Genomic DNA, 55120 nt, shown 5'->3' with positions numbered 1-55120 from the left:
CGGTACTCCGGCCGCGCCACTGGTCACAGCGGCCTCAGTGCGGCAGGTTGAGTATCCCTTTGCCTAGGCACGATCTCCAATGAGTAACCCACCTTTCGAGCTCACCGCCGAGCTTCAGCAAGCGGTTAGCAGCTTCTTCCAACGTATCCCGTTTAATCAGATGCTCGGTATCGAGCTGGACGAGCTGAGCGCCCAGCGCGTGACCATGCACCTGCCGATGAAGCCCGAGCTGATCGGCAACTTCGTCCACGGCATTCTGCATGGCGGGGTGATTTCTTCGCTGCTGGATGTAGCCGGCGGTGCCATGGCGCTGATTGGCGCCTTCGATAAGCACCAGCACCTGTCCAGCGCCGAACGCATGGCGCGGCTGTCCAAGCTCGGCACCATCGACCTGCGCATCGACTACCTGCGCCCCGGCCGTGGCCAGCGCTTTACCGCCAGCGCCGTGCTGCTGCGTACCGGCAACAAGGTAGCGGTGGTGCGCAGCGAACTGCACAGCGATGACGGCACCTTGGTCGCCGTCGGTACTGGCACTTATCTGTGCGGCTAAAAAGCTAACGGCGCTGCAAACGCGTAAGAATGCGATCCAATGAATTGGCAAACGCCTGCTTGTCGCGCTCACCATAAGGCGGCTGACCGCCACCCACCTGGCCCAGCTCGCGCAACTCGGTGAACAGGTTACGCACGGCCAGTTTGTCGCCCATGTTGCGCTCATCGAACTCGCGGCCACGCGGGTCGAGGGCAGCCACGCCCTTCTTCACCAAGCGGTCGGCCAGCGGTACGTCGCTGCAGATCACCAGCTCACCCGGCAGCGCATGTTCCACCAGGTAGTCATCCGCTGCATCCGGACCGCTGGGCACCACAATCAGCCGCACACAGCTGTAGGCCGGTTTGACCTGCGCCTGCCCCGCCACCAACAGCACCTCGATGCGTCGCTTCAAGGCGAACTTCACCACCTGATCCTTGGCCGCCTTGGGGCAGGCATCGGCATCAATCCAGACTCGCATCACCCTGCACTCTCCAGAGGCACTAAAGCCGGCATGTTAAGCCATGCCGGCCACCACGGAGCTTTACGCCTGAGACAAACGGCGCCGCTCGCCCAGCCAGCTGCGCCCGTACAGCAGCGTAATGGCTGCCAGCGCCGCAGCCTGGGCCGCCAGGCTGTAGGCATCGTCGTGAATACCCAGCCAGTCGAACTCGAAGAATGCCACCGGCCGCGTACCGAGCACTCCAGCTTCCTGCAGCGCCGCGACGCCATGGCCAGCGAATACCACCGAGAGCACACAGAGCAACACCGCATTGACACCGAAGAAGGTCGCCAGCGGCAGTTTGCGTGAGCCGCGCAGAATCACCCAGGCCAGCCCCAGCAGCAGAACCAAAGCCGCCGCCGCACCCGCCAGCACCATGCCGTGGCCTTGCGGACCGGCCTGCAGCCAGAGGGTTTCGTAGAACAGGATGACTTCGAACAACTCGCGGTACACCGAGAAGAACGCCAGCACAGCAAAGCCGAAACGCCCGCCACCGCCGACCAGGCTGCTCTTGATGTAATCCTGCCAGGCCGCCGCATGCCGGCGGTCATGCATCCACACGCCGAGCCAGAGCACCATCACGCTGGCAAACAGCGCAGTCACGCCTTCCAGCAGTTCACGCTGCGCACCGCTGACATCGATCAAATACGCCGCCAACGCCCAGGTGCCCGCGCCAGCCAGCAGCGCCAGGCCCCAGCCGATATGCACGCTGCGCACCGCCTGTTGCTGGCCAGTGTTGCGCAGGAAAGCCAGAATCGCCGCCAGCACCAGAATCGCCTCCAGTCCTTCACGCAGCAGAATCAGCAGGCTGGAGAAGAAACTCAGTGAGTCCGACAAGCCATCGCTGTCGAGCAACGCGGCAGACGTCGCCAGCTCGGCCTTGGCCTGCTCCAGCCGCTGCGCCGCCAGGGGTACCGACAGGCCATCCTGCAGCGCCTGGCGGTAAGCCATCAGCGCACGCTCGGTGGTCTTGCGCTGCACCGAGTCGAGGTTATCGAGGGCGCTTTCGACCAGCTCGAAGCCCTCCAGGTAAGCGCCAACGGACAGATCATAGGCCTGCTCGTGATCGCCCGCCCGGTAGGCTGCCAGGCTCTGCTCCAAGGTGGCGCGAGTGTGCTCGATCAACTGCAGTGGGCCGCGCTGCTGCAGCGGAGGCTGGGCACGCTGGACGCGGAAGCGTGCAGCAGCCTCATCACCCTGCGCTGCCGCCACTTCATCCGGGGTTGTGCCGGCCAACACCGCCACCGTGAACGGCGCGCCGGCGGCAACCGGCTCGGCACTGAAGCCAGCGATATAGCTGGCCAGGTCCCAGCGCTGCCGCTCATCCAACTGATCGGCAAAAGCCGCCATATCGGTGCCTTCGATGCCCAGACCGATGGTGTTGAACAGGTCATACAGACTCAACCGGTTGAGCCGCGCCAGGTCGCGCAGGTTGGCTGGTGGCGGCTCCAGGCCAATACCGGCCGGCCCATCACCCACGCCGCTGTCGCCGTGGCACACGCTGCAGTGCTGGGCAAACAGCGGCGCGCCACGGCTAGGATCGGGGGTGATAGCTGGGGTCTGACTGACGCCATAAGCGCTGGCCAAGGTCGCGGCCAACTGCCGGGCCTGCAGGGCAACCTGGCCGCCGTCGACACGCCCCTCAATGCCCTGGCGCAGACTGGCAACACCCTGCTGCAATTCGGCTTGCTCGTTACGCGCTGGCAGCGCAACGATCAGCCCTTCCAGTACAGTAAGAAACTCAAGCTGCTCACGGTACTCACCGGAGTCGATCACCTGACCATTGGCCACGGTGGCCGGGTAGTCAGCGCCCAAGTAACCGAGCAGATGCAACGCTTGCGCCGCGCCGTCAATGGGCTCGGCCATAACAGCCAGGCTGCAGAATGCCAACACAGGCACCAGCAACCAGCTGCAGAAACGTAATACGAAAGTCATATAGGAGTGGATCCCAAATACGAATGGATGACATTCGATTGTTACCCTCCTAATGATTTTCCTCAACCTTTGATCGACCATGGCCTGCGACGGATCGTCGCAAGGATGCAGGAGTGATGCGATGACGTTTTGGCAACGCCTGGAAGAACCAGCGCATGTCGTGGTCTGCGGTGCCAGCCGGGGAATCGGCCTGGCCCTCACCGCGCAGCTGCTGGCGCGCGCTGATATTGCTGAAGTGTGGGCCATCGCCCGCCACGCCAACCAGGCCCCCGGCTTGCTTGAGCTGCAAGCGCAATACGGCCAACGCCTGCGCTGCCTGGATGTGGACGTGTGCGATGAACAGGCGCTGAGCGCGATGGCCATGCATTTACGTGCCGCCATGCCACGCCTGCACCTGTTGCTGTGTACCGTTGGTGTGCTGCAGGACGGCGCAGCGAAAGCCGAGAAAGGTCTAAGCCAGATCAGTCTTGAAGGGCTACTGGCAACCTTTCAACGCAACAGCTTTGCGCCGATTCTGCTGCTCAAGCACCTGCTGCCGCTGCTGCGTGGTCAGCACGCCTGCACCGTAGCGGCACTGTCGGCACGGGTCGGTTCGATTGGCGACAACCGCCTCGGCGGCTGGTACAGCTACCGTGCCAGCAAGGCCGCGCTGAACCAACTGCTGCACACCGCGAGCATCGAGTTGAGCCGTCTCAACCCCAACAGTTGCGTGCTCAGCCTGCACCCTGGCACCACCGACACCGAACTGTCGAAACCCTTTCAGGCCAATGTGCCAGCCGACAAACTGTTTACCCCAAACTACTCAGCCGGATGCCTGCTTGCGCAGATCGAACAGCACGGTCCGGCGCAAACTGGCACGTTCTGGGGCTGGGACGGCCAGCCAATTCCCTGGTAGCTATACCAGCGAAGATCAGACCGGCGCGCGCCGCACGCTGGCCAGCAGTGCCGCCGCGCCGACAAACAGCGCGCCGAATGTGCGGTTCATCAGCTTCTGCTGACGTGGCGAACGCAGCGCGCCCAACACCCGGGCAGCCAGACCGGTGTAACCGGCCATAACAATCAGGTCGACGCAGATCATGGTCACCCCCATCACCAGGTACTGCATCAGCAGCGGTGCCTGCGGGTTAAGGAACTGCGGCAGCACCGCGAGCATAAAGACGATCGCCTTGGGGTTGCTGAAGTTCACCAGAAAGCCGCGCAGCACCAGGGTCAGCGGCCGGCCTATGGGGCGCTCGGTCTGCGCGGCCATATCACTGGGCAGCGCCTGCCACTGGCGATAGCCGAGGTAGACCAGGTAGACCACGCCAAACCATTTGATCAGGCTGAAAGCCAGCTCCGACGCCGCCAGAATCGCCCCTACACCGGCGGCTACGATGGCAATCTGCAACACCAACCCCAGCTGCAGCCCCAGAGCATTCCAGTAGCCGCGCAAAAACCCGTATTGCAGCCCGGCTGACATCGAGGCAATCGCCCCGGCACCCGGCGACAGGCTGATGACCCAACAGGCCACAAAGAACGCAAGCCAGGTTTCCAGTGCCATGGCATTTCTCCATCAAACAAATGCGAAATAAAAAGGGGTAGGCCTTAGCCTACCCCTTGTCGATTGCCTCGCCCAGCCTGTGGCTTAGTTTGGCAAGTCCTTGCGCAACTGCACCGGTTCCGCCTCTTCTTCCTTGCGTGCACGAGCACGAGCGGTACGCATACGGATATTGACGGCTTCCACCGCCAGCGAGAAGGCCATGGCGAAGTACACATAACCCTTCGGCACATGCACCTCGAAGGCTTCGGCGATCAACACGGTACCGACCACGATGAGGAACGACAGGGCAAGAATTTTCAGGCTCGGGTGCTTGTCGATAAAGTCGCTGATAGTGCCAGCCGACAGCATCATCACGATCACCGAAATCACAATGGCTGCGACCATGACGGGCACGTTGTCGACCAAACCGACGGCGGTGATGACCGAGTCAAGGGAGAACACGATGTCGATGATCGCGATCTGCACGATGATCCCCATAAAGCCGTAGGTCTTGCCACCCACGGCTTGGGCTTCTTCTTCGCCTTCCAGGCTGTGGAAGATCTCCGCAGTACTCTTCCACAACAGGAACAGACCACCGAAGAACAGAATCAGATCACGGCCGGAGAAGCCCTGATCGAACACATGGAACAGATCGGCCGTCAGGCGCATCACCCAGCTGATCGACAGCAGCAGCAGAATCCGCGTGCCCATCGCCAGGGCCAGGCCGAAGAAGCGCGCCTTGGGTTGCTGATGCTTGGGCAGACGGCTGACCAGGATCGAGATAAAGATGATGTTGTCGATGCCCAGGACAATTTCCAGGGCGGTCAGGGTCAGAAACGCGACCCAGAGTTCAGGGCTGGCTAGCCATTCCATAGGAATCAGTTCTCGCTCTTACGTTCAGGGGGGAGTTCGCCATTGCGCCAGCGGCGCACGGCTTTTTGAAAAAACAGGCTATTGGGAATCTGCACCCAGGCACCAGGCGCATCACCGCTGAGATCTTCCAGGGTGGTATAGAACAGGTTGATCGCCATCACTCTGCCGCGCACCCCGGGCTTGTCGGCGCTTTCCAGCACTTCGACACAGTCACCGATACGAAACGGCCCCATGGCGAAGATCAACAACGCGCAGAACATGTTGGACAACACGCTCCAGATGGCGAAAAAGGCCACTGCAGCGACGGCGGCAAAACCGGTCAGTGCGGTCCACAGCACCTGCGCGGAAACGCCCAGACGCTCCAGCACCAACATGAATGCGCTACCGAGAATCAGCCAGCGCAGCAGACCGCGCAGCGGCATCAGCAACTCGGCCGGCAACTGCGGGTAGCGGTTACCGAGGCGGGTGATGCCACGGGTGAGAATGCGCTGAAACAACCAGGCCAGCAGCACAATCAGGATTACCTGACCGGTGCGCAGCAACGGCTCTTGCCAGGTCATCAGCCATTCCAGCGTCGGCAGGGTGATGTTCAACTGGCGGCCTCCAGCTCGGCTTGCAGAGCTTCGAGGGTTTCCAGCGCGAGCATCCAGCTTTCTTCAAGATCGGCTTCGCGACTTTTCAGCTTGGCCTGTTCGGCCAAGGCATCACGCAGCTCGTCCTTGCGCGCGGCCTCGTAGATGCCGCTGTCGCCCAGGCGCGCTTCAACGGCAGCGAGCTTCTCGTGCAACTGGCCCAGTTCTTTCTCCAGCTTGTCGGCTTCGCGCTTATGCGGCGCCAATTGCTGACGCAAAGCCGCTGCGGCCTGGCGCTGCACACGTTTGTCGGATTTGTCCGGGTTGCTTTCACCACTGCTGGTCGGCGCCTGCCGCGTGCGGTAGTCCACCAGCCAGCGTGCGTAGTCTTCCAGGTCACCGTCAAACGGCTGCACCTGACCATCGGCGACCAGCAGGAACTCGTCAGTGGTGCTTTTCAGCAGATGGCGATCGTGCGACACCACCACCACTGCGCCGGAAAACTCCTGCAGCGCCATGGTCAGCGCCAGGCGCATTTCCAGGTCGAGGTGGTTGGTCGGTTCATCGAGCAGCAGCAGGTTGGGTTTGCCCCAGGCAATCAGCGCCAGGGCAAGGCGGGCTTTCTCACCGCCGGAGAAATTCAGCACCGGCTCGTCGCAACGCGGGCCGCGGAAGTCGAAACCACCGAGGAAGTCGCGCAGGGTCTGCTCACGCTCGGTCGGGGCCAGGCGCTGGAAGTGCAGCAATGGGCTGGCCTTGTCATCCAGGGCATCGAGCTGATGCTGGGCGAAGTAGCCGACCACCAGGTTCTCACCGCGCTGCAGATGGCCACTGATGGGCTGCAGTTCGTTCGACAGGTTTTTGATCAGGGTCGACTTACCCGCCCCGTTCGGTCCGAGCAGGCCCAAGCGCGCGCCGGGAGACAGGTTCAGTTTGACCTTCTCCAGCACCACCTTGTCGCCATAACCCAGGCGGCCTTCGCTCAGACTGAGCAGCGGGCTGGAGATCTTGTCGGCCTCGCGGAAACTGAAGTCGAAGGGCGAATCAACATGCGCGGCCGACAGCTCTTCCATGCGTTCCAGCGCTTTGATCCGGCTCTGCGCCTGACGCGCCTTGGTGGCCTGGGCCTTGAAGCGGGCGATGTACTTTTCCATGTGCGCGCGCTGCGCCTGCTGCTTCTCGTACGCCTGTTGCTGCTGCGCCAGACGCTCGGCACGGGTGCGCTCGAAGGCCGAATAGCCGCCGCGATAGAGGGTCAGCTTCTGCTGGTCGAGGTGAGCAACGTGGTCCACTACGGCATCCAGGAAATCGCGGTCATGGGAGATCAGCAGCAAGGTACCGGGGTAACCTTTCAGCCAGCTTTCCAGCCAGAGAATCGCGTCGAGGTCGAGGTGGTTGGTCGGCTCATCGAGCAACAGCAAATCAGACGGGCACATCAACGCCTGCGCCAGGTTCAGGCGCATGCGCCAGCCACCGGAGAAGTCGCCGACGCGGCGATCCATCTGCGCACTGTCAAAGCCCAGACCGGCTAGCAGCTTGCGCGCACGGGCATCGGCGCTGTAGCCGTCGAGGGTGTCCAGCTCGGTGTGCAGACGCGCCACGGCGGCACCGTCATGCGCAGCTTCGGCCACAGCCAGTTCGGCCTGCACCTTGCGCAGTTGCAGGTCGCCATCGAGTACATAATCCACCGCCTGGCGCTCGACCGCGTCGATCTCCTGGCGCATATGCGCCACACGCCAATCGGCGGGGATCAGGCAATCGCCCGCGTCCGCACTCAGCTCGCCACGAAACAGGGCAAACAGGCTGGATTTGCCGGCGCCGTTGGCGCCGATCAGGCCGGCTTTGTGGCCGGGGTGCAGGGTCATCTCAGCGTCTTCTAGCAGACGCTGAGGGCCACGCTGTAAAGTCAGGTTCTGGAGTCGGATCATAATGGCGGCGGAGTCTACCAGAGTCCCTTTAGAGAAACCCGGAAAGCACCATGCCTACTGACCTGTGGCGATTCGCCGAAGCACTGTATCAACGCCCTGGCGTCGAGGCCGCGTGCCTGCTGTTGCAAACGCAAGGGGCGGACGTGTGCCTGCTGCTTTGCGCCGCCTGGCTGGAACGCCGGCAGATTATCTGCACCAACGAGCGCAGCGATGCGTTAGGCAATATCGCGCAACCCTGGCAACAGCAGGTAGTAGTGCCGCTGCGCCAATTGCGCCAAAGCTGGCGCGAGCAAGCGCAGAGCGATCATGCCCTGGCGCAATTACGTGAACAGATCAAACAGCTGGAGCTGACCGCAGAGCGCGAGCAGTTGGAACGCTTGACAGCCTGTACTCAGAACTGGTCAAGCAACGCGGCGAACGCGCCGCTGAATTGGCTGGAAAAACTGGCTCCCCAGCAGTGCAACCGCGATGCGCTGCAAACGCTGCGCATCGCGGCGGCACACCTCAGCGCTTAAACAGCGCTGGGCGGAGTGCTGCCGTTGCTTCCGGCAGGTGCGGCAGATGCGGCAGGCGCTTCGGCAGCCACTGGTTTGACAGCAGCGGGCTTGGCGGCAGCTTTCTTCACAACCGGCTTGGCTGCAGGTTTTGCAGCTGGCTTGGCCGCAGGCTTACTGGCGGGTTTAGCCGCCGGAGCCTTTTTCACCGCAGGTTTAGCCGCTGCCTTGGCAGGCTGTGCCACCGGCTTGCTAGCGTCAGGTTTGGCCGCGCTGGCTGCTGGTTTTTTCGCCGCAGGTTTGGCGGGTGCCTTGGCTGCAGGCTTAGCCGCGACGGGAGCCTGGCTGACAGCCTTGGCCGGTGCTTTGGCAGCCGGTTTGGCGGGCGCTTTAGCCGGGGCCTTGGCAGCTGGCGCAGCAGCTTTAGTGGCAGGTTTAGCCGCTGGCTTGCTGGCAGCGGGCTTGGCCGGGGCTTTAGTTGCAGCTGGCTTGGCAGCCGGTTTGACCACTGCGGCCTTAGCGGAACGGCTATCGAGCGCTTTGCCCACGGCTTCTTTAACCTTACCAACGCCCTGGGCGAGTTTCAGGCTTTCCTGTGCGTCGCGCTTAAGGCTGGCGATGTAAGTACGGGTTTCACTTTGGCGGTCTTTCAGGGTATCGAGCAATTGCTCCAGCTCAGCCACGGCTTCTTTACCTTTGGCCTGCGCCTTGGCTTTGCCGGCTACCGCTGAATCCTGCATTTTACTGCGGGCTTTATGCAGTTTTTCCTGGGCCTTGCCGCGTTGCTTTTCCAACTTGGCGAGCAACTTTTCGGCATCAACCAAGGCACGCGTGCAGGCATCTTCAAGATGCTCAAGCAGGCTGCTGGAAAGTTGCTGCAGCAGGTGCAGCGGGGTACTCACTGATTTCTTCTTTGCATTCTTTGTTGCCGACATGACACGCCTCCTGGCGGATGAAGATGGCGTCATACTAGACCTCCTTTTGTCCGCCTTGCCACCTCGCCGCACCTGGCTGGCATAATCGGCGCATCTTCGCCGGAGAACCCCTATGCCACGTTTTGCCCTGTTATTGCTCTGCCTGCTCGCGCCCTTGTCTCAAGCAGACGAGCACGCCCACGACCTGGCTTACAGCTTGGGGGTAAAACTCGGCGAGCGACTGCGCTACGAAGTACCGGATCTGGAACTGCAAGCGCTGCTCGATGGCCTGCGCCAGGCTTACCGCAATGAGCCGCTGGCAGTGGATGCCAAACGCATCGAAAGCCTGCTGGCCGAGCATGAAGCGCAACTGGCTAACGCGCCTGAGCGCGTTGAAAAAGCCAAGACGGCCGAACAGCGCTTTCTCGCCATGGAAAAAGCCAAGGCCGGTGTACGCGTACTGCAGGATGGCGTATTGATGCAGGAGCTGCGCGCCGGCAATGGCCGCAAACCAGGCCCGAAGGATCGTATTCAGGTGCGCTATATCGGCTTCTTGGCGGATGGCAGCCAGTTTGATGAAAGTCAGACTGCGCAGTGGTTTCGCTTGGACAGCGTGATCGCTGGATGGCGCAGTGCACTGCAGCAGATGCCAGTCGGCGCACAATGGCGTTTGGTGATTCCATCGGCGCAGGCGTATGGCGAAGAAGGTGCGGGGGATTTGATTCCACCCTACTCGCCCCTGGTGTTCGAGCTGGAATTGCTCGACACCAAGGAGTAACGCGCCGGCGTATCAGAGGGCAGGCGTGGCCTGTTCCTGATGGGCGTTGTGCAGGACTTCAATCAAGCAGTCCTCCAGCTCAAACCGCTCGTGCAACAACTGCCCTAAGCGTTTCAGCTCGTCGATCAGCGAGACCGAGTCATGGCAATCGCCATTATCACAGCGGTCGTTGAACGCCAGCGCCACTTCGGTGATGACCTCAATTCGCGGGTAAATCTGCTTGGCAAGATCGAGGCCACGCTGGTCACCAAAGGCCTTGGCTTCGCTGGTCAACTGTTCGTACACCTCGAAATGGCCAGCGGACACATAGTCAACCAGGATTTCGCAGAAGTGCTGCAGCGGCTCTGCGTTGGCGCTCGGAGCTTGCGGCGAACTGTTGATGGCCGCGTAGGCACTCACCAATTCCTTGCGCTCTTGCAGCCAGCGGTCGATCAGCAGGTGAACTCCACCCCAACGTTCCTGGGCGTTCTGACAACTCTCGAGCATGATGACCTCTACTTCCCTATTGCTATTAGTGTTGTACGCCCGCATCGAGACAGTTTTTTGTCAGTCCGTGCAAGGTCTGGGAAGACAGCCGTGAAACGGCAACTTTCCGGCGGTATCTGTGAGCCAGATTATTCCCGCCGGCCTGGGCCTTCAAGGTAGCGCCGGAGAAAATTTCATACAAGCGTTTAACCGGCGACTATTCGGCTTTACCCGCCACTGCGGGCTTGTAAAAGCTCAGGGTGACCTGGCCAAGATCAATGCCCCACTTCGACATACGTGCACGGTTGAGCATCACCTGGCCATCCATCAGGAACATCCAGTCATCAAAATCAACCACATAGGTTGAATCATCGACCTTCAGCCGCAGTTTGTAACGCCAGTGCAGGGCGTTGCCGGCCACCTCACCGACAGCCTCGCCAACCACATCGTCTGCCGTGCCACGCCAGCTGCCGTCAGCCTGTTTTTTAAGGGTCCAGACGCGCCGCTCGGTGCTGCCATCGCTGTAGGTAAAGCGCTCATCCAGCACGCCTACATCGCCCTCCCAGGTGCCGGTCATGGCTACATGGAAACGTTTGACCACTTCGCCGGAGCGGTTCTGGAACATCCCCCAGGCCTGCATATCACCCTTGAAGTACTCGCTCAGCTCCAGGCGCGGCTGCTCATTGGCGTAATCACTCACCTGCGGGCCGGCGCACCCTAGCAACAGCGCCATCAGACACCCCATCAACAACGTTCGCATAAGCACCTCGGGCAACAGTTATTCAGTTTTCAACGGGCAAGGCCGGCGTGCACAAACGTGCGTCGAGCAAGCGTAGGCCTTCCTGATACAGGCTATTGCTGCGCTCCAGCTCACCCAGTTGCGCCAAGAGACGAGCCAGCTCGGCACATGTTTCCGGGTGACGCTGAAAGGCCAGACTGGTTTCCAGATAATCCTTGGCCTTGCCCCATAATTGACTGTGCAGGCACAACCGCCCCAACGTCAGCAACAACCCGGCATCCTGCGGGTGTTGCTTCAGCCAAGCTTCGGCGGTTTGCAGCTGCTTGCCCAAGTCGCTGCCTCGCAGCAAGCCGTACAGGCGCACCAGAGCGGTGTCGTAGTGCTGTTTCAAGTAAGGGCGCAGCAGCGCTTCAGCCTCAGCTTCCGCACCCAACAAACGCAGTTGCTCGGCGTAAATCGCCAGCAGTTCGGGCTCCTGATGCTGTGCGGTTGGCATGGCCTGCCATGCGTGCTGCAACGCCAGCAGTGCGGCAGGCGCCTCGCCATCAGCCGTCTGCGCAGCTTGCAACAAGCGGCCACGCCAGGCCTGACGCTCAAGCTCGCTCAACTCGGCATTGCCCAGGGCTTTCTCCTTGCGCAACTCTGGCAGCAGGCCGAGCAACGCTGACCAATCGCCCGCCTGCAGATACAGCTGCTGCAGCTGACGCAAGACTAGGTGATGGTGCGGATGGCGCGAGCGCATGGCCTGCAGGGTGTCCAGCGCATCCGCCGTCTGGCCGCGCGCCAGCTGTAATTCGGCGTGCTGCAGCGCAATCGCCAGCTCAGCCTGCGGCTGGCGATTGAGCGCCTGCTCCAACAAGTCATCGCTGTCACTGTGATGCCCCAGCTGATGCGCAGCCTGCGCGGCACCGAGGTAGTAGCTCAACGGTTGCGGCGAGTCGTTGGCCGCCTGTTTAAGATGACGCAAAGCACGTGCCCAGCGACCTTCGGCAAGATCGAGAAAGCCCTGCTCAGACGCCAGCCGCACGCGACGACGTTTGTGCAAGCGTGACCACGGGTTGAGCAGGCCCCCCGATGTCACCAGCAACCTCACGCTCAATCGCAGCAGATAAACCAGCAGCCAGAGCGCCAGCGCAAGAGCGACAAATGCCCACAGGCTGGACTCATATCGAAAGCCCTGGAAAGCAATCAGTACATAGCCCTTGTGCTCCGCCAGCGGCAGACCGAACAGCACCAGACTGGCGACGCCAACAACCAGCGCCAGGATCAACAGCAACCAATAGAAGCGCTTCATTGCAGCGCCTCCTGCAGTTGCGCCTCAACATCATCGGTGGCTGCAGCGGCGGGCTCAGCTTCGACCTGCGGCTGACTGCGCGCGGCCTGCTTGGCCTGGAGATAGGCTTGCACGGCATTCAGCGTCTGGCTGAGGTCCGGCGGCGTCACTGCAATCGGGCGCTCGGCTAATTCATCAATGCGCGCACGCAGGGCGCGGCTGTTGGGGTTGTCCACATCGAAGTGCGCGTCCAGCACCTCACGCGCCTGCTGCAGGGCTTGCTGGTACACCGCCGTCTGACCGTGCAGTGCGCCCCACTGCGCCTGCTCCAGCGCCAGACTAAGGGCCAGACGCACCTGGGTCAGGCTCTGCCCGGCGAGCACAGGGCGGATATTACGGTCGGCGTTGAAATCGATACGGAAGTATTCCGACAAGGTCTGCAGGCCGCGCTGCCACCATTGCGGCTCCATGACACCTTCGTCAGCCAGCTCGCTGAGCACACCGCCCTCACCGCTGAAACTCGGGGCTAGGGCATTGAGTTGTGCCACCTGATCGCGCAGAGCGCCCAGTTGCAGAAACAGCCCGGTACGGTCTGGGTTGGCGGTCGAGCGCAACGCTTGCAGGCTCTTGGCTAATTGCTCGCGAGCAGCAAATGCGGCGGGATCATCCTGTTCGTGGAGGATTTCATTGGCAGCCTGCACCAGCGCGGTGGCGCTGTTGATGTCCTGCAACGCGGACAGGCGCAGGCTGGCCAGACGCAGCAGATGCTCGGCCTCGGCCAGGCGCCAATCCTGCCGGCTGGCACCCAGCACGGTTTCCAGGCGCTGGTTCAGTAGCTGCTGATCGCCCTGCAGCTGTGCCAGCAGGCGGCGACGGGTTTCCAGCTCCTCGACACTGGGCAGCTGATCGAGGCGAGCCTCTAATTGCTTACTCGTCTGCGCCAGGCTTTGCGCTTCACTACGCGCGTCCTGCAACTGGCCTTGCTGTTGTTGCTCGCGAGCGTCCAGCGCCTGCAACTGCCAAAGCCCCCAACCGCCTGCACCGGCACCGGCCGCCGCAACCAGTAAAGCCAACAGTGCCAGGCCGTTGCCACGCGAAGCGGGTTTGCCCGCAACCGCTGCGGGTGTAACGGGTTTCGCCGCAGCCTGCAAAGGCTCGGACGGCTGTTGGTTCACATCATGATCCTGCGGGGCTTGCTCTTTCGGAGTAGTTGCTTCGCTCACGTATCCATCCTTTGCGTCAGAGATCGGGGCAGGTTGCGCCTGCAAGGCTGCCAGCAACGCCGCGGCACTCGCGCCGCGGCAGTCCACAACAAATTGTGCACCTGCCGCACGGGCTATTTCGGCCACTCGCGGGCTGGGTACAAACAAGGGCAGCTGGGCCAGCTCAGCCCAAGCTTCAGCGGCAAGCTCGCGCAAATGCACAAAGCCCTGTCCACTGCTGACCACCAGCGCGTTCAGGCGTTCAGCCTGAATGCGTTCGGCGAGCGCAGCCGGCGGGTAATCCGGCAGCACCCGGCGATACAGTGGCAGATAGTCCACCTGCACGCCTTGGCCGCGCAAGCGCTCGGCCAGTAACTCTCGGCCACCCTCGCCACGCAGGATCAACACCCGTGGACTGGCGGTCGCCGTCAACGCCTGCTGCAGTTGCGGCAAAGCGAGCAGCGCCTCGCTGTCATCGGCCTGCTCTGGATAGTGCACCTGCAGGCTTCGCTCACGGAGAATTTGCGCAGTGGCTGCACCGACGCTGAACCAGGGCTGCTCGGCAGACACTGGCGTTTGGTAGCGATCCAACAGATCAAGCGCCAGCCGCGCCGCCGGCTTGCTCACCACGATCACCGCGCTATAGCGCTGCAGATCGGCAAGCGTGGCGCGCTGTTCAGCACTCTCGCTCAGCGCCTCGATGGCCAACAACGGCAAGCTGCTGCTGTAGATGCCCTGCTCGGCCAAGGTAGCCGCCAGCGCAGCCGATTCCTGGGCCGGTCGCGTCAGCAGCACACGCCAGCCCGTCACTCGGCAGCGGCCTCGCCGTAAACAGCTTGCAGAATGGCCGCAGCACCCTGGGCCAGCAAGGCTTCAGCCACCTGTACACCCAGCTGTTCGGCTTGCGCTAGCGGGGCACGGTTTTCTGCCCGCAGCAGTAAACCGCCATCCGGCTGACCGACCAGGCCGCGCAGCCACAGCTGCTCGCCTTCCAGCACTGCGTAACAGGCGATTGGCACTTGGCAGCCGCCATTCAGGTGCTTGTTCAAGGCGCGCTCGGCGGTCACCCGCAGCGCGGTATCGCGGTGATGCAGAGGCGCCAGCAGGGCATGGATCTCGCTGTCGGCCGTGCGGCATTCGATACCTACCGCGCCCTGACCACCCGCTGGCAAGCTGTCTTCAGCGCTAATCGAGGAACGGATGCGCGCTTCGAACCCCAGGCGAATCAGTCCGGCTGCGGCCAGGATAATGGCGTCGTACTCACCGGCATCCAGCTTGGCCAGACGGGTGTTGACGTTGCCACGCAGAAACTGGATTTTCAGATCCGGACGGCGCGCCAGCAGCTGGGCCTGACGGCGCAGACTGGAGGTGCCGACCACGCTGCCTGCGGGCAAGGCATCGAGGCTGGCATAGGTGTTGGACACGAAGGCATCGCGCGGATCTTCCCGCTCGCAGATGCAGTAAAGGCCCAGGCCTTCGGGGAAGTCCATGGGCACATCCTTCATCGAATGCACGGCGATGTCGGCCTGGTTCTCCAGCATCGCGGTTTCCAGCTCTTTGACGAATAGGCCCTTGCCACCGATTTTCGCCAGCGGCGCGTCGAGCAGCTTGTCGCCACGGCTGACCATGGGCACCAGGCTGACCTTGAGGCCAGGGTGCGCCTGTTCCAGGCGGGCTTTGACGTGTTCGGCCTGCCACAGGGCCAGGGCACTTTTACGGGTGGCAATGCGGATTTCGCGAGACATGGGCAATTCCAGAAAACGAACTGCCGGGGATAATAACAGGCTGGCCCAGATCAGGCCTGCGACCCGGAGTCATCCGGATCGCCTGAGCAGCCTCAGAGGTTGTGCATCAGCTTACGCACCCCAGCCACGTGCCGGCGGCTGACAATCAGCGCTTCCTCATTCATACCCTTGAGGAACAGCTGGAAATGCCCAAGCGGCGTGCGTTGCAGACGTTCAATGCGCTCACGAGCCACCAGCGCATTGCGGTGAATGCGCACAAAGCGATCACCAAACTCGTCTTCCAAGGCTTTCAGCGGCTCATCCAGCAGTACTTCGCCGCCCGCATGACGCAGGGTTACGTATTTGTGGTCGGCAATAAAGTAGATCACCTGATCCAGCGGAATCAGCTCGATGCCTTTGCGGGTGCGTGCACTGATATGGCTGCGCGGGCCGCCACCGCTGTCCACGGCAGGACGGGTCAGGGCGGCGAGTTGCACACGGTTGGGCCGCTCGGCCTTCTTCAGCGCCTCACTGAGGCTTTCGGCGCGCACAGGTTTGACCAGATAGCCCACGGCGCTGACCTGAAAAGCTTCCAGGGCAAATTCATCATGAGCGGTACAGAAAATCACGGCTGGCGGCGCCTCGCGCTCACACAGCCTTGCTGCCACCTGCAAGCCATCAAGGCCCGGCATGCGGATATCCAGCAACACCACATCCGGCCTCAGGCTGTCGATCAGGCTCAGGGCCTCCTCGCCGTTGCTGGCTGCGGGTTCAAGCACGCGATAGCCATCGAGTTCGCCCACCATGCGGCTTAGGCGCTCTCGGGCCAGGGGTTCATCATCGACAATCAGGACATTCATAATGCACGGGCTTCCTGCTTGGGTCTCGCACAAGGATAGCGTAGACAAGTGAAGTGGCGTCCGTCACGGCGCTCTACGCTGAGACTGGCCCGCGGCCCGAAAAGTGCCACCAGCCGCGCATCGATATTGGTCAGCGCCTGATGGGTACCGCGCGACGGCGGCTCCTCGCCTATTTGTTCGTATGGATTGCTCACGCACAGCTGGAATACCCCATCGTGATAACTTGCTTCGACCCGCACCAGACCGCCCTCAATGCGCGGCTGAATGCCGTAGATCAAGGCGTTTTCCAGTAAAGGCTGCAACGTCAGTTGTGGAATGGGCAGATCGTCCGGCACATCAACAATCTCCCACTGCAACTGTAGACGCTCGCCGAGCCGATAGCGCTCAATCGATAAATATCGTTGCGCTAGCTCCAGCTCTTCACGCCAGGGCACCAGACTGCCGGGCTTGGCCAGGCTGGCGCGGAACAGGTCGGAGAGATCGAGTACCGCCTGCTCGGCCTTGTACGGGTCGACCACTACCAGGCTGGCGATGCTGTTCAGGCTGTTGAACAGAAAGTGCGGGCGAATCCGCGCCTGCAACGATTCGATGCGCGCGCGCAGCTCGGCCTGCTCCTGCTTGCGCCACTGGCTCTGCAGGTAGAAATAGCGCAGCAGCAACGCCGACATGATCAGGCTGATCAAGGCATGGCGCAGATACAGATTGACCTCACCGGCACGCGGCAGCGGCCCGCCCAGCTCGTAATAGTCCGCCACGGCAGTACAGATCAGACTCAGGGTGACCACAATAGCGCAGCACAAGGCGCCGGCTGTGGCTGCCGGCATGCGCGCCATCAGCGGACGCAAACGGCACAGCACGGCGGCCGAGAGCAGCACAATCCACTGCACAAACAGCGACGTCAGCGCCAGGCGCACCCAATCGAAACCCGGGAGCATCGGCTCGGACAACACCAGCACCAGCACGAGCAACTCGGCCAACAGCACCATGCTCAGCAGGGCTTCTGGCTGGCAAAGCTCGGGCACGAAGAAGTCATCGACCAGTGGTGGTTGTTTTTCTGATAAAGCGCTTTTTATTTTCATCGCCGCAGTTTCCGCGTGAGCCGCCCCAGCAGCAAGATAGACAGCTGCGACCGGGCAAAATAAAGCACCGAAATGCGCCCGCCGCGATAAAACTGTGAACGGCGCAACATTGCCCTAGTGCAGCCTAGCTGCGCCCACCGACAAAGCGACGCGGCGAATTTGCCGGCCAGCCTGTTATTATCGGCGCACTTTTCCGTCTTGCCGGTCGCCCCAGCGCGGCCAGCCCGTTTTAGCGCACCAGCCGAGCGAAGCCCATGAGCACTGAAAAAACCAACCAATCCTGGGGCGGCCGCTTCAGCGAGCCCGTCGATGCCTTTGTTGCCCGCTTTACCGCCTCCGTCGAATTCGACAAGCGCCTGTATCGCCACGACATCATGGGTTCCATCGCCCACGCCACCATGCTGGCCAAGGTCGGCGTGCTGAATGATGCCGAGCGCGACGCCATCGTCGACGGCCTAACGCAGATTCAGAGCGAGATCGAAGCCGGCCAGTTCGACTGGCGCGTCGACCTGGAAGACGTGCACATGAACATCGAAGCGCGCCTGACCGACCGCATCGGTGTCACCGGCAAGAAGCTGCACACCGGCCGTAGCCGCAACGACCAGGTGGCTACCGATATCCGCCTGTGGCTGCGCGACGAGATCGACCTGATCCTGGCCGAGATCACCCGCCTGCAGCAGGGCTTGCTGGAGCAGGCCGAGCGTGAAGCCGAGACCATCATGCCGGGCTTCACCCACCTGCAAACCGCTCAGCCAGTGACCTTCGGCCACCACCTGTTGGCCTGGTTCGAAATGCTCAGCCGCGACTACGAGCGCCTGGTCGATTGCCGCAAGCGCACCAACCGCATGCCGTTGGGCTCGGCGGCGCTGGCCGGCACCACCTACCCGATTCAGCGCGAAGTCACCGCGCAGTTGTTGGGTTTCGACGCCGTTGGCGGCAACTCGCTGGATGGCGTGTCGGATCGCGATTTCGCCATCGAATTCTGCGCCGCCGCCTCGATTGCCATGATGCACCTGTCGCGTTTCTCCGAAGAGCTGGTGCTGTGGACCAGTGCGCAGTTCCAATTTATCGACCTGCCGGATCGCTTCTGCACGGGCAGCTCGATCATGCCGCAAAAGAAAAACCCCGACGTACCCGAGCTGGTGCGCGGCAAGACTGGCCGGGTATTCGGCGCGCTGATGGGCCTGCTGACCCTGATGAAAGGCCAGCCGCTGGCCTACAACAAGGACAACCAGGAAGACAAAGAACCGCTGTTCGACGCCGCCGACACCTTGCGCGACTCGCTGCGCGCCTTTGCCGACATGATCCCGGCGATCAAGCCCAAGCATGCAATCATGCGTGAAGCGGCGCTGCGCGGCTTCTCCACCGCCACTGATCTGGCCGACTACCTGGTGCGCAAGGGTCTGCCGTTCCGCGATTGCCACGAAATCGTCGGTCATGCGGTGAAGTACGGTGTCGAGTCCGGCAAGGATCTGGCCGAGATGAGCCTGGAAGAACTGCGCCAGTTCAGCGAACAGATCGAACAGGACGTGTTTGCCGTGCTGACCCTGGAAGGCTCGGTCAATGCTCGCGACCATATCGGCGGCACCGCACCGAATCAGGTAAGAGCAGCGGTGGCGCGCGGCCAGGCCCTACTCGCCTTGCGCTAAACCCTACGGGCGCGACCCCGTCGCGCCCTTATTCGCTGCCGGCATAAGACCTGAACTGACAATGCCAAAAAAACAGCGTCAATTTGCAAACAGCCCTGCAAAATGCGAACAAACCCGCCGCCGGCCGCTGGCGTACTCTTTCCTGCAGGCCAAATACTTTCCTCCACGCCGCCAGACACTCGTCTGCGCACTGGAGAAAGCCATGAAAATCTTCCAACGCTTACTCGCAAGCATCGGCACGCTCACCCTCGCCGCCTGTGTCAGCGCTACACCCATCGTTATTCCCAGCCAGGCAAGCTGGCACTGGCAACTCAGCGGCAAACTGAAAATCCCCGAGCGCCAGGTCTACGACATTGACCTGTTCGACACCTCAACGACCACCATCACCAACCTGAAAGGCCAGGGCCGTATCGTGGTCTGCTATTTCAGCGCGGGTAGCTGGGAAGACTGGCGCAGTGATGCCGCCCAATACCCTAAAGAAGCACTGGGTGCACAACTGGACGGCTGGCCGGGCGAACGCTGGCTGGATATCCGCCACCCCGCTGTTCGCACACTCATGGCCAAACGCATACGTTTGGCGGCCGAAAAAGGTTGTGATGCTGTCGAACCGGACAATGTGGACGGCTACAGCAACGGCAATGGCCTGGGGTTGAGTGAGGCAAACCAGATCGACTACAACCGCTGGTTAAGCCAGCAAGCGCATGAGCATAACCTGGCAATTGCATTGAAAAATGCAGTCGAGTTGATCCCCGCCCTGGTCGATGACTTTGACTTTGCCCTCAACGAAAGTTGCTATGCCTACAAGGAGTGCGAGGCGTACCGTTTATTCAGGCAGCAGGGCAAAGCTGTTTTCATCGCGGAATACCGCTCTTACAACAGCAACATGTGCAGCAAAGCTTCCGCCTCTGGTTACCAATTGCAGTTCTTCAAGCGCGCCTTGAACGCCGTGGGCTTACCCTGCAAGTAATAGTCCCCCGCGAAAAACGGCGTACCGACAGCTAGCGTCGCACTCCCATATGCGGTGATCACACGATCACCGCAACCCACCCCGCTGAATGTGCGTGCCCCCGAATATCAGCCTTGACGCTGGCGATGACCGCCCGCAAAAGCAATTCATACCTGCTCTGCCTGCACCCGGTCACTCGCCTTTACGCCCACACATGGCACACTGTAGGCCCCACCAAGGAGCCGCGCATGAGCGAGCAAGACGACGAAGATTTTGCCCAGGACACCCTGATCCAGGCCATCGAAAACCAGTTGGAAGCCGGCGAACCGGCCTTCGTCCAGGCTGTGCTGAACAAGCTGAGTCTGGTCGGTTACGAGCGCGACGAGATTATCGAGCTGATGGCCCTGGTGCTGGCCGATGAAATCGACGTCATGCTGCGCGATGACCGCCCCTTCGATCTCGCCCGCTATGAGCAAGGCCTGCGCGCCCTGCCCGAGTTGCCCGAACAGGCACCGTAATCAGCGCCGAAAAATTTACCCCACAGCACGCCAACTTCTGGCAGCATCAGGTCACAGCAGACTGCCTGGTGCTTCACTACACTGCTTCGCAGGCTGCCTATTGTTTCAGCCGATTTACCGCAGCGGGTGCTGCAGCCGCCGGCCGCAGCTCACTAAAACAAGAAGCTGGAGTACTTATGGCCTTTACCCCTGAACTGATTGCCGAACTGGAAATCCTCGCGCTGTTTAACCTGGGCACCACTCAGGAAGGAATCAAGGTTCACCACACTGCCACCCCCTCGGCGATTGCCGCTGCCCAACGCCTGCATGACAAAGGCCTGATCAACCAGCCAGACGGCGGTTATCTGACCAGCCTGGGGCTCGACGCCGCCGAACACGCGCAAGTTCTGCTGACCATTCTCAATGTGACTGAAGCGGCCTAAGAAGCACCTGAAGACCTCGCCCACTGGCCCAACCGAAACGGCTTCTAAGACAACCCAGCCTGCGTCGCAACGGCTTTCTCAAGCTGCCCGTGACGCAGGCGATAACCCTGTATCCGCCGCCGTCCGCCAGCCGCCTGGCCAGGCATGATCACGCACCGCCCTGCAGAGCCTGAGCATGAGCCGTACCGAGGAAATTCGCCCAGACATTGAAGACGGTATCGACCGCAAGGTACTGACGCAGCTGCGTGCGCGCTTCCTCAAACTCAACCAGGGCCGCCTGCAACGGGCCATGCAGGCGTTGTCGACGCGCCAGCAACTGGTGCTGAAGCTGTTACCACTGCTGTTCCACGTCAATCACCCGTTGCTGCCGGGCTACGTGTCCGGCCTGACCCCAGCCGGCCTCAGCGGCTTTGAACCGGATGACGAACTGTTGTCCGAGGCGCAGCGCTTGACCCGCTCGTTCGCCTACAAGCCCTACCGCGGCAAACAGACACTGCCAATCCACGGCCTATTTTTGATGGGCAGTCTGGGCACCGTGGCTCAGGCTGAGCAAAGCGACATGGACCTGTGGGTATGCCACGCCAGCGACCTGAGCCAGCAACAGCTGCATGAGTTGAACAAGAAGTGCGCGCTACTGGAAAGCTGGGCGGCCACCTTCGGCGCCGAAGCGCATTTCTTCCTGATTGATCCCGCGCGTTTCACCCAGGGCGAACGCGAGGCACAACTGACCTCGGACGACTGCGGCACCACCCAACATTACTTGCTGCTCGACGAGTTCTACCGCACCGCCATCTGGCTAGGCGGGCGCACGCCGCTGTGGTGGCTGGTGCCGGTGTATGAAGAGCAGCGCTATCAGCACTACACGAGCACCCTGCTGGCCAAGCGTTTTATCCGCGCCGAGGACGTGCTCGACCTCGGCCACCTGGCGCGCATTCCGCCGGAAGAATTTATCGGCGCCGGCATGTGGCAATTGTTCAAGGGCATCGAGTCGCCATACAAGTCGGTGCTCAAGCTGCTGCTGACTGAGGTTTACGCCAGTGAACACCCCAAGGTCGAGTGCCTGTCGCTGCGCTTCAAGCAGGCGGTATTCGCCAATCGCCTGGATGTCGATGAGCTAGACCCCTATATCGTGGTCTACCGGCGCCTGGAGGAATACCTCAAGGCCCGTGGCGAGCATGAGCGCCTGGAGTTGATCCGCCGCTGCCTGTACCTCAAGGTCGACAAGAAGCTCAGCCGCCCACCGCGCAACAACCGCAAAAGCTGGCAACGCCTGCTGCTGGAGCGTCTGACCCGCGACTGGAACTGGGATAGCCGCCAACTGGCGATGCTCGACAGCCGCAGCCAGTGGAAGGTGCGCCAGGTCAGTGCCGAGCGGCGCATGCTGGTCAACGAGCTGACCTACAGCTACCGCTTTCTCTCGGAATTCGCCCGCAGCGAACACGCCGGCAGCTCGCTCAACAGCCGCGATTTAGGCATCCTCGGCCGCCGCCTGTATGCCGCCTTCGAGCGCAAGGCCGGCAAGATCGAATTTATCAACCCGGGCATTGCCCCGGACCTCGCCGAAGACACCCTGACCCTGGCGCAGAACCCCAGCCCGGATGAGCCCAATGAAACCCTCTGGGCGCTCTACAGCGGCAGCGTCAACGCTCAAGACCTGGAAGACTTTTCACCGCTCAAACGCTCGCGCGAGCTGGTTGAACTGCTCGCCTGGTGCCAACGCAATGGGGTGATCGACAACAGCACACGGTTATCCTTGCACCCAGGCGCCAGCGACCTGACCGAGTACGAGCTGTCCAACCTGCTCAACAGCCTGCAGCAGGTGGTGCCGCTGCCTCTGCCGGCAGTCGATGAAGCCGCGCTGCTCAGCGCCAGCGTACCCGGCGAGGTGCTGCTGTTGGTCAACGTCGGCATCGACCCGCTCAAGCAGTTCAGCCAGATGAACATGCACATGACCACCGAGCGCACTGATGCGCTGGGCTACTCCGGGGTACGCGAGAACCTGATTCTGACCATCGACCAGGTCACCCTGAACAGCTGGAACGAGCTGCTGGTGACCCGCTATGACGGCCCACATGCGCTGCTCGACTGCCTACGCGACTTCCTCAACGCCCTGCCCACCCGCGGCAGGAAGCCGAACCTACGCGTACGCTGTTTCTGCCGCAACCGCGCCACGGCGATTGCCGAGCGGGTGGAAGAGCTGTTCCGCGAAACCCTGGGGAGCTTCAGCAGCGATCAGGCCAACCGCTACCTGCTGCAGATCAAACAGCAGTATCACCTGCTTGAATTGAAGCCTGGCCATGTCAGCCACACCAGCCTGAAAGACCTACCCACCCTGATCGAGCACCTGGGTGAGGAGCTGCCCGGCTACAGCGAACTGCACCTGGACCGCAGCGCTCTGGAAGGGGAAGACCTGGCGCTGATTCTCCCCGTGGGTCGGCCGCAGTGCATTCAAGTGTTCTACCGGTTGAATGAAGCCAGCGCCACGGCTGAACTGAGCGTGCTTGATGAGCACAACGCCCTTTGGTGCCAGCAGATGCCGTTCCGCGATGAGCAGAGCCTGCTGACCCCGCTGCAACGTTTTCTGCAATCGGTGCTGTACCGGCGCAACGCCTTGCTGCCGCTGGATAACCTGCCGGCGCACCAGCCGCTGGAAGTGCTGTATTACCAGGTGCTACCGGACGCGCCTTTGCGCGCACAGCGTTTGGAGCGCCGGCCGCCGCCACTGTCACCGATCAGCCACCCATTCTATGACGTACAGGCCATCGTCGAGCCTGGCGATGGCAAGCGCTCACACGTCACCCTGTACTGTAATCACCGCGAATTTTCCGAGCTGGAGTACGCTGGCGACCTATACGCCGCCGTGGCTCAGCACATCCTTGCGCAGCGCCGTGATGGTGCGCGCTACCCCTGCTACATCACCGACCTTGATCTGTCGGCAGTGCTGGGCGAAGGGCACATGCAGAGCGTGCATTACCTGCGCTACAAGATCCGCCTGGAGGCGGCGCTGAATCAAGCCCTGCAAAAGGCCTGACCGGCCTACTCAAGCGCGACTGTATTCACCCGCCGCTTCCGGCTGATATTCCACCGCCAGCAGGGTCAGTTTGAGCACTTTGCCGCCGGGCGCGGCCCAGTCGATATGCTGCCCCACGGACAGCCCCAGCAGGGCCGTGCCGACCGGCGCCAGCACCGACACACAGCCTTCGCCGCCGGCGTCCTGCGGGTAAACCAGGGTCAGGTGGTAATCCTTGCCGCTGCTTTCCTCACGGCAATGCACCCGCGAATTCATGGTCACCACCCCGGCCGGCACCTCGTCATGGCCAACCACATCGGCGCGGTCCAGTTCGGCCTGCAACGCGATGGCACTGGGGCCGAAGTCGTCCAGGCTGTCGAGCAGATGCTCCAGGCGCTGCAGGTCAAGACGGGTGATGGTGAGCGAAGGTGCGCTGGTCATGGTGCGGGTATGTCCCCTTTACGGATCGTGAAAAAAGCAAAACCCCATCACTAAGACGGGGTTTTGCTAGGTTTGAGCTGACCGTACCACAGCTAGTCAAATAAACAAGACCGCCCGGTCAAGGTGCCGCGCTACGCTGTTGCAAGCGCGATTCAGCAGCCGCGCAGATGCTGCGTTTGCCCGCCATATCGGCTTTGCCCCAGTCGAGAATCTCCTGCAGCGTACGGCCACAGCCCAGGCAAATATCCTGATCATCCAGACAACACTGGCGACGGCAGGGCGAGGCGACCTCCTGGCCCGCGCCGTCAGAGTTCTTCGAACTCAAGGTCGGCACCGGATTGTTCCAGGGTGATACGCGCCAGCATTTCGCCCAGCTGCTCGTCGCTGCTATCGCAGATCCAACGCTCGCTGGCCTGGTCGTAATCGAAGTGGAAGCCGCCCGAACGCGCCGCCAGCCAGAGCTGACGCAGCGGCTCCTGGCGGCTGAAGATCAGCTGAGTGCCGTTTTCAAAACGCACAGTCAGCACCCCAGCGGAGTTTTCCAAGTCGAGGTCCAGGTCGCTGTCATCGAAGATATCTTCCACCGCCTGCTGGGTGGCATCGACCAGATCGTGAAAGCGGGCTTCGGTCAAACTCATTGCGACTTACCTCAAAAAATTCAGCGACTGCAAAAGTCTTGGGCTGCGGTGATTAATGGTCTTTCAAGCTACGGCGATATTCGCCTGGGCTTTGCCCGGTCCAACGGCGAAACGCGCGGGCCAGCGAGCCAGGCTCACTGAAGCCAACCAGGAAGGCGATTTCTGCCAGTTCCAGCGCCGGGTCGCGCAGGTAATGCAACACCAGTTGCTGACGGGTTTCATCCACCAACTGGTTGAAGGATAACCCGGCTTCGCGCAAACGCCGCTGCAGGGTACGCGGACTGAGCGCCAAACGCGCGGCGATTTGCTGCAGGTCGGCGCCCACTTCCGGCAGCTGGCGGGACAATTCCAGGCGCGCGCGATCAAGCACGCTATGGCCCTGCTGGATCTCGCCAAGCAGGCGATCAGCATAGGCATCGAGCATCAAGCGCACCTGCGCATCGGCCTGACCGAGGGGCGTGGCGAGCAGGCGCTTAGGGAATACCAGGGCGTTATCGGCCTGATCGAACAGCACCGGGCAGCGGAAAATTCGCTGGTACTCGGAGCTATCCGCCGGGGCCGAATGCTGGAAGCGTACCTCGGTCGGCGGAATATCCAGGCCACTGATCCAGTGGCCGAAGGTTACCCAACCGGCCAGAGTTTCTTCGCTGAGCTGACGTTTCTGTTGCGGCAACAACGGCTGCCAACTGTGCGCCACCTGCGGCTCCAGCCCTGCGCGCGGCGGCTCATCGGCAAGATCAACCTGGCCCAGGTTACCGACCAGCGCGGCATAGCGCGCTTGGCGATGCAACGCGTCGGCAAGGGTCGCGCAGCTCATGATCAGATAACCCAACACGCCGTAATAACCGGGACGCACCGCCTCACCCAGGTGCAGGCCCAGTTGCTCATCACCGGTCAACCGCACGCCATGGCCGAGCAGCTCTAGATAAGTGCTGGCGGCAATGCGCTGATCTCGCTGAGCGAGGATCTGCGGGCTGAGCTGCACCCGTTCCAGCAGCTCAGCGCTGTCGACACCCTGGCGCGCCAGGTAATCGAGCAAACCTTGCAGGTAGGCAACGGAAACCGAGCTGCTCGTGGGTACGGGGTTGTCCATCCAGTCTCCTGATCGCTGGCGATGGGTGCAAAGCGAGGGTCTGTTCCCGTTTCGTTCGCGGCCGCGCCGAAGCCTGTTTTAGCGCGAGGCAAGGCACGAGACACGAAGTTTGGTTGTTCCAAATGAGTGTCGAGAAACGCAGTATCGCGCTAAAACTAGCCCGGCCCTTCGGGTTGCGCGAAAAATCTCGCCATGCGGTGTTGGAGGACTTGGCAAGGGAACACCATTACCTACGTCCTCCGCCTAGCCTGGCGAGATTTTTCGTGGCAACGCGGCTCGTGACGAAATGGGAACAGACCCTAGCGCCAAAGATACAGGCAAAGCCCCGCCCGACGGGAACCCCGGCGCATAGGCAAGGCGCCGGGGGGTCGGTATACTCCGGCGCAATCATGCTTTATTACAAGGATTCCACCATGAAGCGGTTATTTACTGCCTTTATCGCGATGCTTGCCGTCAGCGCCCTGCTCGCTGGCTGCGGCCAGAAAGGCCCGCTGTACCTGCCGGAAGAAAGCCAGCCAGCGCCTGCGCAAACCGAATAAGGACAGCTCATGAACGCCTTCAACTACCGCGACGGTGCGCTGTTCGCGGAAGGCGTGGCGTTGTCCGCCATCGCCCAACGCTTCGGTACGCCGACCTACGTTTACTCGCGTGCGCACATCGAAGCGCAGTACCGCGCCTATGCCGATGCCCTGCAGGGCATGCCGCACCTGGTGTGTTTTGCGGTGAAAGCCAACTCTAATATCGGCGTGCTGAATGTCCTGGCGCGCCTAGGTGCCGGTTTCGACATCGTCTCCCGTGGCGAGCTGGAACGCGTACTCAGCGCCGGTGGCGAGCCGAGCAAGATCGTCTTCTCCGGCGTTGGCAAGAGTTGTGACGACATGCGCCGCGCTCTGGAAGTCGGCGTGCACTGCTTCAACGTCGAATCCACTGACGAGCTGGAGCGCCTGCAACTGGTTGCCGCCGAGCTGGGCAAGACGGCGGCGATCTCGCTGCGGGTCAACCCGGACGTCGACGCCGGCACCCACCCGTATATCTCCACAGGCCTTAAAGAAAACAAATTCGGCATCGATATCGAGCAGGCCCCGGCCGTTTACGCCCGCGCCGCTGCGCTGCCGAACCTGCAGGTCGTTGGTGTCGATTGCCATATCGGCTCGCAGCTGACCACGTTGCCGCCGTTTCTCGATGCCCTCGACCGTTTGCTCGCGCTGATCGATCAACTCGCCGCAGACGGCATCCGCATCAAGCACCTGGACCTGGGTGGCGGTCTCGGCGTGCAGTACCGCGACGAGCAGCCGCCACTGGCTGGTGATTACATCAAGGCCGTACGTGAACGCATTGCTGGCCGCGACCTGGCACTGGTGTTCGAGCCGGGCCGTTCGATCGTCGCCAACGCTGGCGTGCTGCTGACCCAGGTCGAGTACCTCAAGCACACCGAGCACAAGGACTTCGCCATCGTCGATGCGGCGATGAACGACCTGATCCGCCCGGCCCTGTACCAGGCCTGGATGGAGGTGGTGGCCGTGCAGCCACGCGATGGCGCGACGCGCAACTACGACATCGTCGGGCCGATCTGCGAGACCGGCGATTTCCTCGCCAAGGATCGCCAGCTGGCACTGGCCGAAGGCGACCTGCTGGCCGTGCGCTCGGCCGGTGCCTACGGTTTTGTCATGAGCTCCAACTACAACACCCGCGGCCGCGCCGCCGAGGTGATGGTGGATGGTGATCAGGCCTTCGAAGTGCGTCGCCGTGAGACGCTCAGCGAACTCTTTGCGGGCGAAAGCCGCCTGCCGGAGTAGTGGCGATGTTATTGCGCTTTACCAAGATGCACGGCCTCGGCAATGACTTTATGGTCCTCGACCTGGTCAGCCAGCACGCGCATATTCAGCCGAAAAACGCCAAGCAGTGGGGCGACCGCCACACCGGCGTGGGCTTCGATCAGCTATTGCTGGTCGAGCCGCCAAGCAACCCGGACGTGGATTTCCGCTACCGCATTTTCAATGCCGACGGCTCGGAAGTGGAGCAGTGCGGTAACGGTGCGCGCTGCTTCGCCCGCTTCGTGCTGGACAAGCGCCTGACGGTGAAGAAGCAGATGCGCGTGGAAACCAAGGGCGGCATCATCGAACTGGACGTGCGCAACGACGGGCAGATCAGTGTCAACATGGGCGCACCGCGCCTGGTGCCAGCCGAGATCCCGTTCCAGGCCGAACAGCAAGCACTGAGCTACAGCGTGGCCGTCGACGGTCAGACCGTTGAGCTGGCTGCCGTATCCATGGGCAACCCGCATGCCGTGCTGCGCGTCGACAACGTCGATAACGCACCGGTGCATAGCCTGGGGGCAAAACTCGAACACCATTCGCGCTTTCCGCAGCGGGTGAACGTCGGTTTCCTGCAAGTGGTCGACCGCCAACGCGCCAAGCTGCGCGTCTGGGAACGTGGCGCCGGGGAAACCCAGGCCTGCGGTACCGGCGCCTGCGCAGCGGCAGTGGCGGCAATCAGCCAGGGCTGGATGGACTCACCGGTGCAGATCGAACTGCCCGGCGGCAAACTGAGCATCGAGTGGGCAGGTCCTGGCCAGCCCGTTATGATGACCGGACCCGCAGTACGTGTGTACGAAGGACAGGTTCGCCTATGACCGACAAGCAGGATTCACCCAAGCCACTGGATTCGGACACGGTTGCCGCTTATCTGCGTCTGCATCCGGAATTCTTTATCGACCACGACGAGTTGATCCCCGAGCTGCGCATTCCGCACCAGCGCGGCGATACCGTATCGTTGGTCGAGCGCCAGGTGAAACTGCTGCGCGAGCGCAATATCGAAATGCGCCACCGCCTCTCGCAACTGATGGACGTGGCCCGCGACAACGATCGTTTGTTCGACAAGACCCGCCGCCTGGTGCTCGACCTGCTCGATGCCAACAGCCTGGAAGAAGTGGTCAGTTGCGTCGAAGACAGCCTGCGCCGCGAGTTTCAGGTGCCTTTTGTCAGCTTGATTCTGTTCAGCGATACGCCCATACCGGTCGGACGTTCAGTCAGCAGCGCTGAAGCGCATCAAGCCATCGGCGGCCTGCTGGCTGGTGGCAAAACCATTTGCGGTGTGCTGCGCGAGCATGAGCTGAACTTCCTGTTCGGCAACGAAGACGGTGCCCAGGTGGGCTCAGCGGCGGTGGTCAGCATCAGCCATCAGGGCCTGCATGGTGTGCTGGCGATTGGCAGCGCCGATCCGCAGCATTACAAAAGCTCGCTGGGCACGCTGTTCCTCGGTTACATCGCCGAAGTACTGGCTCGCGTCGCTCCAGGCTTTGCCACACCTTTGCGCTCGGTGCGCTAGCGCTAAACATTGCACCGACCGCACCGCAGGGAGCTTCCATGCAAGACCTCTTGGACGCCTACCTTGAACACCTGCGCAGCGAACGTCAGCTATCCCCGCACACCCTGATTGGCTATCGCCACGACCTCAGTACGCTGTTGGCGCTCTGCACCCAAGAGCAGATAGACAGCTGGCGTGCGCTCGATACCCCACGCCTACGCCGCATGGTCGGTCGCCTGCACATGCAGGGCCAGTCCAGCCGCAGCCTGGCGCGCCTGCTCTCGGCCACCCGTGGCCTCTATCGTTACCTGATTCGTGAAGGCCACTGCGACAGCGATCCAGCCAGCGGGCTGACGCCGCCCAAGGGCGAGCGCCGCTTGCCAAAGACCCTGGACGCTGACCGCACCGCACAACTGCTCGACGGCGCCTTGGAAGATGACTTTATCGCCCGCCGCGATCAGGCCATGCTGGAGCTGTTCTACTCGTCAGGCTTGCGTCTGTCGGAGCTGGTGAGCCTCAACCTCGACGGCCTCGACCTGCCCGCCGGATTGGTAAGGGTTATCGGCAAGGGCAACAAGACCCGCGAGCTGCCGCTTGGGCGCATGGCACGTGAAGCGATGCAGCAGTGGCTGCCACTCCGGGCGCTGGCGAACCCGAGCGACGGCGCGGTTTTTATCAGCCAGCAGGGTCGGCGCATCGGTCCTCGCGCGGTGCAACTGCGCGTGCGCCAGGCCGGTGTGCGTGAGCTGGGCCAGCACCTGCACCCGCATATGCTGCGCCACAGCTTCGCCAGCCATATGCTCGAATCATCCCAGGACCTGCGCGCTGTGCAGGAGCTGCTCGGCCATGCCGACATCGCCACCACCCAGGTTTATACCCACCTGGATTTCCAGCACCTGGCCACTGTTTATGACCAGGCCCACCCAAGGGCTAAACGCAAAGGCAACACAGAATGAGCATTCAGCTGATCACTTTCGACCTCGACGACACTCTGTGGGATGTCACCCCAGTGATGCAGGACGCCGAAGCGGCGCTGCGCAACTGGCTGGCGATGCATGCGCCGCGCCTGGGCGCGGTGCCGGTGGAGCATCTGTGGTCGATTCGCGCCACCTTGCTGCAGGCCGAGCCGATGCTCAAGCATCGCCTCAGCGAACTGCGCCGGCGCATTCTGCTGCATGCCCTAACAGACGCTGGCTATGCAAACTCGGATGCGCAGGCGCTGGCCGAAGCGGGCTTTCAGGTATTTCTCGCCGCGCGCCATCAGGTCGAACTGTTTGCCGAGGTGCATCCAACCCTTGAAGCCTTGGCCAATCGCTTCCAGCTCGGGGTCATCACCAACGGTAATGCCGACGTGCGCCGCCTTGGCCTGGCCGACTACTTCCAGTTCGCCCTGTGCGCCGAGGAGCTGGGAGTCGGTAAGCCCGATCCGAAGCCCTTCGAGGAAGCGCTCAAGCGCGCCGGGATAGCCGCCGAACACGCGGTACATATCGGCGATCACCCCAGCGATGACATCGCCGGAGCCAAGGCCGCCGGGCTGCGGGCGATTTGGTTCAACCCGCAGGGTAAGACCTGGAGCGACGCGATTACGCCTGATGGCGAGATCCGCAGTTTGGCCGAGCTGCCGGCGCTGCTGCACAGCTGGGCATAGGCTGCAGACGCGCGGCGCTGGCCGACGATGAACGGTGGATGGATAAAGCGCCATCCACCCTACAAAGCCATCTGCCTGCCTTAACAAGGCATCGCGCACAAAAAAACCCGCACGCGGATGGCATGCGGGCTTTTTGTTTTACAGCAGGCCCTTAGATAGGGCGGCTGCCGTACTTGCTGTCCGGCTTTTTGGGCGGATCAGAGACCACATTCGGCTCGACTTCCTGCACCTTGCCACCACGGGAGAGGAACTCTTCCATGGCGCGGGCCAGCGCATCACGCTCTTTCTGCTTGGCTTCGATGCTCGGCAGTTCTTCTACGTCGACGGCGGCTTTGGCTTTTTTGCTTTTGCTGGCAGGTACTACTTCGTCATCACCATCGCCATCATCGCTGCTGTCGCCATCATCGGCGGCAGCCAGCTCCTCGCCTTCGTCTTCGTCAGCGCCTTCTAATTCGTCGTGTTCCAGATCTTCGTCGCTCATGTTCCAACCTCATGACTTGCGAAAAGCAGAGTAGTTATAGCCCAGCTGCGTCAGCTTTCTAACGTCGCTGATAAAAATTCCAGTGGCCTTGCCTTGGGCTGAGCGCTGCGCGTCGGCGAACTGCGCTCAACGGCGCGCATTCTAGGGTCTGTTGCCGCTCCATCACAACCGCGCGCACGCTGAAAAACCACAACCTTTAGTGGGCATTCAGAAAAAACAAAGGGCGCCCTAAGGCGCCCTTGTTGAAACCCTAGGAAATCAACGCTTGGTGAATTCCGGGTAGGCTTCCATACCGCATTCGGCGATGTCCACGCCTTCGTACTCTTCTTCCTCGGTAACGCGCAGGCCGATCACCAGTTTGATGATGGACCAGACGATCAGGCTGCAGACGAAGACCCAGGCGAAGATCGAGCCGATACCCAGCAGCTGAGCACCGAGGGTGGCGTCGCTGTTAGTCAGGCAGACCGCCAGCAGGCCCCAGATACCGACCACACCGTGAACGGAGATGGCACCGACTGGATCGTCGAGCTTGAGTTTATCCAGACCAAGGATCGAGAACACCACCAGCACGCCACCAACGCCACCGATCAGGGTTGCTTGCAGGGCAGTCGGGGTCAGCGGCTCGGCAGTGATAGCTACCAGGCCAGCCAGGGCACCGTTAAGGGCCATGGTCAAGTCAGCCTTGCCGAACAGGATGCGCGCCACGATCAGCGCCGCAATCAAGCCACCGGCAGCCGCCATGTTGGTGTTCACAAACACGTTGGCTACAGCGTTGGCGTCTTCGATGGTGCTCATCTTCAGCTGCGAGCCACCGTTGAAGCCGAACCAGCCCATCCACAGGATGAAAGTACCCAGCGCTGCCATCGGCAGGTTGGCACCCGGAATGGCGTTGACCTGGCCATTCGGGCCGTACTTGCCTTTACGGGCGCCGAGCAGCAGTACGCCAGCCAGGGCAGCAGTTGCGCCGGCCAAGTGCACTACGCCGGAACCGGCGAAGTCAAGGAAGCCAGCTTCGTTGAGGAAGCCCGAACCCCATTTCCAGAAGCCCTGTACCGGGTAGATGAAACCGGTCATGACCACGGCGAAAGCCAGGAAGGCAAACAGCTTCATGCGCTCAGCAACGGCACCGGAAACGATCGACATACAGGTCGCGGCAAATACCACCTGGAAGAAGAAGTCCGAACGCGCCGAGTAGTAAGGGGCATCGTCACCGCCGGCCAGAACCGACTCAACGCTGTTTTCGTCACCAATCAGGAAACCCAAGCTTGGCAGGATGCCGCCTTCCGGGCTGGAGTACATGATGTGGTAGCCGATCACCAGGTACATGATGCTCGCCACTGCGTACAGGGCGATGTTCTTGGTAAGAATTTCAGTGGTGTTCTTGGCGCGCACCAGGCCGGATTCGAGCATGGCAAAACCCGCTGCCATCCACATGACCAGAGCACCGCAAACCAGAAAGTAAAACGTGTCAAAACCGTACTGCAATGCAGTCAATGCTGTGTTGTCCATGGTCCACCTCTTGCCGTCGCGCTTTATAGCGCTGTTCGGTTAAGGCGCCCGGGTTGGCCCCGGGCGCGCTCCGTGTGCTTACAGGTTGTAGCCGCGCTCGTTGTGCTCGGAGAGGTCAAGACCAACCGATTCAGCTTCTTCACTGACCCGCAGGCCCATCACCAGATCCAGCACCTTGAGGATGACGAAGGTGACGATGCCGGTGTAAACCACGGTAACCAGCACACCCACGATCTGGATCCAAACCTGGCCGCCGATGTCTTCCACCGAACCGAAGCCGCCCAGGGCCGGTGCAGCGAACACGCCGGTGAGGATGGCGCCGACGATGCCGCCGATACCGTGCACGCCAAAGGCGTCCAGGGAGTCGTCGTAGCCCAGCTTGCGCTTGAGGCTGGTGGCGCAGAAGAAACAGATCACGCCAGACGCCAGACCGATCACCAGTGCGCCCATCGGGCCGGCAGTACCGGCGGCCGGGGTAATGGCGACGAGGCCTGCAACCACACCGGAAGCGATGCCCAGGGCACTCGGCTTACCATGAGTGACCCACTCGGCGAACATCCAGCCCAGGGCAGCAGCAGCGGTTGCAATCTGAGTCACCAGCATGGCCATACCAGCGGTGCCGTTGGCAGCGATAGCTGAGCCGGCGTTGAAGCCGAACCAGCCGATCCACAGCATGGCCGCACCGATCAGGGTGTAACCCAGGTTGTGTGGCGCCATCGGAGTGGTCGGATAACCCTTGCGCTTGCCCAGCACCAGACAGGCCACGAGACCGGCGATACCGGCGTTGATGTGCACCACGGTGCCACCGGCGAAGTCCAGCACGCCTTCATCCCACAGGAAAGCGCCGTCGCCGGACCAGACCATGTGGCACATCGGGGCGTAAACCAGGGTGAACCAAACACCCATGAAGATCAGCATCGCGGAGAACTTCATGCGCTCGGCGAAGGCACCGACGATCAGGGCCGGGGTGATAATGGCGAAGGTCATCTGGAAGACGATAAACACGCTTTCCGGGAAGGCGCCAATCAGGCTATCCGGCGTCAGACCACTGAGGAAGGCCTTGTTCAGACCGCCGATAAAGGAGTTGAAGTTGGTGACGCCCTTCTCCATACCTGTGGTGTCGAAGGCCAAGCTGTAGCCATATACAACCCAAAGAATACTGATCAGGCCGGTGATGGCGAAGCACTGCATCATCACCGACAAGACGTTCTTCGAACGCACCATGCCGGCATAGAAAAGCGCCAGACCAGGGATGGTCATGAACAGCACCAGCGCAGTGGCAGTCAGCATCCATGCTGTGTCACCGCTGTTCAACACAACCTCGTCAGCCAGGGCCAGGCCTGGAAAAACGAGGGACAAAAGGGCTCCTAGCCCTGCGATTTTTCGCAGAGTCATGGTTTAACTCCTGGGGCGTGGGGTTCGTTCGGAGGCTTAAACTGCGTCGGTGCCGGTTTCGCCGGTACGGATGCGGATCGCCTGTTCCAGGTTTACAACGAAAATCTTGCCGTCACCGATCTTGCCGGTGTTAGCAGCTTTGGTGATGGCTTCGATGACGCGATCGAGTTGATCGTCAGCGATGGCCACGTCGATTTTCACTTTTGGCAAGAAATCGACCACGTATTCAGCACCGCGATACAGCTCGGTATGGCCTTTCTGGCGACCGAAGCCTTTGACTTCAGTGACGGTGATACCCTGCACGCCGATCTCCGACAGTGACTCACGGACGTCGTCCAGCTTGAACGGCTTGATGATGGCAGTGACTAGCTTCATGTAACTCTCTCCCGTGTAAGGTGGACATGCCCCAGGAATTGCGAACCCGGGCCAAGTCTAAGCGCAGTGCCTGGCTTTTGTAATGCATCGCCGCCCTGATCCAGCAGCACCGATACTCACCAACCGCTCCCGACGAAGCACTTCCCCGCTTCGCCTGACGCACCGGAACTGCATCGGTGCATGCGTCGCAAGAGACAAAGCAGAAAGCTTGCCAGATCAGGTAAAACCGATTTATTTCATGCAGTTACCCGGCAAACGGGCGTTTTAGCCCGGTACTAGCCAACCGCCAGCGCACAACAACGGTGCAACAGCCCGCCAAGCAGCGCGCGAAAACCGTGCAGAACCCGCCAGCCCCGTTCCAAGCCCGCCCGGCAAGCCCGATAAAGCTGCGTGCTACACTGCCGCCATCTGTAAACGGAACCTCATCATGCTGCCACCTAAAGCCCTACTAGACGCCCTGACCACCCACGCCTCGCGCCTGTTCAACGGTGACGCGCCCTTGCCGCGCGGCGAGTTCGAAGCCCAGTTCAAAGTGCTGCTGCAAAGCGCCTTCAGCAAACTCGACTTGGTCAGCCGCGACGAATTCGACAGCCAGATGGTCGTGCTCGCCCGCACCCGCGCCCGCCTGGAAGCTCTCGAAGCCAAGGTCGCCGAAATGGAAGCACGCAGCGCAGACGCCCCAGCCACCCGCGAGTAGCACCCGCAGCGGATGCATCAGCCGATCAAGGAGTGATCGATGTCCCTGGCCATAGTCCACAGCCGCGCCCAAGTGGGTGTTGAAGCCCCCGCCGTCACCGTCGAAGCCCACTTGGCCAACGGCCTGCCCTCGCTGGCCCTGGTCGGTTTGCCGGAAACCGCCGTCAAGGAAAGCAAGGACCGGGTACGCAGCGCCATCCTCAATTGCGCCTTCGAGTTCCCGCCCAGGCGGATTACCTTGAATCTGGCACCGGCCGATTTACCCAAGGACGGCGGGCGCTTCGACCTGGCGATTGCCCTCGGTATTCTCGCCGCCAGCGGACAGGTGCCAAGTAGCGCACTGGAGCCGCTTGAGTGCCTGGGTGAACTAGCACTGTCCGGGGCGATTCGTCCTGTACAAGGCGTCTTGCCCGCCGCGCTGGCCGCCCGCGCCGCCGGACGCACCTTAGTAGTGCCTAAGGCCAATGCCGAGGAAGCCAGCCTGGCGTCCGGCCTCACGGTGATTGCCGTCGAGCACCTACTGGAGTTCGCCGCCCACCTCAATGGCCAAACGCCGATTGCCCCCTATCAGGCCCAGGGCTTGCTGCGCCAAGTGCTGCCCTATCCCGATCTGGCCGAGGTGCAAGGACAGATCGCCGCCAAACGCGCGCTGCTGGTAGCGGCGGCTGGTTCGCACAACCTTCTATTCACCGGGCCACCCGGCACGGGAAAAACCCTGCTGGCCAGCCGCCTGCCCGGCTTGTTGCCGCCGCTGGATGAACAGGAGGCACTGGAAGTCGCCGCAATTCATTCCGTAGCCAGCCACGTTCCGCTTAGCGCCTGGCCGCAACGCCCCTTCAGAACCCCGCACCACAGTGCCTCCGGTCCCGCGCTGGTCGGTGGCGGCAGTCGCCCGCAACCGGGTGAAATCACTTTGGCTCATCACGGCGTTTTATTCCTCGATGAGCTCCCCGAATTTGACCGCAAGGTTTTGGAGGTGCTGCGTGAGCCCCTGGAAAGTGGCCAGATCGTGATTGCTCGGGCACGCGACAAAGTGCGTTTTCCTGCGCGCTTTCAGCTGGTGGCGGCGATGAATCCGTGCCCCTGCGGGCATTTGGGCGATCCATCCGGGCGCTGCCGCTGTTCCACTGAACAGATCCAGCGCTACCGCGGCAAACTCTCCGGCCCGTTGCTCGACCGCATCGATCTGCACCTCAGCGTGCCGCGGGAAACCACACGACTGAACGCTGACGCCAAGCCCGGCCCAAGCAGCGCCGAACTCGCCGAGCAGGTGGTGCAGGCACGCCAGCAGCAACTGGCTCGCCAGGGCTGCGCCAATGCCCACCTCGATCTCAATGGCGTGCAGCAACATTGCAGCCTGCAGGGCGAAGACCGCCAGTGGCTGGAAAATGCCTGCGAGCGCCTGGGAATGAGCCTGCGTGCAGCACACCGCGTATTGAAAGTGGCACGCACCCTGGCCGACTTGGACAGTGCTGCACATATTCGCCGCAGCCACTTAGGTGAAGCCCTGCAGTACCGACCCAGCATCAGCGGGGCCTGAATCGCAGCCATAAAAAAGCCCCGCATACGGGGCTTCTTAATATGCAGTTGGAACGCTTACTGGTCGCGGCGGGCTACCTGCTCGCGACAGGCCTCACCGAACGCCTTAAAGATTTTCACCGAATGCGGGTTCTGCGCCGCCTGCCATTCCGGGTGCCATTGCACCGCCAGGGTGAACTGCTCGGCGCCCGGCAGGTGAATCGCCTCGACCAGACCGTCCTCGGCATGGGCCAGCGCCTCGACGCCCTCACCCAGCTGATCCAGCGCCTGGCCGTGCAGCGAGTTGACCGGGAACTCGGCCTCACCCATCAGCTCGGCAAACCAGCTACCCGGCAGCGCGCGCACGCTGTGGCTGTCGGCGTATTGCACCTCCACCGGAGCACTGGTGTCTTCGCGGTGGTCATTCATGCCCGGGACTTCGTAGACCTTCTGGTGGATATTGCCGCCCAGGGCCACGTTGATTTCCTGCATGCCACGGCAGATCGCGAACAGCGGCAGACCACGGGCCAATGCACCGCGAATCAGTGGAATATCAAACAGATCACGGTCCTTATCCTGACCCTTAGTCGGGGTCAGGTTTTCCTGACCGTAGAGGGCCGGATCGATATTGCTGCCCGCACCGGTCAGGTACACGCCATCGACCATCGACAGGTACTGCTCGATGTCATCCGCGCCGCAGCAGCTGGGCGCCAGCAGCGGCACACAGCCCGACAGTTCGACCAGCGGGGTTATGTATTTGTGGGTCATGACTTGATAGGCATGCCCTTTGCGCTCTTGAGCGCCCATGGACATCAGGACAACCGGTTTACGCGCGCCTGGGCGCTGTTTCGTATTGTTGTTGGACATACATCACCTTGGGGCAGCCGGGATTGGCTGCCGTTGTTGTGCAGAAGGGCTGACGGTTGTCGCGCACCTTCTGTTTTACGGCTGATTGCGCCTGTCTAGCTGGCCGCCGCAGCGGCATCAAATGCGCGAGAAGCGCTCATCTGGCAGCCACAATCCTGAAGCCAGTCTGCCAAAGCCGTAAAATATGTCAAACAAATACGCTTATATTGTTAATAAATCAGACCGCAAGCAGCAGACAGCTCAATCTAAAATCGCATTAACCCTATGTTTTAAAAGCGATAATACGAATAAGCTAACAAAGGATAGTCCAATATTTTTTACGCTCTACGCGTCACCCGCTAACGTGCCCGACTTCCCACCCGCTCAACCACCGGCAGCTGCATAGCCGCCACATCGGCTACCAGATAATCGCGCAAACGGCGAAAGCGCTCCTGGCCTCGCCGCGCTTTTGGCCATACCAGGTAGTAGCTGCAGCCACTGGGCACCGCGCTGGGCCAGGGTAGGCCGAGCCGGCCCTGCGCGACATCCTCGGCGACCATCACCAGATCACCAATCGATACGCCATAGCCACGCGCCGCGGCCACCATGCCCAGCTCCAGGGTGTCGAAGACCTGGCCGCCTTTGAGCGGCACCTGATCCGCCAGGCCCATGGCCTGCAACCACTGTCGCCAGTCGCGGCGATCCGGGGTGGGATGCAGCAGTTCGGCGGCCTGCAAGCGCGGCAGATCCCAGGGTTGCTCGCTCAAGGCTTCTGGCGCGCAGACCGGAATCAACCATTCGGCAAACAGCTCGGTGCTTTCCCATTCCTCCGGGAAATCGCCCTGACTGAGCAATACGGCGCAGTCGAACGGCTCATGCAGAAAGTCCACCTTGTCCACGTCCATCCAGGCGCTGGTCAGTTGCACCTCACTGGCGCTGAGCAGACGATAGCGCGACAGGCGCGCCAGCAACCAGCGCATGGTCAGCGTCGACGGGGCTTTCAGGCGAAGCACCGCGTCGTCGACACGCAAGGTGTTACAGGCGCGTTCCAACGCCTCGAAGCCATCGCGCAGCCCCGGCAGCAACATCCGCGCCGTTTCGGTGAGTTGCAGGCTGCGGCCCCGACGCTCGAACAAGCGGCAGGCAAAGTGTTCCTCTAGGGTGCGCACATGCCGGCTGACCGCACTCTGAGTGATCGCCAGCTCTTCGGCGGCGCGGGTAAAGGAGCTGTGCCGTGCCGCCGCCTCGAAGGCGCGCAGGGCATACAGCGGTGGCAGGCGCTGGCTCATGCACCCAACCCATGAGTAATAGTCATGCCTGTCATCGCTATTATCCTTTTGTGCTGCCACGGCTGGCTTATGAGAATAGGCGCATTCTCTGCCTGCGCGGATCACCCGAGCAAGCCTTCTAACTGAGTAGAACTCATCATGCTGCATCCGCTTCGTGGCGAACTGCGCGCCATCCTGAAACTTGCCGGGCCGCTGATTGCTGCGCAACTGGCGCATGTGCTGATGGTGTTTACCGACACTGTGATGATGGGCCTGCTCGGCCCCGCCACCCTGGCCGCTGGCGGCCTGGGCGCAGCCAGTTACTCCTTTGTCTCAATCTTTTGCGTGGGGGTGATTGCCTCGGTCGGCAACCTGGTGGCCATCCGTCATGGCGCGCAGGACGCGGCCGGCGTCACCCGGCTGACGCAGAACGGCCTGTGGCTCGGCTGGGGCCTGGCGTTGTTGGCTGGCCTGGCGCTGTGGAACCTGGGCCCAGCATTACTGTATTTCGGCCAGAAGCCGGAGAACGTCAGCGGCGGCATGCAGTTTCTCTCCACCCTGGTGTTTGCCCTGCCTGGCTATATGAGCTTTATGGCGCTGCGTGGCTTTACCAGCGCCATCGGCCGCCCCGGCCCGGTAATGGCCATCAGCATTGGCGGCGCGCTGGCCAACTTCGTCCTCAACTATGCACTGATCAAGGGCTGGTTCGGCCTGCCGCCACTGGGCCTGGCCGGAATCGGCCTAGTGACCGCCGTGGTGATGAATGTCATGGCGCTGCTGCTGGCTTGGCATGTGCTGCACCACAGTGCCTACAGCCCTTATCCACTGTGGCGCGGCTTGTTGCGGCCGGTGTGGGGCGAGCTGAAAGAGCTGCTGCGTCTGGGCCTGCCGATTGGCGGCACCTATGCGGTGGAATCAGGCCTGTTTGCCTTTGCCGCACTGTGCATGGGCGCGCTGGGCAGCACGCAACTGGCGGCGCACCAGATCGCAATCATGTCGGTGTACGTGGCGTTTATGGTGCCAGTGGGAATTTCCTATGCGGTGACCTTCCGTATCGGTCAGCACTTTGGTGCCGGCCGCCTGCTGCAGGCACGCCAAGCCGGTCGCCTGGGCCTTGGCCTCGGTGCGCTGTGCATGCTCGGTTTCGCCTGCCTGTTCTGGCTGGGGCCGCATTGGGTAGTGGGGCTGTTTCTCGACCACAGCGACAGCGCCTATGCCGAGGTGGTGAGCCTGGCCGTGGCACTGCTGGCGATTGCTGCCTGGTTCGAGTTCTTCGATGGCATCCAGACCATCGCCATGGGCGCAATTCGCGGCCTCAAGGACGCCAAGACCACCTTCTGGGTTGGCCTCGGCTGCTACTGGGCAGTTGGCGCGCCGCTGGCCTGGGCTCTAGCCTTCCCCCTGGGCTGGGGCGCAGAAGGCGTTTGGTGGGGATTAGCCGGCGGCCTGGCCTGCGCCGCCATCGGCCTGACCCTGGGCTTTGAATGGAAAACAGCGCGCCAGCTGCAACCGGCGGCCGCAGCCTTTACGCCACAGCCTAAGCGCCTGGTTTCTTGAAGCGATAGAACAGATTCGGCTCGCTAACCAGATAGAGCACGCCCTGGTTATCCATGGCGATGCCTTCGCCCTGCGGTACGCTGCGTTTGAGGCCGTTACGTCCACCAAGCAGCGACAGGCTGCTGATCGGTTTGCCCTCGACATTCAGCTCCAGCACCAGGCGTGACTCGTCGGACAGCGCCAGCAAATGCCCGCTGCGCTCATCAAATTGCAGGCTGGAGAGATCACGTACAAATAGCCCAGCGTCACGCTGCTGATCATCCACCACGTGCACGGCAAAGGGGCTCTGTGGGTCTCGCTGAGGAAAACCGTGAATCTCATAGATGCGCATCGGATCGCGCTCTTTGGCAACAAACAGACGCTGCCCAGCCGAATCGTAGGCCAAGCCCTCAAACCCCTTGTTGCCATTCAGGCCAATGCTTAACGAGAACTGCTGAGCCTGGTCGGCATGCAACTCGGTGGTGGCATCATCCACCCGCACCTTGATCAGGCGCTGCTTACGCTCATCAGTGATCACATACAGGCCTGGGCTGATGTACTCAACCGCTTCAGCATCGCCAAAACCATGCAAGTCGATACGCCTTAGCAGTTCACCATCCAGCGATAACTCAAGCAGCTGCGGCTTCTGGTTGGTCACGGTGAACAGGCTGTTGCGGTCTGGGTCGAAGGTCAGCGCCGAGACATCATCGTTCAGGCCCTCGATCACGCGGGCCTCAAGGTCCACCTGATAATCCGCCAACAGCATGGAGCCCTGCTGTCCGCTACCGGCTTGCTGCCACTGCTGCACATTGAACCAAGCCCGTTCGAACAAACGGTACTCCTGCGCAAACAAGCCCAGCAGCAGCAAGGACAGCGCGACAAGGCTCAGCAGCAGACGTTTCAGGGTGAAATGATCTCGCATGACGCTTCACTCTCAACAGTAACGGGTGGCACAACGGCGTCAGCCCGAAGCAGGGCTTCGGGCTGACATGGGCACATGATCGAGTGATTTACTTGACCAGTTCGAGGTACTCGACATCGATTTCGCGGCTGGTCAGGTCACGATCCACTTCACCACTGATCTTGACCACGGCCTTTTCAGAAATGGCCTGGGCAGGCCAATGCTCGTCGTCGATTTCGACATTGATGGTGCCGCTGGCGTCTTTGAACTCATAGAGCTCATCCTGCAGACGCTTGACGATCTGCCCTTGCAGCACCACCGGTGTATCGTCGGCAGCGTCCAATGCGGCCGCTACGGTGGTGACCTGAGTGGTGGCGCCTGGGCCGGTATAACCGGTGGCCATGGCGGCGGTGGAGAACAGTGGAGCCAGCAGCAGAGCCAAGGTGAAACGCTTCATGGGGTAACCCTCTAATCAGTTAGGTGATGGGGCCAGAGTAGAGGGCCTAGCTGAAGCCAGGCTTAATCGGTGCTTAAGCCAAACTTAATCCGCAACAGCGGGCTGTTCGGCCACCGGGTCCTTGCGCAGGACGTAGAACAGGTTGGGCTCGCTGACGATATAGATATTACCGGCCGCATCCATGGTCACCCCTTCGGCCTGCTCAATGCCGCCATGCAGGCCATTCATGCCGCGACTCAGGCTGATAAAACTGACGGGCTCGCCCAGAGCATCCACCTCCAGCAGCAGGCTGGATTCATCGGAAAGCACCAACGCATGCCCAGTCCGAGGATCGTAGGTCAGTGAAGAAATATCACGCAGAAACAGGTGCCCGGAACTCATCGGCTCAAGGGTGCCCGTGGCCCCGTCCTCGCCTGGAAACGGCAGACTGAACAACCCCAGCGGACCACGCTCCTTACCCAGCAGCACGCGCTCATTGCGCGAATCCCAGGCAATGCCCTCGAAGCCCTTATTGCCGGCATCAATAAAGCCCAGGTCGAACGACGGTAGATCGGCAAACTCCAGGCGGCGTGTCAGGGCGCTGAGTTTGAAGGTGGTCAAGGTGCGCTTGCGCTCATCGATAATCGCCAGGCGGCCGTCGGACAGCATCTCCACCCCTTCGGGATTGGCGAAGCCGAGCAGATCGATACGCCGGAGCACCTGACCATCCAGGGTCAGCTCGATCAACTGTGGGTATTTCCCGGTCACGGTAAACAGGGTGTCGCTTTCCGCGCTGTAGGTCAGCCCGGACACCTCGTCGTCTTCCAGCCCTTGCAGTGGTTTGCCTTGCAGCACGGCCCGGTAACCCGGCAGCCAGATGCTCTGCTGCTGTTCGGCAACGCCCACCTGTTGCTGCTGAACCCAGAAGGACAGGCGATCGTCCAAATGGCGGTAATTCATCGCCAGTGATGTCACCACCAGCAGACACAACATCCCAACCAACCAGCGCACACGCACCAGCCGAGCAATCCAGATCGACATCGCACACAACTCAGCAGAACGATGGCTATCAGACTAGAGAGCAACCCTTAAGTTTCTATGACGCCACCCGACCAACAGGCACCTCCAGGTGCCTGCGTACACGGCCAGATGACCTAGAGCGCGCGACTGGCGAAACGACTGTGGCTAACCAGTTCCAGCACCAGCTCGTCGCCCTTGTGCAACGGGCCGACACCCACTGGCGTACCGGTGAGGATCACATCACCCGGCTGCAGGCTGAAGTGGCCGCAGATGTGCTGGATCATCGGCAGAATTGGGTTAAGCATGTCACGGCTGTTGCCGTCCTGCCGCACTTCACCGTTGATCGCCAGGCGGATGCCGATATCGGCAAGGTCTTCAACGGCATCACCCGGCACGAACGGCGCCAGCACGCAGGCACCGTCGAAGGATTTGGCGGTTTCCCAGGGATAGCCCTTGGCCTTGAGCGTGGCCTGTAGGTCGCGCAGCGTCAGGTCCAACGCCGGGGCGAAGCCGGAAATGGCATCACGTACTTCTTCAGCGTTCGGCGTGCGCGACAGCGGCTTGCCGATCAGCACGGCGATTTCTGCCTCGTAATGCACGTCACCCTTACCTTCAACCAGGGTAAAACCGTCATCCAGCGGCACCACGCAACTGCCCGCTTTGATAAACAGCAAGGGCTCGGTCGGAACCGGGTTATTCAGTTCTTTGGCATGCTCGGCGTAGTTACGGCCGATGCACACAACCTTGCCCATGGGAAAGTGGATATGGGTGCCATCGACATACTGATGCTGGTAGCTCATAAGCAACTCCTGATGGGAATGCATGACGCCGCTCGTTGTGCGAGCAGACGGCGTAGAGCGGTAGCCCCGCCCTACGCTCTGAATCGTTGATCTCCCATGGTGGACGACCTTTCACGGGCTGTCGTTTCGACTAAAGACTTAATTCAGCTTGCTGAAAGCGTTGCGAGCGAAGGCCAGGCAGGGCGGCGGAGTCGGGAAAAAAGCGGAGTTGGCTTGTGCCAATGAGCATTTTTCCTGACTTCGCCAACGCAGCATGGCGCGCGTAGCCCGCAGCAGCTTTCAGAGCGGGAAGATCTTGCCCGGGTTCATGATGCCGTTCGGGTCGAACACCGCCTTGATCGCCTTCATATAACCAATCTCGGCTTCCGAGCGGCTGTAGGTCAGGTAATCGCGCTTGGTCATGCCCACACCGTGTTCGGCGCTGATCGAGCCGTTGTACTTCTGCACGGTCTCAAACACCCACTTGTTGACGGTGGCGCACTTGGCGAAGAACTCGTCCTTGGACAGGCTCTCTGGTTTCAAGATATTCAGGTGCAGGTTGCCGTCACCGATATGGCCGAACCAGACGATTTCGAAGTCCGGGTAGTGTTCACCGACGATGGCGTCGATATCGTGCAGAAATGCCGGCACTTTCGACACAGTGACCGAGATGTCGTTCTTGTACGGCGTCCAGTGGCTGATGGTTTCCGAGATGTACTCGCGCAGCTTCCACAGGTTCTGCAGCTGCTGCTCGCTCTGGCTCATCACGCCATCCAGCACCCAGCCCTGCTCGACGCAATGCTCGAAGGTGGCCAGGGCCGCTTCGGCGACTTCCTCGGTGGTGGCTTCGAATTCCAGCAGGGCGTAGAACGGGCAATCGGTTTCAAAAGCTGCCGGCACGTCGCCACGGGCCATAATCTTGGCCAAAGCCTTGTCGGAGAAGAACTCGAAGGCGGTCAGGTCCAGCTTGTTCTGGAAGGCATGCAGCACCGGCATGATCGAGTCGAAGTCCGGGGTACCGAGCACCATCGCGGTGAGGTTCTTCGGCGCACGGTCCAGGCGCATGGTGGCCTCGACGACAAAGCCCAGGGTGCCTTCGGCGCCGATAAACAGCTGACGCATGTCGTAGCCGGTGGCGTTCTTGATCAGGTCCTTGTTCAGCTCCAGCAGTTCGCCGGTGCCAGTCACAACCTTGAGGCCAGCCACCCAGTTGCGGGTCATGCCGTAGCGAATCACCTTGATGCCGCCGGCATTGGTGCCGATATTGCCGCCAATCTGGCTGGAACCGGCCGACGCGAAGTCCACCGGGTAATACAGGCCCTTGTCCTCGGCGAACATCTGCAGCTGTTTGGTCACCACGCCCGGCTGACACACGGCGGTGCGGTCAAATTCGTTGAAGTCGAGAATCTGGTTCATATAGTCGAAGGCCACGACCACTTCACCATTGGCCGCCACGGCGCCAGCGGACAAGCCGGTACGACCACCGGACGGCACCAGCGCGACCTTGTGCTGATTGGCCCAGCGAACGATGGCCTGCACCTGCTCGATGCTCTTGGGGAAGGCAATCGCCAGCGGCGCTGGGGCGAAGTGCTTGGTCCAGTCCTTGCCGTAGGCGTTGAGGGAATCGGCATCGGTAAGCACCTTGCCGGGCTCAACCAGGGTCTTCAGCTCTTCGATCAGCGCAGGGTTGGTCATCTACGGAACTCTCAAACGATTCATGGTCACCCTGAGCACGCTTCATCTGCCAGGGTAGGTGTTTCGCGGGGCTCGTATGCTAGCATACGCCCCCCGTGAATCGTGCCTCTGCGCCGATCTGCGGGTGCGGTCAGCACCTTCGCTGACCCTTCCCTGACACCATTTGTGGGACAACAGGTACTCCGATGAGCAAGACCTCTCTCGACAAGAGCAAGATCAAGTTCCTTCTTCTTGAAGGCGTCCACCAGAATGCAGTGGACACCCTGAAGGCCGCTGGTTACACCAACATCGAGTACCTCAAGGGCGCACTCTCCGACGACGAGCTGAAAGAAAAGATCGCCGACGCGCACTTTATCGGTATCCGCTCGCGCACCCAGCTGACTGCCGAAGTCTTCGACTGCGCCAAGCGCCTGGTGGCTGTGGGCTGCTTCTGCATTGGCACCAACCAGGTTGACCTCGACGCCGCCCGCGAGCGCGGTATCGCCGTGTTCAACGCACCGTATTCGAACACCCGCTCGGTGGCCGAACTGGTACTGGCTCAGGCCATCCTGCTGCTGCGCGGCATCCCCGAGAAGAACGCCTCCTGCCACCGTGGTGGCTGGATCAAATCGGCGGCCAACTCCTTCGAAATCCGCGGTAAAAAGCTGGGTATCGTCGGTTACGGCTCGATCGGCACCCAGCTCTCGGTACTCGCCGAAGCCATGGGCATGCAGGTGTTCTTCTACGACACCGTGACCAAGCTGCCGCTGGGCAACGCCACCCAGATCGCCAGGCTGCACGACCTGCTGGGCATGTGCGACATCGTGTCGCTGCATGTGCCTGAGCTGCCATCCACCCAGTGGATGATCGGCGAGAAGGAAATCCGCGCGATGAAAAAGGGCGGCATCCTGATCAACGCCGCACGCGGCACCGTGGTCGAGCTGGATCACCTGGCCGCCGCGATCAAGGACGAACACCTGATCGGCGCAGCCATCGACGTGTTCCCGGTCGAGCCGAAGTCCAACGACGAAGAGTTCGAAAGCCCGCTGCGCGGCCTGGACCGCGTAATCCTCACTCCGCATATCGGCGGTTCGACTGCCGAAGCGCAGGCCAATATCGGCCTGGAAGTGGCCGAGAAACTGGTCAAGTACAGCGACAACGGTACCTCGGTGTCTTCGGTCAACTTCCCCGAAGTGGCCCTGCCGGCACACCCAGGCAAGCACCGTCTGCTGCACATCCACGCCAACATCCCGGGTGTGATGAGCGAGATCAACAACGTGTTTGCTGAAAACGGCATCAACATCTCCGGCCAGTTCCTGCAGACCAACGACAAGGTCGGCTACGTGGTCATCGACGTCGACGCCGATTACTCCGATCTGGCGCTGGAGAAGCTGCAGCACGTTAAAGGCACCATCCGTAGCCGCGTACTGTTCTAAGCGCTGCCGCGATACGAAAAAGGGAAGCTTCGGCTTCCCTTTTTCGTATGGCCTGCCATCCATGGCGGCCACCCTTCGGGCCGTCGCTACGCGACGTTAAAAATGGCTCCCGACCATTTTTTGCACGCGGGGCTGACTATCCTTCCAGCTCTCGCAACGCCGCCTCCGCCGCCGCCAGCTCCTCTTCGCTAAACACCTGCACCCCAGCCCGACGCAAAGCCGCAGCGGTTACGCCTTCACCGGCGACCTTGGTGCCGCTGAAGCTGCCGTCATAGTTCTCCCGGTTACCGCACGAGGGGCTGCGCGCCTTGAGCAGTGCCAGTCGGATGTCATGCTGCGCCACCAAGGCCAGAGCCTGCTGTGCGCCGTCAACAAAAGCCGCCGTGACATCCTCGCCATTCACTGTCAGCACAGGCAATTGCCCATCAAGTACTTTTGCCCCCTGACCGCCAGCTATTTCCGCTGGCGCGCGCGGGGTCGGCAGGCCACCGGCGACTTCCGGACACAGCGGCACAATGCGCCCCTCCTGCTGCCAGCGTTCCAGCAGGCTGAACGGGCCATGGGCGCCGCCGTCATAACGTACGCGCTGGCCCAACAGGCAACGGCTCACCAGAATCTTCTGCATCACTTTCTCTCATTAGTCACCCGCCGTAACACCGTCAGGTTACTGCGCTTGCTGGCCGCCGATCAAAGGGACGGGCTGCCAGGCAGATTGCCAAGCACATCACGCCGGCAGCGCCATTCGCGCGCAACGACGGCCTATCCTTCGGCGGGAAGCAACGCGGTCCGATGGCGCGCGCCCCAGGCCCGGCACAGACTCTCGGCACTCTAGTCGAGGACACGTCCATGCATCGCCCACTTCGCACCCTTGCCCTATCACTCGCTGCCGGCTTTATGGCCTTCGCCCTGCAGAGCCAGGCGGCCTTGCTGCCGATGGATAACCAGAGCTTGAGCGAGATCAGCGGTCAGGCCGGCATCAGCATCCGTGCCGACGTGCTGGCGACGATCAACCGGATCAGTTGGAATGACGATGGCGGCAGTGCGTCTCTGCGCAACGTGAAAATCGACAACGGCTGCCTCACCCCCGCCAGCTGCCCGAACGGCTCTGGCGGCAGCTTCGCCTTCGGCGCGGCGCAACTGGGGCTGACCCTGCCAATCTTCGGCGTCAACCTGCCCACCTTGAAAATCGATGTGGTGTCCAATGGCAGCGGCCAACAGCAACTGCAACTAACCCTCCCCGACCTCACCACCATCAATGATCAACTGGTGGCCAGCGGTATCCCGGCGCAACGTATTCGCGTGCGGGTGGCGGCTGATATGTACGTCGGCGAAAGCCGTCTGGGCAGCATCGAGATGCGCGACATCACTGATCTGCGGGGGACCTTCAAGGTCTGGGGCCACTAAGAACCTCCTCACGATCTGCTGCGCGTCGGCCCTGCAGCGTTAAAAACAGGCTCGGAATGCTCATGTACAAAAGTACACTCCGCTTCCTCGCCTGTTTTTGCCTTGCATGGCCCTAGCTCGCGAGATCGTGAACAGGTTCTAGCCAATCTTGACTAGAACGGCCCATTGCCCCGCCGGCGAAACCAGCCGGTCAACGACAGTCGATCACGGCTGGCCGGCAAGACCTCATGGGGCATGTCGGCGGATAGAAACAACAGCAGGCTACCCGCTTGCGGCAATACGTCGCGAGTCTCGCCATTCGGTAGATACAGGCGCAGCGCGCCGCCTTGTTCGGCCTGCCAATCCTCATTGAGGTAGAACACCGCGGACACCGCGCGGCGATCGTCATCGCGAAAGCGGTCCACGTGCTTCTGGTAGAACGCCCCCGGCGGATACAGGGCGAAATGCCCCTCAAAATCCTCCAGCCCCAGGTACAAGCCCTGGTTCAGCGCCACGCGCAGCTCATCAAACGCCTGTAGATATTGATCACAGGCCTCAGCCTGACCGGCTTCCAGCCACTGAATATGATCGCCGCGCACCCCTTCGCGGATCTGCTGCTGCGCGCCACGGCCGACGCCGGCGGGTGCCAATGCACCGTGTGCGGCACGTTTACGGCACTCTTCGGCCAGGTCGAGGGTCAGAGAGGGGGCAATAAACTGCGGCTGCAGCGACCACCCCTGTTCGGCCAGGTCGTCAACGATGCGGGTCAGGAGCGCGGTATGGGTATCGGTCGTCATGCCGGCGATTCTACCAGCGCCCTGCCGAGCCTCGACAAGCGTCAGCATGCCGCAGAAAATAGCCGCCCCTGAATGGAGTCCCTAATGCGCGCCCTTTCCGTTGTACTGACCCTGCTGCTCAGCCTGCCCGCCCTGGCCGACGATTACCTGCAGCTGTATCAGGCGGCCGGCTGGCCGCAACAGCGCATGCACTTCAGCGATGCCCTGCAGGCCGCCCAGGAACGCTACCGCAACAGCCTGCCGCCGGCGGTGCATCAGGCATTGGTGAACAACAGCAACCAGCGCTTTGCCGCTGCGGCCGTGGATCAGCGCGCGCAACAAGGCCTACGTGACAACCTAGGCGAGCCTGGCAGCGCCCTGCAGTTTTTCCAGTCACCACTGGGGCGCAAGATTGTCGATGCCGAATTGCTCGCCACCCGCAGCGATCAACTGGCGCGCTACGCCAACGGCCTGCCGCGCAGTGAGGCCAGCGCCACCCGCCGCCTGCTGATTCGCCACCTGGCCCAGGCCCTGCCGGCGCGGGAAGCCGGTGCCGAAGTCAGCCTGGCCCTGGCCGGTGTAGCCGCCGACAGCCTCAGCCAGATGCTCCCCGGTCTGCTCGGGGGCGACAGCGCCCAGGCCATGCTTAATGGCCAGCGCCAGCGGTTGATGGAGCAAATCGGGGCGGATCTGGATAACACCCTGCTGCACGTCTACCGCGAGCTGAGCGACCCGGAGCTGGAAGAGTTCGTCAGTTTCGCCCAGTCCGATGCCGGTAAGGCTTACTACCAGGCCGCCCTGGCGGCGATCCGCAGCGGCCTGGCGGTTGGCCAGAGCAGCGCAGCGCTGGCTCCGGCGCCGCGCGGTATCTGATTAGCTCAACCGCTGGCTAAGAAACTCGAAATAGCGCTGGCGCAAGGCCGGCGTTTCGTTGCCCAGGTGATGCCGTGCCTCGGGCAGACGCAGCATCTGCGGGTCAGCGAACTTGTCCTGCAGCACCCGCAGGTTGTAGCGCCAGGCCACCGTCATGTCGGCTTCCCCCTGAATGATCAGAGGGCTGCGCGTACTGCGCGGCGCGGCTTCGATGTGCGGTACCCACCGGCTGAGCGCACCAACCCAGGCGGTCGGCAAATTGCGCGGCTGCAGCGGATCCTGGTGGTGAACGAAATCGATAAACTCGGCATCGCTGGAATTGACGCTGAAACGCCGGGGAATCTCGCTAACAAAGCGCTTCATGATGCGGTAACTGAACTGTGACCAGCCCCAGGCGCGTGGCCGCACCAGTGGGGCCAGCAGAATGGTTTCGCCGATGTCCGGCCCCGGTGCGCCGGTCAGCAGGTAATCAATCAGAATCGCCCCGCCCGTACTCTGCCCGCACAAGTGCCAGGGCTGCGGCAACGCCAGGGCTGCCGCTTCGGCCAGCACCGCGCGCAACACCGTTTGATACTCGCTGAACGCACCGATGCTCGCCCGCGCACCGCTGGACAAGCCATGACCCGGCAAGTCGAAGGCCAGTACGGCAAAACCCATTCCAAGAGCCCATTCGATCACATGGCGATACAGTCCAACGTGGTCGTAATAGCCATGCAGCAGCACCAGCGTGGCGCGCGGCTGCTCAGGCCACCAAGCCTGCACAGCAATCTGGTAACCGGCGGCCTGCAGCGTACCCATGCGGGTGTGCGTCGCCCAAGTATCGCTGAAGCCGTAAAACTGCCGGTAGGCCTGTTCGGCCGGTAAAAGCGCAGCGGCTGCGGCCAAGGGTCGCAGACTGGCAAGCAGGTTTTCGGGCTGAAACGGCTCTGGCATAGGGCTTCCATCAAACTTACGGAGTAATCACAGGCCATCCTGGGCCGCGCAATCAGGTTGCGGATATTCAGCTGTCGCGCCAGTCATGGCAAGCTGCGCGCCTGTTTGCCGAAGGCTGCTCATGACTCGACCCACGCGCAAGACCCTACTCGCCAGCCTACTGATTCTGTTCTGGGCAGCCGCCATGCTGGCCGCCTACTGGTGGTACGAAGCACGCTACCTGCGCAGCTTCAGTGAACAAACCGCGCTGTTCTATGGTGAACAACTGCGTCTGCCCGACGAGCTGGCCGGCCCTGGGCCAATTCGCCTGGTGCATTTTTGGGACCCCGCCTGCCCGTGCAATGTTGGCAATCAACAGCACCTGGCCGAATTGATCGAACGCTTCGGCGCCCAGGACGTTACCTTCTATGCCGTACAAAAACCCGGCACCAACGGTCAACTGCCCAGCACCCTGAGCGCCCTGCAACCCCTTGCTGAACTGGCTGGCAGCGCGCAAATCCCCGCCAGCCCGGCGGTGGCGATCTGGGACCGCAATGGCCAACTGGCCTACTTCGGCCCCTACAGCGAAGGCGCTACCTGCACCTCCAGCAACAGTTTTATCGAGCCGATTCTCGACGCCTTGGTCGCCAATCGCCCGGTCAACGCCAGCAATACCCTAGCGGTGGGCTGTTTCTGCGACTGGCACGCCACTGACTAGCGCAGACCATCCGGGGTAAAGCGCTGAAAGATCTGCTGCGCTTCACCACTGGCCTGCAGTTGCTTGAGTTGATGATCAAACTGCGAGATCAGCCGTTCACCACGCGGCGAGCCCCTACTGACCAGCAGATAGAACGCTTTGCTTGCGACCAGTGGCATATGCCGCAACTGCTCATGGCCCTGATAAATACCCAGCGCCAGGCCGCCATACAACGGCTCAATCTCGCTGGGGAAGAAGTCGCAACGTTGGCGCTGCAGCATATCCAGGTTCTGCTGAATGCTGGGGAAGCGCTTGATCGGCTCGCCCAAGCCAAACGGCTGGTAGTTGTAGCCAATCACTCCGCACACCCGATAGGGCTGCAGGTTCTGCAGCAAGGCGGGCAACGGCACTTCGGCAAAGCGCTGCGCGGAGTAGAACAGCCCCAGACGCGCTTCATACAACTGCGCGCTGTAATAGGCATAGGCCGCACGCTCCGCGTTGTAGCTGGCATCCCAGGTCAGCTCGCAGCGGCCCTTTTCAGCAAAGTCTGCCAGCTCCTGCTGCACCCGCGCCCAAGGCATGTAGTGCACTTCATAGGGCAGCTGCAAACGCTGCAGAATCGCCAGCACCAGGGTGCTGGCCGACCCAGTCAGACGGCTGCGGTCCACCTCGCCATCGCTGCGCTGCCAATAGGTGTAGGGTGGCCACTCGTTACTGTCGCCCAAGCAGATCTGCACTGGCGGCGTTGCGGCCAGACAGGGCAGCCCGATCAGGGTAAACCAGGCACCGACTAGCACCCGCTGCATAAGCATGACCTCCTTGCATGCCTATGAGGCTAGATCAGTCTGAGACCAGCACGGTACCCACTGACCGCCGGCGACATGCACTGAGCCCTACATGTTTACCGAATAAAATTGTACAAATGAAATACCATGTACAACTTATCGCCATAGAAAAGCCCTGCGCATCCACGGACGGCTGCCATACTTGATCCGAATACCACGCTACTTTTTAGGTCTTTCGCCATGCCTAGCCGTCTTTCACCCTTAGAGCTGCACTACCGTAAAGCGGACCGCATCATGCTGATGGTGCTGTGGCTGATGTTTCTTTACTCGCTGGGTCTGGCGCTCTGGCACGGTACCTGGGGCCAAGCCTTGCTGGTGGGCGGTGGAACAGCGGCGGTGATGACCGTACTGCAGCAGCTGATTGCCGGGCGACGTCTGCTGCGCTGTGCGATTGGTGCGGCGTTTATGGTGATGTCCGCACTGCACATCAACCAGGCGGGCGGCATGCTGGAAATGCACTTCGGTATTTTCGTGTTGCTGGCGTTTCTGGTGTATTACCGCGACTGGCTGCCGATCGTGGTGGCGGCTGCAGTGATTGCAGTTCACCACCTGGGCTTCTATGCCCTGCAAACCCAAGGGTTCAGCGTCACGGTGGTGGCGCAAGGCAGCTGGCCCATCATCTTCTTGCATGCGTTCTACGTGGTGCTGGAAAGCGCGATCCTGATTTACCTCGCCCTGCAAACCCATGCCGAAGCCGTGGAGGGGGCCGCCCTGATGCAAACCGCCGAACAACTCACCGAAAATGACGACGCCATTGACCTGAGCTACCGCAGCAATGCTGAAGGCAAGGTCAGCAAGCGCTTTAACCGCTTCCTCGACACACTGGATGAGCTGGTTGGCGAAGTAATCAAAGACACCCAGGGCCTGCAAACGATGGGCGACAACCTGGCGCAAGCCACTGGTCATCTGCGCAGTGGCGCCGATCGCCAGCAGGGTGAAATCGTCTACATGAGCTCAGCCATGCAGCAGATGAGCAGCGCCATTGATGAAGTGGCCGGGCATGCCGATGGGGCTGCCAGTGCCGCGCAAACGGCCAACCAGCAAGCCGCCGAGGGCAGCCGTTCGGTCAATCACGTACGCAGCGAGATCGGCAAGCTGGCCGCTCAGATCGACGTCACCGAAGGTGAAGTGCAGGCGTTGGCCAACCAATCTGAACAGATCGGTAAGGTGCTGGAAGTGATCCGTTCGATTGCCGAACAGACCAACCTGCTGGCCCTCAACGCCGCCATCGAAGCTGCTCGCGCCGGTGATCAGGGCCGTGGCTTTGCTGTGGTCGCCGACGAGGTGCGTAACCTGGCGCAGAAGACCGCCCTGTCAACCGCTGAAATTCAGCAGATCATCAGCCGCTTGCAACAAGGCAGCCGCCAGGCCGCCGAAGCCATGCAGCAGAGCCGCGACAGCGTGCGCAGTTGTGTACAGGACAGCCAGGCCACTGCCGATCTGCTCGGCGCGGTGGCGCAGGACATCAGTTCAATCACTCAGATGAACGAGCTGATTGCCGCCGCCACCCACCAGCAGGCGGCCGTCAGCGCGGAGGTCAGCCAGCACCTGACAAGCGTGCAACAGGTCGCGGAACAAAACCTCAGTGATGCTGAAGCCCTGAGTCACGATGGCCAGCAACTCAGCCACTTGTCTGAGCGATTGAGCGACCTGAGCCGGCGCTTCCGCGTCAGCCGCTAGTGCGGTAAGCCTGCGGGGTCGCGCCCTGCCAGCGCTTGAACGCCCGATAGAACGGTGACAGCTCGGCAAAGCCGCAGGCGCGGGCCACTTCACGGATGGCCAGGCCGCTTTCCAGCAGAGCCTGCGCACGCAGGCGACGCACCTCATCGTGCAGCTGGCGAAAGCTCTGCTGCTGTTCGGTCAACGCCCGCTGCAGCCCGCTGACGCTGTAACCCAGCGCGGTGGCGCAGCGGGGCAGGTCGCACAGCTGTACGCCCAGGTTGACCTCCAGCCAATAGCGCACGCGGTTGAGCAGCTGGTTTTCTTCCAGCTCAGCCAGCTCCACTTCCGCCTGCGCCCAGAGCACCGCGAACAACCGCGGGTTGGCGCTGCGCGAGGGCCGGCTGAGCCAGGCGCGCGGGAAGATCAGCGCATCATGCGCCTGGGCAAAACGCGGCAGCAGGCCGAACAGCCGGCGATGCTCGCTCAGGCGGCGCGGGGCCGGGTGGCGAAACTCCACGCCATCGAGCGCAAAGCCGCCGTCATTGACGCTGGCGAGCATTTTCTGCAGCAGCAGCGCCAGGCACTCCATCTGCTGGCGCAACGAACCCACGCCACGGTAATTGAGGTCGAAGATCAGCCGCGCCTGCTCGCCCTCCAGCTCCAGGCGCGCGGCAAAACCGCCGGAGAGGATGTGCTGAAAGCGCACAAAACTCTCCAATGCCTGGCCCAGGTCACGGCTGGCCAGCAGCAGGTAACCCACCACATCCATCGGCCGTGGCTGCATGGTTTCACCTAGGTGCAGACCGATGTCAGGATCACCGCTGATGCCCGCCAGCGCCTGCCAGAAGCGCGGCGCATTATCGTGGTCCTCGCGGGCATTGAGCAGCGGTGGCGCCAGTACTACGCCCTGATAGGCCTGGCGATAGGTGTCGGTGGGGTCCAGCCCCAACCCCGCCAAAGCTTCGTAGAGCAGCCGGCGCAAGGTTGAAGAATGGGTCAACGCGCTGGCAATGCTGTTGTGCGGATCGTGTGGCATAGCGGCCTCTTG

The 55120-nt window shown here is 61.7% G+C and carries 57 protein-coding genes and 1 pseudogene; 23 read left to right on the top strand and 35 right to left on the bottom strand.

All coding sequences use genetic code 11. The features are described from left to right. The first annotated feature begins 79 nt into the window (after nt 1-79). Complete coding sequence (locus tag BLO50_RS15880; RefSeq protein ID WP_090254664.1) at nt 80-550, top strand: thioesterase family protein; 471 nt, start codon at nt 80-82, stop codon at nt 548-550. A gap of 4 nt (nt 551-554) precedes the next feature. Here the strand turns inward: BLO50_RS15880 and BLO50_RS15875 are convergent, their stop codons facing one another. Both BLO50_RS15875 and BLO50_RS15870 read right to left on the bottom strand, forming a co-directional pair. Continuing rightward, nucleotides 555-1007, bottom strand: coding sequence for a YaiI/YqxD family protein (locus tag BLO50_RS15875; protein ID WP_090254662.1), 453 nt, complete (start codon nt 1005-1007; stop codon nt 555-557). A gap of 63 nt (nt 1008-1070) precedes the next feature. After that, nucleotides 1071-2963 carry a cytochrome c/FTR1 family iron permease gene (locus BLO50_RS15870; RefSeq protein ID WP_090254660.1) on the bottom strand — a complete coding sequence of 631 codons (1893 nt, stop codon included), beginning with the start codon at nt 2961-2963 and terminating at the stop codon, nt 1071-1073. 121 nt (nt 2964-3084) lie between these two features. On the opposite strand from BLO50_RS15870, the gene BLO50_RS15865 reads away from it, so the two are divergent. Continuing rightward, the gene (locus BLO50_RS15865; RefSeq protein WP_090254657.1) at nt 3085-3858 is read left to right on the top strand and encodes an SDR family NAD(P)-dependent oxidoreductase; all 774 of its coding nucleotides are present in this window, start codon (nt 3085-3087) and stop codon (nt 3856-3858) included. A 15-nt stretch (nt 3859-3873) separates the two neighbouring features. Here the strand turns inward: BLO50_RS15865 and rhtB are convergent, their stop codons facing one another. From rhtB to abc-f, 4 genes are all read right to left on the bottom strand, one after another. Beyond that, a complete protein-coding gene (gene rhtB, locus BLO50_RS15860) occupies nt 3874-4503 on the bottom strand; it encodes a homoserine/homoserine lactone efflux protein (RefSeq protein WP_090254655.1) in 630 nt (209 codons plus the stop codon). An 84-nt stretch (nt 4504-4587) separates the two neighbouring features. Beyond that, nucleotides 4588-5355 carry a TerC family protein gene (locus BLO50_RS15855; protein ID WP_090254653.1) on the bottom strand — a complete coding sequence of 256 codons (768 nt, stop codon included), beginning with the start codon at nt 5353-5355 and terminating at the stop codon, nt 4588-4590. 5 nt (nt 5356-5360) lie between these two features. Beyond that, entirely contained in the window at nt 5361-5915 is a 555-nt protein-coding gene (locus BLO50_RS15850; RefSeq protein WP_374725347.1) for a mechanosensitive ion channel domain-containing protein, read from the bottom strand. A gap of 29 nt (nt 5916-5944) precedes the next feature. Further along, nucleotides 5945-7855: a ribosomal protection-like ABC-F family protein gene (gene abc-f, locus BLO50_RS15845; RefSeq protein WP_090254651.1), complete on the bottom strand. Its 1911-nt coding sequence runs from the start codon at nt 7853-7855 to the stop codon at nt 5945-5947. Nucleotides 7856-7905: 50 nt separating this feature from the next. Here abc-f and BLO50_RS15840 point away from each other — a divergent pair, with 50 nt between their 5' ends. Beyond that, nucleotides 7906-8370: a TIGR02444 family protein gene (locus tag BLO50_RS15840; protein ID WP_090254649.1), complete on the top strand. Its 465-nt coding sequence runs from the start codon at nt 7906-7908 to the stop codon at nt 8368-8370. Here BLO50_RS15840 and BLO50_RS15835 read toward each other — a convergent pair. Beyond that, nucleotides 8367-9284: an AlgP family protein gene (locus BLO50_RS15835; RefSeq protein ID WP_090254646.1), complete on the bottom strand. Its 918-nt coding sequence runs from the start codon at nt 9282-9284 to the stop codon at nt 8367-8369. The genes BLO50_RS15840 and BLO50_RS15835 overlap by 4 nt on opposite strands. A gap of 112 nt (nt 9285-9396) precedes the next feature. On the opposite strand from BLO50_RS15835, the gene BLO50_RS15830 reads away from it, so the two are divergent. Then, nucleotides 9397-10041 (top strand): FKBP-type peptidyl-prolyl cis-trans isomerase, encoded by a 645-nt coding sequence (locus BLO50_RS15830; RefSeq protein ID WP_090254644.1) that lies wholly within the window; start codon nt 9397-9399, stop codon nt 10039-10041. A gap of 12 nt (nt 10042-10053) precedes the next feature. On the opposite strand, the gene rsd is transcribed toward BLO50_RS15830, so the two are convergent. From rsd to BLO50_RS15795, 8 genes and pseudogenes are all read right to left on the bottom strand, one after another. Further along, nucleotides 10054-10527, bottom strand: coding sequence for a sigma D regulator (rsd, locus tag BLO50_RS15825; RefSeq protein ID WP_090254640.1), 474 nt, complete (start codon nt 10525-10527; stop codon nt 10054-10056). A 196-nt stretch (nt 10528-10723) separates the two neighbouring features. Next, nucleotides 10724-11266 carry a DUF3833 domain-containing protein gene (locus BLO50_RS15820; RefSeq protein WP_090254637.1) on the bottom strand — a complete coding sequence of 181 codons (543 nt, stop codon included), beginning with the start codon at nt 11264-11266 and terminating at the stop codon, nt 10724-10726. A 22-nt stretch (nt 11267-11288) separates the two neighbouring features. Next, on the bottom strand, nt 11289-12539 hold the full coding sequence (locus BLO50_RS15815; protein ID WP_090254634.1) for a heme biosynthesis protein HemY: 1251 nt from the start codon (nt 12537-12539) through the stop codon (nt 11289-11291). Beyond that, nucleotides 12536-13741, bottom strand: coding sequence for a uroporphyrinogen-III C-methyltransferase (locus tag BLO50_RS22080; protein ID WP_244152907.1), 1206 nt, complete (start codon nt 13739-13741; stop codon nt 12536-12538). The genes BLO50_RS15815 and BLO50_RS22080 overlap by 4 nt, the downstream gene beginning before the upstream one ends. 33 nt (nt 13742-13774) lie before the next feature. Next, nucleotides 13775-14515: pseudogene (locus BLO50_RS22075) on the bottom strand (uroporphyrinogen-III synthase); the annotation flags it as partial. Nucleotides 14516-14526: 11 nt separating this feature from the next. After that, nucleotides 14527-15465, bottom strand: coding sequence for a hydroxymethylbilane synthase (gene hemC, locus BLO50_RS15805; RefSeq protein WP_090254630.1), 939 nt, complete (start codon nt 15463-15465; stop codon nt 14527-14529). 92 nt (nt 15466-15557) lie between these two features. After that, nucleotides 15558-16304 (bottom strand): LytR/AlgR family response regulator transcription factor, encoded by a 747-nt coding sequence (locus BLO50_RS15800; RefSeq protein ID WP_090254627.1) that lies wholly within the window; start codon nt 16302-16304, stop codon nt 15558-15560. After that, nucleotides 16301-17383 carry a sensor histidine kinase gene (locus BLO50_RS15795; RefSeq protein ID WP_090254625.1) on the bottom strand — a complete coding sequence of 361 codons (1083 nt, stop codon included), beginning with the start codon at nt 17381-17383 and terminating at the stop codon, nt 16301-16303. The genes BLO50_RS15800 and BLO50_RS15795 overlap by 4 nt, the downstream gene beginning before the upstream one ends. Nucleotides 17384-17637: 254 nt before the next feature. On the opposite strand from BLO50_RS15795, the gene argH reads away from it, so the two are divergent. From argH to BLO50_RS15770, 5 genes are all read left to right on the top strand, one after another. Then, complete coding sequence (argH, locus tag BLO50_RS15790; protein WP_090254623.1) at nt 17638-19032, top strand: argininosuccinate lyase; 1395 nt, start codon at nt 17638-17640, stop codon at nt 19030-19032. 202 nt (nt 19033-19234) lie between these two features. Continuing rightward, nucleotides 19235-19999: an endo alpha-1,4 polygalactosaminidase gene (locus tag BLO50_RS15785; protein WP_090254621.1), complete on the top strand. Its 765-nt coding sequence runs from the start codon at nt 19235-19237 to the stop codon at nt 19997-19999. A gap of 227 nt (nt 20000-20226) precedes the next feature. After that, entirely contained in the window at nt 20227-20496 is a 270-nt protein-coding gene (locus tag BLO50_RS15780) for a hypothetical protein (RefSeq protein WP_090254619.1), read from the top strand. A gap of 176 nt (nt 20497-20672) precedes the next feature. Further along, on the top strand, nt 20673-20918 hold the full coding sequence (locus BLO50_RS15775) for a TIGR02647 family protein (RefSeq protein ID WP_090254617.1): 246 nt from the start codon (nt 20673-20675) through the stop codon (nt 20916-20918). Between the two features lie 175 nt (nt 20919-21093). Continuing rightward, the gene (locus tag BLO50_RS15770) at nt 21094-23949 is read left to right on the top strand and encodes a class I adenylate cyclase (protein ID WP_090254615.1); all 2856 of its coding nucleotides are present in this window, start codon (nt 21094-21096) and stop codon (nt 23947-23949) included. A gap of 9 nt (nt 23950-23958) precedes the next feature. Here the strand turns inward: BLO50_RS15770 and rnk are convergent, their stop codons facing one another. From rnk to BLO50_RS15750, 4 genes are all read right to left on the bottom strand, one after another. Further along, complete coding sequence (rnk, locus tag BLO50_RS15765) at nt 23959-24369, bottom strand: nucleoside diphosphate kinase regulator (protein ID WP_090254613.1); 411 nt, start codon at nt 24367-24369, stop codon at nt 23959-23961. Nucleotides 24370-24487: 118 nt separating this feature from the next. Beyond that, nucleotides 24488-24694 (bottom strand): DUF1289 domain-containing protein, encoded by a 207-nt coding sequence (locus BLO50_RS15760; protein ID WP_090255163.1) that lies wholly within the window; start codon nt 24692-24694, stop codon nt 24488-24490. Further along, nucleotides 24675-25007, bottom strand: a complete 333-nt coding sequence (cyaY, locus tag BLO50_RS15755) for an iron donor protein CyaY (RefSeq protein WP_090254611.1) — start codon at nt 25005-25007, stop codon at nt 24675-24677. The genes BLO50_RS15760 and cyaY overlap by 20 nt, the downstream gene beginning before the upstream one ends. Before the next feature lie 52 nt (nt 25008-25059). Beyond that, entirely contained in the window at nt 25060-26100 is a 1041-nt protein-coding gene (locus BLO50_RS15750; RefSeq protein ID WP_090254609.1) for an AraC family transcriptional regulator, read from the bottom strand. A gap of 413 nt (nt 26101-26513) precedes the next feature. Here BLO50_RS15750 and lptM point away from each other — a divergent pair, with 413 nt between their 5' ends. From lptM to BLO50_RS15720, 6 genes are read left to right on the top strand one after another with little or no spacing between them, the layout of a single operon-like run. Beyond that, nucleotides 26514-26639 (top strand): LPS translocon maturation chaperone LptM, encoded by a 126-nt coding sequence (gene lptM, locus BLO50_RS15745; RefSeq protein ID WP_090254607.1) that lies wholly within the window; start codon nt 26514-26516, stop codon nt 26637-26639. A gap of 9 nt (nt 26640-26648) precedes the next feature. Then, on the top strand, nt 26649-27896 hold the full coding sequence (lysA, locus tag BLO50_RS15740) for a diaminopimelate decarboxylase (RefSeq protein WP_090254605.1): 1248 nt from the start codon (nt 26649-26651) through the stop codon (nt 27894-27896). A gap of 5 nt (nt 27897-27901) precedes the next feature. Continuing rightward, nucleotides 27902-28732 carry a diaminopimelate epimerase gene (dapF, locus tag BLO50_RS15735; RefSeq protein WP_090254604.1) on the top strand — a complete coding sequence of 277 codons (831 nt, stop codon included), beginning with the start codon at nt 27902-27904 and terminating at the stop codon, nt 28730-28732. Next, on the top strand, nt 28729-29427 hold the full coding sequence (locus tag BLO50_RS15730) for a DUF484 family protein (protein WP_090254602.1): 699 nt from the start codon (nt 28729-28731) through the stop codon (nt 29425-29427). Before dapF ends, BLO50_RS15730 begins: the two co-directional genes overlap by 4 nt. A 38-nt stretch (nt 29428-29465) precedes the next feature. Further along, nucleotides 29466-30362 (top strand): tyrosine recombinase XerC, encoded by an 897-nt coding sequence (gene xerC / locus BLO50_RS15725; RefSeq protein WP_090254600.1) that lies wholly within the window; start codon nt 29466-29468, stop codon nt 30360-30362. After that, nucleotides 30359-31054, top strand: a complete 696-nt coding sequence (locus BLO50_RS15720; protein WP_090254599.1) for an HAD family hydrolase — start codon at nt 30359-30361, stop codon at nt 31052-31054. The genes xerC and BLO50_RS15720 overlap by 4 nt, the downstream gene beginning before the upstream one ends. A gap of 151 nt (nt 31055-31205) precedes the next feature. Here the strand turns inward: BLO50_RS15720 and sutA are convergent, their stop codons facing one another. The 4 genes from sutA to glnK all read right to left on the bottom strand — a co-directional run bounded on the left by sutA (nt 31206) and on the right by glnK (nt 34814). Then, on the bottom strand, nt 31206-31535 hold the full coding sequence (gene sutA, locus BLO50_RS15715; RefSeq protein ID WP_090254597.1) for a transcriptional regulator SutA: 330 nt from the start codon (nt 31533-31535) through the stop codon (nt 31206-31208). Nucleotides 31536-31793: 258 nt separating this feature from the next. Continuing rightward, nucleotides 31794-33044 (bottom strand): ammonium transporter, encoded by a 1251-nt coding sequence (locus tag BLO50_RS15710; RefSeq protein ID WP_090254595.1) that lies wholly within the window; start codon nt 33042-33044, stop codon nt 31794-31796. 78 nt (nt 33045-33122) lie between these two features. Then, entirely contained in the window at nt 33123-34439 is a 1317-nt protein-coding gene (locus BLO50_RS15705) for an ammonium transporter (protein ID WP_090254593.1), read from the bottom strand. Nucleotides 34440-34475: 36 nt separating this feature from the next. Further along, on the bottom strand, nt 34476-34814 hold the full coding sequence (glnK, locus tag BLO50_RS15700) for a P-II family nitrogen regulator (RefSeq protein ID WP_021700071.1): 339 nt from the start codon (nt 34812-34814) through the stop codon (nt 34476-34478). Between the two features lie 427 nt (nt 34815-35241). Here glnK and BLO50_RS15695 point away from each other — a divergent pair, with 427 nt between their 5' ends. Next, nucleotides 35242-35511, top strand: coding sequence for an accessory factor UbiK family protein (locus tag BLO50_RS15695; protein ID WP_090254591.1), 270 nt, complete (start codon nt 35242-35244; stop codon nt 35509-35511). Between the two features lie 39 nt (nt 35512-35550). Next, nucleotides 35551-37050 (top strand): YifB family Mg chelatase-like AAA ATPase, encoded by a 1500-nt coding sequence (locus BLO50_RS15690; protein WP_090254588.1) that lies wholly within the window; start codon nt 35551-35553, stop codon nt 37048-37050. Nucleotides 37051-37106: 56 nt separating this feature from the next. Here BLO50_RS15690 and BLO50_RS15685 read toward each other — a convergent pair whose 3' ends face one another. After that, a complete protein-coding gene (locus BLO50_RS15685) occupies nt 37107-37895 on the bottom strand; it encodes a gamma-glutamyl-gamma-aminobutyrate hydrolase family protein (protein ID WP_090254586.1) in 789 nt (262 codons plus the stop codon). Nucleotides 37896-38233: 338 nt separating this feature from the next. Continuing rightward, the gene (locus tag BLO50_RS15680) at nt 38234-39163 is read right to left on the bottom strand and encodes a LysR substrate-binding domain-containing protein (RefSeq protein WP_090254584.1); all 930 of its coding nucleotides are present in this window, start codon (nt 39161-39163) and stop codon (nt 38234-38236) included. A gap of 138 nt (nt 39164-39301) precedes the next feature. Here BLO50_RS15680 and BLO50_RS15675 point away from each other — a divergent pair, with 138 nt between their 5' ends. Further along, nucleotides 39302-40699 (top strand): NorM family multidrug efflux MATE transporter, encoded by a 1398-nt coding sequence (locus tag BLO50_RS15675; RefSeq protein ID WP_090254582.1) that lies wholly within the window; start codon nt 39302-39304, stop codon nt 40697-40699. Here BLO50_RS15675 and BLO50_RS15670 read toward each other — a convergent pair. The 5 genes from BLO50_RS15670 to BLO50_RS15650 all read right to left on the bottom strand — a co-directional run bounded on the left by BLO50_RS15670 (nt 40680) and on the right by BLO50_RS15650 (nt 45509). Beyond that, complete coding sequence (locus BLO50_RS15670; RefSeq protein WP_090254580.1) at nt 40680-41600, bottom strand: SdiA-regulated domain-containing protein; 921 nt, start codon at nt 41598-41600, stop codon at nt 40680-40682. The genes BLO50_RS15675 and BLO50_RS15670 overlap by 20 nt on opposite strands. Nucleotides 41601-41688: 88 nt before the next feature. Next, nucleotides 41689-42036 carry a NirD/YgiW/YdeI family stress tolerance protein gene (locus BLO50_RS15665; protein ID WP_090254577.1) on the bottom strand — a complete coding sequence of 116 codons (348 nt, stop codon included), beginning with the start codon at nt 42034-42036 and terminating at the stop codon, nt 41689-41691. Between the two features lie 84 nt (nt 42037-42120). Beyond that, nucleotides 42121-43056 carry an SdiA-regulated domain-containing protein gene (locus tag BLO50_RS15660; protein WP_090254575.1) on the bottom strand — a complete coding sequence of 312 codons (936 nt, stop codon included), beginning with the start codon at nt 43054-43056 and terminating at the stop codon, nt 42121-42123. Between the two features lie 113 nt (nt 43057-43169). Continuing rightward, complete coding sequence (locus BLO50_RS15655) at nt 43170-43835, bottom strand: fumarylacetoacetate hydrolase family protein (protein ID WP_090254573.1); 666 nt, start codon at nt 43833-43835, stop codon at nt 43170-43172. Between the two features lie 279 nt (nt 43836-44114). Continuing rightward, nucleotides 44115-45509: an FAD-binding oxidoreductase gene (locus BLO50_RS15650; RefSeq protein ID WP_090254570.1), complete on the bottom strand. Its 1395-nt coding sequence runs from the start codon at nt 45507-45509 to the stop codon at nt 44115-44117. A 185-nt stretch (nt 45510-45694) separates the two neighbouring features. Between BLO50_RS15650 and serA the strand changes: the two genes are divergently transcribed. Continuing rightward, on the top strand, nt 45695-46924 hold the full coding sequence (serA, locus tag BLO50_RS15645) for a phosphoglycerate dehydrogenase (protein WP_090254569.1): 1230 nt from the start codon (nt 45695-45697) through the stop codon (nt 46922-46924). Between the two features lie 136 nt (nt 46925-47060). Here the strand turns inward: serA and BLO50_RS15640 are convergent, their stop codons facing one another. Beyond that, complete coding sequence (locus BLO50_RS15640; RefSeq protein WP_090254567.1) at nt 47061-47549, bottom strand: 2-thiouracil desulfurase family protein; 489 nt, start codon at nt 47547-47549, stop codon at nt 47061-47063. A gap of 221 nt (nt 47550-47770) precedes the next feature. Between BLO50_RS15640 and BLO50_RS15635 the strand changes: the two genes are divergently transcribed. Further along, nucleotides 47771-48328: a DUF6160 family protein gene (locus BLO50_RS15635; protein WP_338110940.1), complete on the top strand. Its 558-nt coding sequence runs from the start codon at nt 47771-47773 to the stop codon at nt 48326-48328. 152 nt (nt 48329-48480) lie between these two features. Here BLO50_RS15635 and BLO50_RS15630 read toward each other — a convergent pair whose 3' ends face one another. After that, on the bottom strand, nt 48481-49104 hold the full coding sequence (locus tag BLO50_RS15630; RefSeq protein WP_090254566.1) for a 2OG-Fe(II) oxygenase: 624 nt from the start codon (nt 49102-49104) through the stop codon (nt 48481-48483). 84 nt (nt 49105-49188) lie between these two features. Between BLO50_RS15630 and BLO50_RS15625 the strand changes: the two genes are divergently transcribed. After that, nucleotides 49189-49956, top strand: coding sequence for a DUF2059 domain-containing protein (locus BLO50_RS15625; RefSeq protein ID WP_090254564.1), 768 nt, complete (start codon nt 49189-49191; stop codon nt 49954-49956). Here the strand turns inward: BLO50_RS15625 and bipL are convergent, their stop codons facing one another. Beyond that, nucleotides 49957-50889: a phospholipase BipL gene (gene bipL / locus BLO50_RS15620; protein ID WP_090254562.1), complete on the bottom strand. Its 933-nt coding sequence runs from the start codon at nt 50887-50889 to the stop codon at nt 49957-49959. An 85-nt stretch (nt 50890-50974) separates the two neighbouring features. Between bipL and BLO50_RS15615 the strand changes: the two genes are divergently transcribed. Beyond that, complete coding sequence (locus BLO50_RS15615) at nt 50975-51586, top strand: DUF6436 domain-containing protein (RefSeq protein WP_090254560.1); 612 nt, start codon at nt 50975-50977, stop codon at nt 51584-51586. Here the strand turns inward: BLO50_RS15615 and BLO50_RS15610 are convergent. Continuing rightward, nucleotides 51583-52371, bottom strand: coding sequence for a substrate-binding periplasmic protein (locus BLO50_RS15610; protein ID WP_090254558.1), 789 nt, complete (start codon nt 52369-52371; stop codon nt 51583-51585). The genes BLO50_RS15615 and BLO50_RS15610 overlap by 4 nt on opposite strands. 219 nt (nt 52372-52590) lie before the next feature. On the opposite strand from BLO50_RS15610, the gene BLO50_RS15605 reads away from it, so the two are divergent. Next, nucleotides 52591-54090, top strand: coding sequence for a methyl-accepting chemotaxis protein (locus BLO50_RS15605; protein WP_090254556.1), 1500 nt, complete (start codon nt 52591-52593; stop codon nt 54088-54090). Here BLO50_RS15605 and BLO50_RS15600 read toward each other — a convergent pair. Continuing rightward, on the bottom strand, nt 54080-55108 hold the full coding sequence (locus BLO50_RS15600; RefSeq protein ID WP_090254553.1) for an AraC family transcriptional regulator: 1029 nt from the start codon (nt 55106-55108) through the stop codon (nt 54080-54082). The genes BLO50_RS15605 and BLO50_RS15600 overlap by 11 nt on opposite strands. Between the last annotated feature and the right edge of the window lie 12 nt (nt 55109-55120).

Origin of the sequence: Pseudomonas peli (assembly GCF_900099645.1) — a bacterium.
GTDB lineage: Bacteria > Pseudomonadota > Gammaproteobacteria > Pseudomonadales > Pseudomonadaceae > Aquipseudomonas > Aquipseudomonas peli.
Note: the sequence above shows the minus strand (reverse complement) of the source record. Positions and strands in the feature narration are given on the sequence as shown.

Excerpts from the sequence above, each read along its gene's own strand:
- BLO50_RS15835 (WP_090254646.1), bottom strand. The coding sequence starts at position 9,284 with ATGTCGGCAACAAAGAATGCAAAGAAGAAATCAGTGAGTACCCCGCTG.
- BLO50_RS15880 (WP_090254664.1), top strand. The coding sequence starts at position 80 with ATGAGTAACCCACCTTTCGAGCTCACCGCCGAGCTTCAGCAAGCGGTT.
- BLO50_RS15870 (WP_090254660.1), bottom strand. The coding sequence starts at position 2,963 with ATGACTTTCGTATTACGTTTCTGCAGCTGGTTGCTGGTGCCTGTGTTG.
- BLO50_RS15730 (WP_090254602.1), top strand. The coding sequence starts at position 28,729 with ATGACCGACAAGCAGGATTCACCCAAGCCACTGGATTCGGACACGGTT.
- BLO50_RS15800 (WP_090254627.1), bottom strand. The coding sequence starts at position 16,304 with ATGAATGTCCTGATTGTCGATGATGAACCCCTGGCCCGAGAGCGCCTA.
- BLO50_RS15820 (WP_090254637.1), bottom strand. The coding sequence starts at position 11,266 with ATGCGAACGTTGTTGATGGGGTGTCTGATGGCGCTGTTGCTAGGGTGC.
- BLO50_RS15600 (WP_090254553.1), bottom strand. The coding sequence starts at position 55,108 with ATGCCACACGATCCGCACAACAGCATTGCCAGCGCGTTGACCCATTCT.
- BLO50_RS15795 (WP_090254625.1), bottom strand. The coding sequence starts at position 17,383 with ATGAAAATAAAAAGCGCTTTATCAGAAAAACAACCACCACTGGTCGAT.
- BLO50_RS15650 (WP_090254570.1), bottom strand. The coding sequence starts at position 45,509 with ATGACCAACCCTGCGCTGATCGAAGAGCTGAAGACCCTGGTTGAGCCC.
- serA (WP_090254569.1), top strand. The coding sequence starts at position 45,695 with ATGAGCAAGACCTCTCTCGACAAGAGCAAGATCAAGTTCCTTCTTCTT.
- BLO50_RS15670 (WP_090254580.1), bottom strand. The coding sequence starts at position 41,600 with ATGCGAGATCATTTCACCCTGAAACGTCTGCTGCTGAGCCTTGTCGCG.
- BLO50_RS15660 (WP_090254575.1), bottom strand. The coding sequence starts at position 43,056 with ATGTCGATCTGGATTGCTCGGCTGGTGCGTGTGCGCTGGTTGGTTGGG.
- BLO50_RS15840 (WP_090254649.1), top strand. The coding sequence starts at position 7,906 with ATGCCTACTGACCTGTGGCGATTCGCCGAAGCACTGTATCAACGCCCT.
- BLO50_RS15815 (WP_090254634.1), bottom strand. The coding sequence starts at position 12,539 with ATGAAGCGCTTCTATTGGTTGCTGTTGATCCTGGCGCTGGTTGTTGGC.
- rhtB (WP_090254655.1), bottom strand. The coding sequence starts at position 4,503 with ATGGCACTGGAAACCTGGCTTGCGTTCTTTGTGGCCTGTTGGGTCATC.
- xerC (WP_090254600.1), top strand. The coding sequence starts at position 29,466 with ATGCAAGACCTCTTGGACGCCTACCTTGAACACCTGCGCAGCGAACGT.
- BLO50_RS15775 (WP_090254617.1), top strand. The coding sequence starts at position 20,673 with ATGGCCTTTACCCCTGAACTGATTGCCGAACTGGAAATCCTCGCGCTG.
- BLO50_RS15850 (WP_374725347.1), bottom strand. The coding sequence starts at position 5,915 with ATGACCTGGCAAGAGCCGTTGCTGCGCACCGGTCAGGTAATCCTGATT.
- BLO50_RS15695 (WP_090254591.1), top strand. The coding sequence starts at position 35,242 with ATGCTGCCACCTAAAGCCCTACTAGACGCCCTGACCACCCACGCCTCG.
- dapF (WP_090254604.1), top strand. The coding sequence starts at position 27,902 with ATGTTATTGCGCTTTACCAAGATGCACGGCCTCGGCAATGACTTTATG.
- BLO50_RS15750 (WP_090254609.1), bottom strand. The coding sequence starts at position 26,100 with ATGGACAACCCCGTACCCACGAGCAGCTCGGTTTCCGTTGCCTACCTG.
- bipL (WP_090254562.1), bottom strand. The coding sequence starts at position 50,889 with ATGCCAGAGCCGTTTCAGCCCGAAAACCTGCTTGCCAGTCTGCGACCC.
- BLO50_RS15865 (WP_090254657.1), top strand. The coding sequence starts at position 3,085 with ATGACGTTTTGGCAACGCCTGGAAGAACCAGCGCATGTCGTGGTCTGC.
- BLO50_RS15720 (WP_090254599.1), top strand. The coding sequence starts at position 30,359 with ATGAGCATTCAGCTGATCACTTTCGACCTCGACGACACTCTGTGGGAT.
- argH (WP_090254623.1), top strand. The coding sequence starts at position 17,638 with ATGAGCACTGAAAAAACCAACCAATCCTGGGGCGGCCGCTTCAGCGAG.
- BLO50_RS15635 (WP_338110940.1), top strand. The coding sequence starts at position 47,771 with ATGCATCGCCCACTTCGCACCCTTGCCCTATCACTCGCTGCCGGCTTT.
- BLO50_RS15785 (WP_090254621.1), top strand. The coding sequence starts at position 19,235 with ATGAAAATCTTCCAACGCTTACTCGCAAGCATCGGCACGCTCACCCTC.
- glnK (WP_021700071.1), bottom strand. The coding sequence starts at position 34,814 with ATGAAGCTAGTCACTGCCATCATCAAGCCGTTCAAGCTGGACGACGTC.
- BLO50_RS15655 (WP_090254573.1), bottom strand. The coding sequence starts at position 43,835 with ATGAGCTACCAGCATCAGTATGTCGATGGCACCCATATCCACTTTCCC.
- abc-f (WP_090254651.1), bottom strand. The coding sequence starts at position 7,855 with ATGATCCGACTCCAGAACCTGACTTTACAGCGTGGCCCTCAGCGTCTG.
- BLO50_RS15830 (WP_090254644.1), top strand. The coding sequence starts at position 9,397 with ATGCCACGTTTTGCCCTGTTATTGCTCTGCCTGCTCGCGCCCTTGTCT.
- BLO50_RS15665 (WP_090254577.1), bottom strand. The coding sequence starts at position 42,036 with ATGAAGCGTTTCACCTTGGCTCTGCTGCTGGCTCCACTGTTCTCCACC.
- BLO50_RS15615 (WP_090254560.1), top strand. The coding sequence starts at position 50,975 with ATGGCAAGCTGCGCGCCTGTTTGCCGAAGGCTGCTCATGACTCGACCC.
- BLO50_RS15610 (WP_090254558.1), bottom strand. The coding sequence starts at position 52,371 with ATGCAGCGGGTGCTAGTCGGTGCCTGGTTTACCCTGATCGGGCTGCCC.
- BLO50_RS15675 (WP_090254582.1), top strand. The coding sequence starts at position 39,302 with ATGCTGCATCCGCTTCGTGGCGAACTGCGCGCCATCCTGAAACTTGCC.
- BLO50_RS15680 (WP_090254584.1), bottom strand. The coding sequence starts at position 39,163 with ATGAGCCAGCGCCTGCCACCGCTGTATGCCCTGCGCGCCTTCGAGGCG.
- BLO50_RS15855 (WP_090254653.1), bottom strand. The coding sequence starts at position 5,355 with ATGGAATGGCTAGCCAGCCCTGAACTCTGGGTCGCGTTTCTGACCCTG.
- sutA (WP_090254597.1), bottom strand. The coding sequence starts at position 31,535 with ATGAGCGACGAAGATCTGGAACACGACGAATTAGAAGGCGCTGACGAA.
- lptM (WP_090254607.1), top strand. The coding sequence starts at position 26,514 with ATGAAGCGGTTATTTACTGCCTTTATCGCGATGCTTGCCGTCAGCGCC.
- cyaY (WP_090254611.1), bottom strand. The coding sequence starts at position 25,007 with ATGAGTTTGACCGAAGCCCGCTTTCACGATCTGGTCGATGCCACCCAG.
- BLO50_RS15625 (WP_090254564.1), top strand. The coding sequence starts at position 49,189 with ATGCGCGCCCTTTCCGTTGTACTGACCCTGCTGCTCAGCCTGCCCGCC.
- BLO50_RS15770 (WP_090254615.1), top strand. The coding sequence starts at position 21,094 with ATGAGCCGTACCGAGGAAATTCGCCCAGACATTGAAGACGGTATCGAC.
- BLO50_RS15710 (WP_090254595.1), bottom strand. The coding sequence starts at position 33,044 with ATGGACAACACAGCATTGACTGCATTGCAGTACGGTTTTGACACGTTT.
- lysA (WP_090254605.1), top strand. The coding sequence starts at position 26,649 with ATGAACGCCTTCAACTACCGCGACGGTGCGCTGTTCGCGGAAGGCGTG.
- BLO50_RS15705 (WP_090254593.1), bottom strand. The coding sequence starts at position 34,439 with ATGACTCTGCGAAAAATCGCAGGGCTAGGAGCCCTTTTGTCCCTCGTT.
- BLO50_RS15605 (WP_090254556.1), top strand. The coding sequence starts at position 52,591 with ATGCCTAGCCGTCTTTCACCCTTAGAGCTGCACTACCGTAAAGCGGAC.
- hemC (WP_090254630.1), bottom strand. The coding sequence starts at position 15,465 with ATGTCTCGCGAAATCCGCATTGCCACCCGTAAAAGTGCCCTGGCCCTG.
- BLO50_RS15780 (WP_090254619.1), top strand. The coding sequence starts at position 20,227 with ATGAGCGAGCAAGACGACGAAGATTTTGCCCAGGACACCCTGATCCAG.
- rsd (WP_090254640.1), bottom strand. The coding sequence starts at position 10,527 with ATGCTCGAGAGTTGTCAGAACGCCCAGGAACGTTGGGGTGGAGTTCAC.
- rnk (WP_090254613.1), bottom strand. The coding sequence starts at position 24,369 with ATGACCAGCGCACCTTCGCTCACCATCACCCGTCTTGACCTGCAGCGC.
- BLO50_RS15640 (WP_090254567.1), bottom strand. The coding sequence starts at position 47,549 with ATGCAGAAGATTCTGGTGAGCCGTTGCCTGTTGGGCCAGCGCGTACGT.
- BLO50_RS15685 (WP_090254586.1), bottom strand. The coding sequence starts at position 37,895 with ATGTCCAACAACAATACGAAACAGCGCCCAGGCGCGCGTAAACCGGTT.
- BLO50_RS15690 (WP_090254588.1), top strand. The coding sequence starts at position 35,551 with ATGTCCCTGGCCATAGTCCACAGCCGCGCCCAAGTGGGTGTTGAAGCC.
- BLO50_RS15630 (WP_090254566.1), bottom strand. The coding sequence starts at position 49,104 with ATGACGACCGATACCCATACCGCGCTCCTGACCCGCATCGTTGACGAC.
- BLO50_RS15875 (WP_090254662.1), bottom strand. The coding sequence starts at position 1,007 with ATGCGAGTCTGGATTGATGCCGATGCCTGCCCCAAGGCGGCCAAGGAT.